This window comes from Tessaracoccus sp. OS52, from assembly GCF_020687685.1.
In the GTDB taxonomy this organism is placed as follows: Bacteria; Actinomycetota; Actinomycetes; order Propionibacteriales; family Propionibacteriaceae; genus Arachnia.
Map to the genome: position 1 here is coordinate 115,344 of NZ_JAJEWM010000005.1, position 57,671 is coordinate 173,014.

The following is a 57,671-nucleotide window of genomic DNA, read 5'->3' on the forward strand; positions in this document are numbered from 1 at the left end:
CTCGGCGCCGGCCTCGGACAGGCCGCCGATGAGCTTCGGGTACTTGCGCAGGTCCGCGAACACCCGGCCGGTGAGCACCCGCTCCGGGGAGAAGACGACGTGGAAGTCCGTGCCCTCGGTCAGCCCTGAACCAGCCGCAAGCATGGGCGCCCAGCGGGTACGGGTGGTCCCGACCGGGAGCGTCGTCTCGTAGCTGACCAGGGTCCCCGGCTGCAGTCCCCTCGCGATGGCCGCGGTGGCGGCGTCCATGGCCGCGAAGTCCGGCTCGCCGTCGTGGTTCACGAACAGCGGGACCACGACCACCACGGCCTCGGCCTGCCGAACCGCCTCCGTGGTGTCGGTGGTGGCTCGCAACCTTCCGCCGTCGACGACGGCCCGCAGCTTCTCCGCCAGGTGCGCCTCGCCGGGGAACGGCTCGTTGCCGGCGTTGATGGTGTCCACCAGCGTCGAGTTGACGTCGGCCCCGATGACCTCGTGGCCCGAGTCGGCGAACTGGACGGCCAGCGGCAGGCCGATCTTCCCGAGGGCTACGACTGCGATCTTCAAGTGCTGACTCCTGGTAGGGATGCGGCCGCCGCCAGCGGCCTGCGGACGATCAGAGGGCGACTGTCCGGCCGGTGTTCGCCGATTCGATGACGGCCTCGGCCACCCGGACGGTGTTCAGGCCCTGCTCGAGCGTGACGATGTCGGAGTCCTTGCCCAGCACGGCGTCCCGGAAGTTCTCGTGTTCGGTGCGCAGCGGCTCCGGCTTCGAGAAGGCGTACTTGATCACGTCGCCCTCGCTGACGCCCTTGAACTGCGCCAGATCCTGCCACGTGTTCTCGACGGTGCCGTTGGCGTAGTACGTCAGGTCCGCGGTGAGGGTGTCGGCGATGAAGGTGCCGGTCTCACCGGTGATCACGGTCATCCGCTCCTTCAGCGGGGAAAGCCAGTTGACCAGGTGGTTCGCCACGATCCCGCCCTTGAGCAGGCCGGTGATCGAGATCAGGTCCTCGTACTCCCGGCCGGAGAGGTTGTTGGCCTCGGCCGCCACGTGCACGTACGGGGAGCCCACCACCCAGGCGGTGAGGTCGATGTCGTGGGTGGCGAGGTCCTTGACCACGCCGACGTCGGCGATGCGCGCCGGGAACGGGCCCTGCCTGCGGGTGGACACCTGGATGACCCGGCCGAGCTGGCCGTCGGCGATCCGCCTGCGGGCCTGCTGCAGGGATGGGTTGTAGCGCTCGATGTGCCCGACTGCTCCGACGAGGCCCGCCTTGGCGAAGGCCTCCACCAGCGCGACGGAGGATTCGACGTCGCGCGCCAGCGGCTTCTCGATGATGGCGTGGATGCCCGCCTCGGCCAGTTTGAGACCGGTCTCCAGGTGGAAGGCCGTGGGGACGGCCACCATGCAGTAGTCGGGCTTGAGTTCGATGAGTTCGTCGACGGTGTCGAAGACGGGACGGCCGCCGGCGACGCCGAACTTGTCGCCGCCGGGATCGGTGATCCCGACCAGTTCGACGCCATCAAGGGAGCCCAGCACGCGCGCGTGGTGACGCCCCATCATCCCGATTCCGACCAGGCCGGCTCTCAGCGTCGCCATCACGCGCCTGCCTTGGCCAGCGTGTTGACGGCCTCGACGATGCGCTCCAGGTCACCCTCGGACAGCGACGGGTGCACCGGCAGCGACAGGCACTCCTTGGCGGCGCGCTCCGTCTCGGGAAGGTCCACGGCGGCCTGGAACGGCTTGAGACGGTGGTTGGGAACCGGGTAGAACATCCCCGAACCCACCTGGTATTGCTCCTTCAGCGCAGCCGACAGACCGTCGCGGTCCTCGGCCACCCGCACCGTGTACTGGTGGTAGACGTGCACCGCGCCCTCGGCCACCGGCGGCGTGGTGACACCCTCAAGGTTGGCCGACAGGAACGCGGCGTTGGCCTGGCGCTGCCTGGTCCAGCCATCCACCTTCGTCAGCTGCACCCGGCCGATGGCGGCGTGGATGTCGGTCATGCGGTTGTTCAGGCCCACGACCTCGTTGTGGTACTGCTGCAGCATGCCCTGGTTGCGGTACAGGCGCAGGTTGCGCTCGATCTCGTCGTTGGCCGCGGTCACCATGCCCCCCTCACCCGAGGTCATGTTCTTGGTCGGGTACAGCGAGAACATCCCGAACTCCCCGAACGCCCCCACAGGGGTCCCGTTCAGCGAGGCCCCGTGCGCCTGCGCAGCATCCTCGAACAGCATCAGGCCATGCCGGTCCGCGATCTCGCGCAGCTGGGCCATCTTGGCCGGGTGCCCGTACAGGTGCACCGGCATGATCGCCCTCGTGCGCTCGGTGATCGAGGCCTCCACCGACGCCGGGTCCAGCGTGAAGTCGTCTGCCGCGATGTCGGCGAAGACCGGGGTGGCCCCGGTCAGCGCCACCGAGTTCGCCGTCGCCGCGAACGTGAACGACGGAACGATGACCTCGTCCCCGGCGCCGATCCCGCACGCCAGCAGGCCAAGGTGCAAACCGGAGGTGCCCGAGTTCACCGCGACGCACGCACGACCGAGACCGAAGTGCTCCGAGAACTCCTCCTCGAAGGCCTTGACCTCGGGACCCTGCGCGAGCATGCCGGAACGCAGCACGCGATCCACGGCCTCCCGCTCCTCGTCACCGATGATCGGCTTGGCCGGGGGGATGAATTCAGTCACTGCTGGACCTCCACGAGTGTGTCGTTTTCCTCTGTGTACTTGGCGCCGGTCTGCGGGCAGACCCACTCACCGGCGGCGGATCCCGCCTCCAGCGGGACGCCTGCGCGGCCCACCCAGCGGATGCGCCTGGCCGGGACCCCGGCGACGAGCGCAAAATCAGGAACGTCCTTGGTGACGACGGCGCCGGCGGCCACCATGGCCCAGCGTCCGATCGTCACGGGCGCGATGCAGACCGCACGCGCCCCGATCGATGAGCCCTCACGGCAGGTGACGCCGACGGCCTCCCAGTCGTCGCCGCGCTTCAAGTTGCCATCCGGGTCGATCGCACGGGGGAAGTAGTCGTTGGTGAACACCGCCGCGGGACCGACGAAGACGCCGTCCTCCAGCACCGCTGGCTCGTACACGAGGGCGTAGTTCTGCAGCTTGCAGTTGTTGCCCATCCGGACACCGGTGCCGACGTAGGCGCCGCGACCGATGATGCAGTTCTCCCCCAGCACCGCGCCTTCGCGCACCTGCGCGAGGTGCCAGACCGATGATCCCTCGCCGATGGTGGCCTCGGGTGAGACGTCAGCGCTGTCCTGGATACGCACCATTCCAATGGTCCCTTCGAGTGGCTTCTGGGTGAGCATACCGGTTGCCCGGCGAGGCGAATCAGGGCAGGCCTACGATCAGCTCCGCCGCGGCGTCGTAGGTGTTGCGACGGTGCCTGGCCACCTCGCCTGCCTCCCGCGCGGCGGCCCGGAGCTGGGCGCGCAGCCCGGGTTGGCTGGCGAAGTGGCGCAGCGCCATCGTGGTCTCCGCCACCGAGTCCACGAGGACGCCGGCGCCGGTCCGGTGGAGCAGTTCCGCGACTCGCGGCAGGGGCGTGGCGATCGTCGGCATCCCGCACGCGAGGTACTCGTAGATCTTCGACGGCATGGCCTCGGCGAAGGCCGGCGTGTTGGCGAGCAGGCAGAAGCCGACGTCGGCCCCCTCGGCGATCTCCCAAGACCGCTTCGGCGCCTGCCGGCCGTGCGCGGCGATTCGCGCGCAGTCGGGCTGGGTGAGGCGCTCCCGCAGCCAGCCCGCGTCGGCCTCCGCCACGGGCCCGACGATGTCCAGGTGCCACGGCTGCTCGTCGGCCGCGGTGGCCGCCACTGCCTCGACCATGGTTCGGAGGCCGCGGGAGGCTCGGTTGTCCCCGATGTAGACAGCGCGCCAGGGTGGCGAGTCAGCGGCCTGCGCCAGTTCAGGCAGCAGGGTGAAGTCGGGTTCGTTGCGCATCACATACCGGCTCGGGGCGGTCCGTGGCGGGACGTGCTCGTCAGCCACCAGCACGAGGTCAGCGCCGCGGATCATCCGGTTCAGCAAGCCGACGGCACCCTGCAGGACCGCCAGCAGGGGGCGCGGGACCCAGTCGCGGTCCTTGAGCAGCGCGGCGTAGTCCTCATGGACGTCGGCCACCCACTTGCGACGCCGCAGGCGCGCCGCCATCAGGGCCGACAGCGAGGTGTCCGGGTCAATGGTGAGCAGCACGTCGGCCTGAGTCCGGAACGGCCAGGTGAGCGCACGGCCCAGCCGGGTGAGTTTGCCCGCGCGCGGCGACGTCTGCACCCGGGCGCCGCGGGGTGCCAGCGACGCGTCTCCGAGGCCATGGATCTCCACGTCGGCCCCCGCGCGTTGCAGCGCGGCGACCGTCCGGTGCAGCCGCGCGTCCGCGACGTCGTGACCGGTGGTGACGATGGCGACCGTGCGGCTCAGAAGTCCTCCATGATGATCTTGTCGTCGCCCACCTTGAGGAACTCCAGGTACCGGTCGCAGGTCTCCTTCGGGTCCCCGCGGTGGATGAGCTTGCCCTTGTGGAGCCAGATCACCTCGTCGGAGAGCTCCTGGATGGTGGCCAGTGCGTGGGAGACCAGCAGCATCGTGCCGGCCGAGTCCATGAGCGAGGCCATCTTCTGCCCGGCCCGCTCCTTGAACTTGGCGTCACCCGCGCTGAGGGCCTCGTCGATGATGAGGATGTCGGGCTGCATGTGGACGGCTACGGAGAACGCCAGCCGCGAGAACATGCCGGAGGAGTAGGTGCGCATCGGCATGTCGATGAACTCGCCCAGGTCCGCGAAGCCGGCGATCTCGTCGAACTTCTCCGTCACCTCGGCCCGGGTGAGGCCCGCCGCCATGCCTCCCAGGACGACGTTCTCGCGCCCTGTGAGGGCGGTGTTGAACCCGACTCCGAGGGCGAGCAGGGTACTGACCTTGCCGCGGATCTCGATGCGCCCCTTGGTCGGGGGCAGGATGCCCGCCACGGCCCGCATGAGAGTGGACTTGCCGGCACCGTTGGCACCGATGATCCCGGTGCACTGGCCCTTGGGAACGTCGAAGGTGACGCCCCTGAGGGCGTTGACCTCGCGGTAGTTGACCTTCTCGCCGCGGGCCCCCTTGACGAGGAAGTTCTTCAGGGAGTTCTTGCGCTCCAGGTGCACCTTGTAGGTGATGTGGAGGTCATCGATGACGACGGCCTGGCCGGAGTGGTCCGTCGGGGCGGCGACGGTGGAGTCGGCCTCGGGCTCGGGCTCGCCCGGGTCACGTTCGAGCGGGACTGGGGTGTCAGAGGCGGACAGCGAAATCACGCTCCCTCGAGATGAAGTAGAGGACCCCGACTACGAACATGCCGACCGCCCAGGCCGTACCGATGACGACGAAGTCCCACTCGGGCGCCAGACCGTTCAGGATGTCGCCCCAGATCCCCATGAGCGAGAACAGCGGGTTGAGGTGGACGAACTGGCCGATGGTCGGTCCGACACGATCCAGGAAGAGCTCGGCGGGATACAGAACCGGGGAGACGTACATCCAGATCCGGATGAAGTAGGGCAGGAACTGGGCAGTGTCGCGGAAGTAGACGTGCCAGGTCGCGATGATCGACCCGAGTCCCACGGAGAACAGTGCTATCAGGAGGACCGCGTAGGGGATCCACAGCATGTGCAGGGTCCACGGTTTGCCGGAGACCGCGTGGATGACCAGGTAGACCACGAGGGTGGGGACGAATCGACGCAGCGCCAGGTAGACATTGGAGACGATCAGCAGCTGCTTGGGGAAGTTCATGTTCAGGATCAGGCTGCCCGCGTTGGTGACCGACGTGGCACAGGACTGGACGGCCCCCGACATCAGGAAGTACAGGAACAGCCCACCGGCGATACCCGCGAAGTCAGCGGCCCCGGCGCCACGCCCACCGATCACCACGATCAGCAGGTAGTAGACGCCTGCCAGCAACAGCGGGTTGATGATCAGCCAGGCCTGGCCCAGCACCGTGTTGGTGTTGCCCGCCCGCATGTTGGTGTCGCTCAGCTCGCGGGCGAAGTCCATGCGCCGGAAGACCTCCCCGAAATACTCGCGGAGGTCGGGCAGACCCGCCTTGTGCGGTGTGTAGACCCGCACCGTGGGGCTCTGCCCGTTCTTTGTCCTAGCCAATTTCTCGCCTCCCGAACGAGGGCGGGCAGCATCGGTTCACGATGTCTCCTTCCCCGTCATCCGGACTAGTTCCTCGTAGACCGTCAGGAGGCGGTCGGCGTCGGCATCCCAGCTCAACTCCGGGCGCGCCGCCCTGACATTACCCACCAGTTTCGGGTATTCACGCACCGCATCGGAAATCGCGCGTACCAGCGAGTCGGCGTTTCCGGGCTCGTAGAGGGTACCCAGATCATACTCCCGGACCATCCTGCCGAGCTCACCGACGTCGGTCGCAACCAGTGGGATACCCAGACTGACAGCGTGGAACAGCTTGTTAGGCATGGCCAGACGGTGGTTGAGCCACTTGTCGGAATGGGTGACCAGGGACAGCCCCGCGGAGACCAGCAGTTCCGAGGCCTGCGCCAGCGGCCTGGCCGGCAGCACCTCCAGTTCGGCGCGGTCGAAGGTGCCGAGCCAGGTCTCGTCGGCCGGACCCACCACCGTGATGGGCACCTCGACGCGGCGGCTGGCCTCGGCGATCGTCTCCAGCTCCCGGAACGCGGCCACCCGGCCGGCGTAGACGAGACCGCGCGGCTCCGGCAGCGGTGCCGGCAGCTCGCCGGTGAACGGGAAGCTGTTGTGCACGACGGTGATGTTGCGCCAGCCGTGGAGGTCACGCAGGGCGGCCGCGACGCCGTCGCCGACGGTGATCACCGCGGCGGCCCGGCCGCCCCAGCGGGCCTCGTCCCGGCGCTCCCGTCGGTCTGCGAGCGGGGTGGGCCGGTGCTCGCGTGGCATCCCGGTCCACAGCTCGTGGGAGTCGTACACAAACGGCACCCCACGCTCGGCGGCAAGGGCGTCCGCCGCCCGCAGCGCGGTGAAGTCATGGGCGTGGACGACGTCGAAGTCGCGGCCCCGGGCGTCGGCGATGGCACCGTCGGCCCAGCGCCCGAACGACGAGCGCCGGTGCTGCGGCAGCAGGAACCACCGTGCGAACCGGACGGGCGCCGACAGCTTCCGGCCGCTGAGCGAGGGCTGGCCCTCCGCCCGGAACACCGAGGACGTGCCGACGCTGGAGACGGTGATCCCGTCGCCCGCGTCGAAGCCCTCCGGCACGGAGCGGCCGATGATGTGGACGCTGTGGCCGGCGCCCACCAGGGTGCGCGCCTCCCGCAGTACCCGCGTGTCCGTGGCCACCGAGGTGGCGACCAGCATCAGGATCCTCAAGGTCCCGGACGTGTTGCTCAGAGCTCCATGAAGTCGGCCAGGACGGCCGCGCTGTGCCGCCCGTCGTGCCATGCGACGGCGTACTCACGGCCCGCGCGGGACAGTGCGGCAGCCCGCCCGCGGTCGTCGAGGAGCCCCTCGAGGACTTCGCGCAGGTTCTCCGAGTCGGCCTCGACGATGGGCACGTCGCCCGGCAGGCGGCTGCGGACACGGTCTGCGACGTGGCCGATCACGACCTTGCCGCCGGACATGGCCTCGACCGCGGTGATCCCGTAGTCGCCGAGACGCACCTGGTCGATCACGATGTCGGCGCTCATCATCCGGTCGTGCATCTGTTCGCGGGTGAGGCCCTCGTCGCGCAGGTAGCGGATCCTGCCCTGCGCCTGCAGCTGGAGGCAGGCCTCGTCGACTGCGTCGGAGCCCTTCATCTTGTTCTTCGACGGGACGTGGAACACCTTCGGGGCGCCGTCGCCGGACATGGGGACGATGTCGCTGGTCCACCAGTCGGTGTCGACGACGATGGGCAGCCAGGACGCGTCGGGCAGGTAGTCGAGGAGGTCCTGGGTGGTGACGAAGACGGGACCGTCGAAAGCCAGCACGTGCGGGGTGATCGCCTCCACCTGACGCTGCAGGACGGCGGTGAGTTCGTCGTCGGGGTCCCGGAACGGGGAGTCGGGCTCCAGCTGGGCGTGCTTGGCGGGGTTTCGGATGTCGGAGCCGTGGAAGACCAGGCCCTGCTTGATGCCCTGCGCCTTGAAGTAGTCGATCTCCTCGTAGAAGAACTTGCCGAACTTCGCGCCCACCATGGCGCGTGCGCTCTCGGTCAGCACGTGCGTCACCCGGTTCTCGAGCTTGCGCGCGAGGTTTCGCTGCCAGTAAGGCGCAACCCACTGGTGGTAGGTGATGGTCTCGTCGACGGGGAACCGCAGCGGACCGTCGCGGAAGAGCCAGGCGGACTCGGCCATGGCCTCGGGATGCTCTCGCATCAGGCTCGTTGCCCAGAGCTGGGGCTGGCCGCCGGTGTTCGCACATCCGATCCGCAGCCGCGGCCGGGGCTCGAAGATCTCCGAGTCCGACAGCGAGGCCCGCTGCCGCAGCATGTCGCGCCGGATGGCGGTCAGCTGGTCGTGCAGCCCGGCCGGGCGCAGGCCCTCCCTGGCTCGCGGCGCCGTGACACCCAGGCAGACCTCCTGCACCGTGCCCGCGAACTCCTCGAAGGTGTGCTCGCGGACGAGGTCGTCGGTGAGCCTGGCGCGGTAGGCGTCGAGGTTGCCGAGCAGTTTGCGGGTGGCCTCGACGATGGAGGCGGGGTTGGAGTGCTCGAACACCTCGCCGATGCCGAGCCGGGTGATGCGTTCGGTCAGCCACTCCATGTTGGAGGTGAGGATGGGCAGCCGGGCCTGGACGGACTCGAAGTACTTGTTGGGCGCGGCCCAGTTGTGGTTGCCGACGGGCAGGAACGGGAAGATCGCGGCCGTGGCGGAAGCCAGGTACTCGGCCACCTCGTGGGTGGGCGCGAACGGCACGAAGTGGACGCGGTCGCGCACCCCCAGGTTTTCGGCCTGCTTCTCGAGTTCGATCACGTAGGAGCTGCTGCGGCGGGCACCGATGGCCAGGTGGACTTCCGGCAGGTCCGGCAGCGCGGAGATGACGTCGTGGACGCCGCGGTGGTAGGACAGCCCGCCGGCGTAGACGAGCAGGGGGGCGTCGGCGTCGATCTTCAGGAAGTCCCGGATGGTCATCGGGTGCTCCACCGGCGGGAGCTGGCCGATGGGGGCGTTGGGCACCAGCGCCGGCTCGACCGGGAGCTGGTACTTCTCCTGCAGGAACTTGGCGATGGGCTCGCACACGGTGACGGTGGCGTCCACCTGCCCGATGAACTCGCTCTCCAGGGCCGGGAAGCCTTGGGTGACGTGGGGGTCCTCGCTGGCCAGCCCGTAGACGTACTCGCGGGCGTCGTAGACGACGGCGGTGCGGTGCCCCCGGGAGCGGTGCACGGCCGCCACCTGGGTGGCCAGCGGCAGCAGGTGGACGTCGGTGACGATGACGTCGGGCTGCAGTTCGATGAGCTGGTTCCTCATGGCCTCGGTCATGGCGGGCACCTGCGGCAGCGCCTTCTCCCAGAACTTGCGGCCGTCGTCCTCGACGGCGCGGGCGGGGGCGACCCTGTCCTTCAGCTTCCGGGCCCCGCGGCCGACGACGTCGGTCAGCTCATCGACACGAGCGACCGCCCCCAGCACCTTCTGCGGCGGCCGACGGTGCATCGTCACGTGGAACGCCTTGCGGACCACGCGATAGGTGAGCGTCAGCGGCTTCTTCACGGCAGCGGGAGCCGACGCCGAGCACAAGACGTAGGGCATGCCGGCGATCGTCCCCGTCGGTGGAATACCCCCGCCGAATCCCACCATCGTCACCTTGTAACCGGCGGCGACCAGCGCGAGCCCGTTGCGGTGCGCACGGGCGTCGATCTCGATGTTGTTGGGCAGGGCGATGACTGCATGCGGTTGCTGCATGTCTCTCCTCACTCGGGGGGATCGGCTGCCCGGAAAGGGCCACTCAGGTGCTCATCGTAGCTACGGGCGAGCATCAGGGGACAACCACTAGAGTGGCCCACGTGTCCAAAGTCCTGACCTCACTCCCAGTCGGCGAACGCGTCGGCATCGCCTTCTCCGGCGGCCTCGACACCTCGGTGGCCGTGGCCTGGATGCGCGAAGCGGGTGCCATCCCCTGCACCTACACCGCCGACATCGGCCAGTACGACGAACCCGACATCGAGTCCGTGCCCGAGCGGGCAATGGCCTATGGGGCGGAGCTGTCCCGCCTGGTGGACTGCCGCGCGGCACTCGTGGAGGAGGGGCTCTCGGCACTGGCCTGCGGCGCGTTCCACATCCGCTCGGCGGGGAAGGCCTACTTCAACACCACGCCGATCGGCCGGGCGGTGACCGGCACGCTGCTGGTGCGTGCCATGGCCGACGACGACGTCGCCATCTGGGGTGACGGCTCCACCTACAAGGGCAACGACATCGAGCGGTTCTACCGCTACGGCCTGATGGCCAACCCGGACCTGCGGATCTACAAGCCATGGCTCGACGCCGACTTCGTCGGCGAGCTGGGCGGCCGCGACGAGATGAGCCAGTGGCTCAGTGAACGCGACCTCCCATACCGCGACTCGAAGGAGAAGGCCTACTCGACCGACGCCAACATCTGGGGCGCCACGCACGAGGCCAAGACCCTGGAGGAACTCAGCGTCTCGCTGGAGACGGTCCAGCCCATCATGGGCGTCAGGTACTGGGACCCGGCGGTGGAGATCGAGACCGAGGATGTCACCATCGCCTTCGAGCAGGGCCGCCCCGTCGCCATCAACGGGGAACGCTTCGGCTCAGCCGTCGAGCTGGTGCTCGAGGCCAACGAGATCGGCGGCCGCCACGGCCTCGGCATGAGCGACCAGATCGAGAACCGGATCATCGAGGCCAAGTCCCGCGGCATCTACGAGGCCCCGGGCATGGCGCTGCTGTGGGCCGCCTACGAGCGCCTGCTGTCGGCCATCCACAACGAGGACACCCTCGCGAACTACCGCTCCGAGGGCCTGAAGCTCGGACGGCTCCTGTACGAGGGCCGCTGGCTCGACCCGCAGTCCCTGATGCTGCGCGAGTCCCTGCAGCGCTGGGTGGCCTCCGCCGTCACCGGCGAGGTCGACCTCCGGCTGCGCCGCGGCGACGACTACACCATCCTCGACACCCGGGGCCCGCACCTGAGCTACCAGCCGGAGAAGCTGTCCATGGAGCGGGTCGAGGACGCCGCCTTCGGACCCACCGACCGCATCGGGCAGTTGACCATGCGCAACCTGGACATCGCAGATTCCCGGGAGAAGCTCGAGTTGTACGCCTCGCAGGGCACGCTGCTGGCCGGGCACGCCGCCCTGATCGGCAAGATCGAGCCCGGCCGCGCCAGCGCCATCGCCGAACTCGGTTCACCCGAGGTCGATGACGACGTCGAGGCGGCCACCCTGCGCTCCGCGATGGACTCCGGAACGGACTGACGAGTGAACCGCACCCGAGCGCTCCACCGGGCGGCCGTCGGCGGTTCCCTCGTCGCGTTCGGGGCGGCGGCCGTCACGGCGCTGGTCCTGCCCGAGCCGCGATGGGCCACGGCCCTGCTCGCCTTCGGGCTCGCGGGCATGGTGCTGGCCGGGCAGTTGCGGCTCCGCATCCTCGTCGCCGGCCAGCGCCGACAGCTGTCTGCGGCCAGCGCCTCCGCCTCCGGGTTCGGTTCGGCCCTGGAGTCAGTCCGGGCGTCCGTGGAGTCGTCGCACGCCGACGTCACCCGACGTCTGGACGACGCGGCGGCAAGGATGGACGAGCTCGAGGTCCGTGGCAGGGACGCCAGGACCGCCGCCATCGACGCCGAGCACGCCGCCCTGGCCACCACATCCGCCCTCCGGCATTTCGAGAGCACCCTCGACGACACCGCCGCGGATCTGACGGGCGGGCTCGCGCGGTTGCGGACGCTGGTCGAGCAGGTCCCCGCCACGGCCGCCGAGTTGGCAGACCTGCACCGCCGCCTCGTCGGCGGGGCGGACCTCCCCCTGCCGGCGCCGGGAAGCGGGTCCTTGAGCGGTGCCGCGTTGGTCTGGGTGGTCAGGCGGCTGCTGTCGGCAGAACGATCGCTGAACGTCCTGGAACTTGCCTCCGGCGGCTCGACGACCTGGGTAGCGCTGGCGTTGCGGTCGAACTCCCACGGCGGCCACGTCCATTCGCTCGACCACTCGCCGGTCCGCGCCGCCGCCAGCCGCGACGCTCTCGAAGAGCAGGGACTCGGTGAACTGGCCACCGTCGCCGACGCCCCCCTCGAGCGCGTCGGGCTGGACGGCAGGGACTACTGGTGGCACTCCCCCGGCGCGCTGCCGAGCCGAACCCCCGTCGACCTGCTGTTGGTTGGTCCACCACTCCGGGGTGACGACCCGTCGCCCGACACCTACCCGGCCCTGCCGCTGCTGCACGAGCACCTGGTTTCCGGTGCAGTCGTGGTCCTCGGTGACGCGGCTGGGCAGGAGCAGGTGTTGCAGCGCTGGTTGGCGGAGTTCCCTGCACTCACCCGGCTCGCGGACGCGGGGGACGCCGCCCTGCTGCGATGGCGGGGCCCGGAGTGATCTTGCCGGCTCCCGGCCACAGGCCCGGAGGGTCCCGCTAGGCTTCCTGCGTGGACTCCGAGCGGCAGGAACAGACACGGCACCTCGAACGGCTGGCATTGGCCGAGCTCGAGGTGGCCAACCGCCAACTGGCTGACGCCGGCAGCACGATAGAGGAACTCAGGTCCGACGTGCTGGCCCTGGCGGTGCGCCTTGACGAGGCCCGGGAGGCCACCGCCACGCAGTCGCAGGGAGAGCTCGCCCGGGAGGCGGCACGGGAGGCGCAGGAGCGGGAGCGCGCTGCCGAGATCGTGGAACTCAAGGCCACCATTTCCCGCCTGGAGGAGCACATCGCGCGGCTGAAGGCCCAGCTGGACCGCCCGGCAAGGCAAGTGGTCAACAAGGCGCTGCGCCGGGGCCGGTATGCGAAGTCGCACCAGCCGTGACGCCCGTCCTGCCGACTCCGGTCCTTGAAGTCCTGCGCTCCCGGCACGACTTCGTCGTGGTCGCGGTCACCTATCCCTATCGTTGGCGCCACGGTTCCGAGTTCGTGCGCCAGCGGGTCCGCGCGTACGCCGCCGCCGGCCTGCGCGGGATCGTGGTCGACTACTCTCCGCGCAACGTCACCGAGGCGGACATCTCCCCCGAGGACGACGCCCCTGTCGTCGCGATCCGCCCGCAGGATCTGGCGGACGCCCTGGACGCGATCGCCGATTCCGGCTCGCCGGTGCTGGCCCACTCACCCACGCCCGAAGCCATCCACGAACTCCGCCGACGCGTCCCCGGCGAACGGCTCGCGGTCTGGTTCCATGGCTACGAGGTGCGCGACTACCGCCGTCTGCACGGGAACACCACCACGTCCGAGCTCATGGCGATCCGGCACATCCGGGACTCGCAGAACCGCGACCGTTTCAGTGCCGCCGCGCCCCTGTTCGAGGACGACTCGATCACCAAGGTGTTCGTCTCCCAGACCCAACGCGCGTACTCCGAGTTCGACGTGGGAACCGCAGCCGCCAACGTCGAGATCATCCCGAACCACATCGACGAAGAGGGCTACCGGGCCCGCGAACGAACCCGGGACGAGGCGCGCCAGATTCTGGTCCTGCGCAGCTTCGCGGTCCACAACTACGCCAACGACATTGCTCTGCGGGCCATCGAGATCTGCTCGGGTCGCGACGGTTTCTCGACGCTGAGGATCACCGTGCGGGGCTACGGCAGGCACTTCGATGAAGAGGTCGCCCGAGTCCGCAGCTTCGAGAATGTGACCGTGGACGAGGGTTTCTCGTCGCCGGCGCAGATGGCCGCGTTGCACGATGCCCACGGCGTCGTGCTGCTCCCCACCCGCTACGACACGCAAGGCGTGATGCTCGGCGAGGCCATGGCCAGCGGTGCCGTGACCATCACGAACCCGGTGGCCGCGGTGCCCGAGTTCACCGACGAGTCCTGCAGCCTGCTGCCACGCGGCAATGACCCGTGGGCCTTCGCCGATGCCCTGTGGCACCTGGTGGAGCACCCCGAACTCATGCCAGAACTCTCACGCAATGCTGCGGCCAGGGTACGACGGCAGTGCGGCAGGGCCGCCACGATCGACCGCGAGATCGCCCTGATCGGGAGGCTGAGCCCATGACCCTCCACACCCCGGTGGTCATCACCGACGACGACTCCACCGCCGCCGAGGCGCGACGACGGCACTGGCCGGTGGTCACACGCGACGGCGACACGCTGCGCCTGACGGGAGTGGGGCAAACCGCTCCCCTGCCCCAGCCCCGGATGAACATCGCCGGCGGCTCCCTCCATGCCGAGCACGCGTCGGGCTGGAAGTTCGTCCTGGACTGGCTCGCCAAGCACCTGCACCGCCCCATGATCATCACGGAGCCGGGCGGCTGGGCCCACGAACTGGCGCTGTGGTCCACGGCCTCACGCGGGTGGCCACACCGGCTGGCCGACAGGCTCGACGACCTGCCGGAGGAGCCGCTTGTCGACAACGTGCCCCCGGCCCAGCCCAGCCCGTCGGCCAGACAGCCGGGCACCACCCGGGTGCTGCTGGTCGCCCACGACCTCGGCTCCCGGCGCACGGCCGGCTGGTTCAGCCAGCTGGAGCACGCCTCCGGAGGCGACGTCACCGTCGACCTGGCCACGTCGCTGACGCCTGCCGGGGACTCGCGGCGGGTGCATGTTGTGCCGGACCTCGGAATCGCGACGCTGGCTCCCCACGACGGGCCCATCGACGCCGTGGCCCAGGTGGCTCTCACGCACGCCGCCGACGCTCCCTTCGACCCGATGCGCGAACCTGCCGGGTTCTGGCAGCTCGCTCTCGAGCGACACTTCGAGGCGCGCAACGACCATTACGACGTCGTGGTGCTGGCGGGCCCGCCGTTCGCTCACTTCGGATTCGCGGCCTGGGCCCAGCGGAACTGGTACGCCCGCGTCGTGCTGGACTACGGCAGCCCGTTCGGCACAGGTCTTGAGGGTGACGCGGCGAGCCTCGGCCGTTACTGGGAACGCGGCTGGAACATGGCGGCAGACGTCGTCACGGTCCCGGACGAAACCGGCTCCAGACTGGCGCAACGCAGCGGCCCCGACGCGCGAATCGAGGTGCTCGGCGACGAGGCCACCCAGCTCGCGAGGCTGTGCCGGGAACTGGGCGACCACGCCTACACCCGGGCCTGAGCCCGTTCACAAGGGGTGACTTTCGGATCCCGCCGGGTAGTATGCCTCAGGAATGCCCCCGACGAGTGGTGTCCTGCCGCGCGTCCTGCCGACACTCCTGGTGGTCAACGAATGCCTGCAACGCGACGAAATCGCGCCCTCACCCTCCTCCTCGTCGTCCTGCTGGGACTGGCCGCGACGGTGGTGTCACAACCCCGCGAGGCCGTGGCCGAGGACCACCCCTACACCACCCCGGGCCAGCGGACCTACAACGGCAGGCTCTGGAACACCACCTGCGACCCGTACTCCAGCACCGTCACCCGGTGCCGCGCCGAGATCTTCGCCTCCCAGGCCCGTCTGGTGGACGGCAAGTACCAGCTTGTGCAGGAGTTCGTCTTCAACAACCTCACCTACCTCCCCTCGAACGGTGCCAACTGGCGGGACAAGGTGACCGGCAAGATCAACCCCCTGGCCACCGACGGCCAGTTCACAGGCACCGACGGCCGGCTCTGGCAGACCGAGTGCGGCACCCAGTGGACCGGTCAGAACGGCTGTCGCTCCTTCACCTTCACCACCGTCGTCAACGCCGTGCAGGGCCCGGACGGCTGGGTCTTCACCCCCGAGAACAAGTGGGTCTTCAACAACGTCGTCCAGTTCATCCCCGGCACCAGGCCCCTTGCACGCCAATACAACAACCCGTGCGACGCGCCCCCGCCCGCGGGCTTCACCTTCACTGCTGAAGGTCGCCCGCACGTCATCAAGCCCGGTTACACGCCCAGCGACCACTACAACCCGATCTCGCTGGCCAACTTCATGAAGGTGTCCATGCGTTCCACCACCCTCGACGACGCCGACCGGCTCTGCTTCGCACTGCTTGGCGCCGAACACCTCCTCGAAGGTGGTTCCGAGCGCGTCTACAACGGACGCACCAGCCTGTGGTTCCCGTACCCGTTCGCCTTCAGCGCCAACCCTGCGGTCCCGCGACTGGAGCCGGGATGGTTCTCGGGCCTCGGGCAGGCGGGCGCCATGACGGCTTTCATGGAGCTGGCCAGGTTCACGAACGACTCGAGCTGGTACGGCTACGCGGAGAAGATCTTCGAGTCCTACTTCGTACCGATCGAGGACGGCGGGTTCACCAACCGCAACAACGGCTTCCTCTGGTTCGAGGAGTACCCGACCGACCCCCCGACCGTGGTCTTCAACGGCCATTTCCAGAATGTGCTGGGGCTCAAGACCTGGGCCGACCACAGCGGCAGCCAGCGGGCACGGGACCTGTTCAACGAGGCCATCGCTGCGCTGAAGGTGCAGGTGCCGAGGATGCGGATCCCCGTCGAGGGCGGAACCATGTCCTCCTATGACATGCTGCGCGGCCTGGCCCCGGCTCCGCTCCGCGCGGTCGCGGTGAGCACGCCCGTGCCCGAACCGACGCCCACCCCAACGCCAACGCCAACGCCAACGCCAACGCCAACGGTCACACCGACGGCCACCCCAACACCCACGGTCACACCGACGGCCACCCCAACACCCACGGTCACACCGACGGCCACCCCAACACCCACCGTCACACCCACGCCCACCCCGACCTTGACTCCCACAACGGCGACCGGCACCCGCATCACCCAGACGCTGCTCAACGGAGCGCCGCTGAAGTCGCTTGACTCCGCGGGACGGGAGCGGGCCCAGATCCTGCCGCTCGCCGCGGTGAGCGGGACCAACCCGAACCTGCTGAGCAACCCCAAGTTCGCGGACCGCGGCGGCGACGGCATCCCGGACTCCTGGGCGGTGATCAACTCCCCGGCCGGGATCCGGCTCGACGGCGACTGGCTCGGGGTGCGTCCGCGCGGCACCACCTACGGCTGGGCGGGCGTGGAGCAGACCATCCCGGTGACCGCGGCCATGGCGGGCAGGACGATGTCGCTGTCGTTCAACTCCCGGCTCGAGATCACGGCCGGCCAGGCCGGCACCGCCGGCAAGGTTCCGGTGTTCGCCGTCTGCGCGGGACCCAACAACACCCGCGTCACCACCCTGATCCACGAGAACGCGAAGAACCGGACCAGGACGGCAGCCTGGACCTCCACGGCATTCACCGCACCCGCCGCGGGCTGCGAGCTCAAGGTGCAGCTGCTCACCTACGCCTACTCGGTCACGAACACCACGGCCTGGTACAGCAACGTGCAACTGCGGGTGGCCGACACCCTGGGAGACCACGCGGTTCCGCTCTACGCCCTCGAGGTGCACAAGGCCCCGGAGAACGTGCTGACCATCAAGGGGACCGGGACCATCCGCGTCGAGGCATATGACGGGGGACGGTGGAAGGCCATCGACACCGTGAACCTGTCGGCCTCCGGCGCCGAGGTGACGGTCCCTGAGCGGTACACCGGCCGCACCATCAACGTGAACTACCACGACGGTCACGTCTCGGAACTCCAGCGCATCGCCTGTTACTCCGGCGTCCGGGTGTTCGACGACGTCGCCGAGGAACTCAGCCACACCTCGGCCGGTGTCCCCTACGACCCATCGATGTTCGGCAACCGGGACAAGAACTGCCTGCCGGACTCCGAAACCATCCAGCTCGGTGAGCAGACCGTCACCGTGGCAGCGGAGCCGGAACCGATGGCGACGCAGCCCCAGGTGGTGCCGACCTCCATGACCCTGCCGGACGAGGCGGCAGCCCTGGACGACGAATGAATCGGCAATCAGGGCCGGGGCACTTTGGGAGGGGCCCAGCCGCGGGATAGGGTTGCCGACGTCAACCATCCCGGGCCCTTCGGCCCGGGGCTGCGCATCCATGCGAACCCAGGAGGTCGTGAAGTGACGAACCCGGACGTGTGCGTGGTGGGACTCGGCTACATCGGCCTCCCCACCGCCGCGATCTTCGCCCACAAGGGCCTCACGGTCCACGGTGTGGACGTGAACCCCCGCACCGTCGAGGCCGTCAACTCGGGGCGGGTCCCGTTCGTGGAGCCGGACCTGGGGGGCTACGTCGAGCGAGCCGTCGCAGACGGCAAGCTGACGGCCGCCACCGAGGCCGTGCCCGCCGCGACCTTCATCATCGCCGTCCCCACCCCGTTCCACGACGACCACAGCGCGGACCTGAGCTACATCGAAGCGGCCACCCGCGGCGTCGCCAAGCACCTCAGCGGCGACGAACTCCTCATCCTGGAATCCACCTCGCCGCCCGGCGCCACGCAGCGCATGGCCGACGTCGTGTACGAGGAGCGTCCCGACCTGGTCGGCTCGGGGCTCAAGTTCGCCCACTGCCCGGAGAGGGTGCTGCCCGGCAGGGTCATGGTCGAGCTGGTCACCAACGATCGCATCGTCGGCGGCATCACGCCAGAAGCGGCGGAGGCCGCGCGGGACCTGTACCGCGTCTTCTGCGAGGGTGAGATCCTGCTCACCGACGCCATCACCGCGGAGATGGCCAAGCTGGTGGAGAACAGCTTCCGCGACGTCAACATCGCCTTCGCCAACGAACTCTCGATCATCTGCGAGCGGCTCGGCATCGACGTCTGGGAGCTCATCGAGCTTGCCAACCACCACCCCCGAGTGAACATCCTGCAGCCCGGACCGGGCGTCGGTGGTCACTGCATCGCCGTCGACCCCTGGTTCATCGTGTCCGCCGCTCCCGCGGAGTCCCGGCTGATCCGGATGGCCCGGGACGTCAACGACGGAAAGCCCCACTGGGTCATGGACAGGATCCGGGAGGCCACCGAGGGCATCGCCGAGCCCACCGTCGCCATGCTGGGCCTCGCGTTCAAGCCCAACATCGACGACCTGCGCGAGTCGCCCGCGCTCGCCATCGTCCGGGACTACGCCGCCGACCACCCGGAATCCCGGGTTCTCGCCGTCGAGCCGCACATCGAGGAACTGCCGGCGAAGCTGGCCAATCTGGTCAACGTGACCCTCGCAGAGACTGAAGAGGCGCTGCAGGCTGCAGACGTCATCGTCGTCCTCGTGGACCACGCGGCCTTCAAGGCCATCCCCGCGCACCGGGTCGAGGGCAAGCAGATCGTCGACAGCAAGGGTCTGTGGCGCTGAGTTGAACGAGCCGCGCAACTGCGCGCGATGGAAGGAAGAGCCGAACCGGTGAGAAAGCTCTCGAAGGTCATGGTCGCCACGATCATGCTGATCGCATTGGCTGTGGCACTCGCCGCCGTCCAGCTCATGCTGCTGGCCATGCCGTTGGCAGCCGCGGCGGTGGTGGCACTGGGCGGGGCCATCGCGGTCATGGCGTTCAAGGTGCACGTCTCCAGCGCCACCAGCCGCAGCGTCGAGCGCCGGGTCAAGCTGCTCACGACGGCGCGCAGCGTCCCGTCGGCCGCGCCAGTCGTCAACCCGCCTGCCCCCGTCGGGTCAGCCACCCCCGCTCCCCCGCCGGCGCCCACCCGCACCACGGCAGAGAAGCTGCGCACCGTCGGCACTTACACCCCGCAGAAGGTGGCGGCCGAGAGCACTGCGGGCAGGGTTGCGGCGAGCGTCACCCCCGACCCAGACGCCCCCTACCGCCTGTTCGCCGCCACCCACGGCATGGGGAACCCCGACACCTCGGCAGTGTCCCGCCGCGTTCTCGCGCTCGTCGGGTCGGACCGCCTCGCGGCAGTCCTCGCGGACGCCGGCGACGTGCACCGGCTCCATCCTGGAGTCAGCGCCGCGGAGATCGAACACGCCCAGCCGTCCGCGCTGATCATCGAGGAGGACGCCCTCAACTCCGGCCCATGGGTCGGGGCCGTGGATCCGCACGGTTCGAAGCTGCTGCTGGAACTGCGCGTGGCAATGGCCTGGATGCGGCGCAACTCCGGCTCGATCTTCGTGATTCCCGCCACCGGCGCCCAAGGTCTCGCCGCCACGGCCATGCGTGCCGACACCATCACGATCGACAGGGAGTTCATCGCTTCCCTCTCCCCGGAGGACCCACCCTCGCTGTACCGGACGCTGGCGCAGTATGCGGCTGGAGGCACGCCCGCATGAAGCGCCACGTCGTCCTCTACGGAGACGTCAACCTCAACATCATCGACGGCTCGGCCACCTGGCTGATCTCCCTCGCCGAGACCCTCACCCTCACCGACTCCGTCGTCCACGTCGTCCTGAAGGCCCAGGTCACCACCGACCGGCTCCTCACGCGCCTGGTGGACCACCCCGGCATCGTCATCCACGAAGCCGTCCCCAGCGGCGGGATGGCGGCCATGTCCCACGCCGACGCCGTGAAGCGGCTGGAGGATGTGGTCACCGGGGTCGAGGCCTCCGTCCTGATCGTGCGTGGCCTGCAGATGGCAGCCGCGGCGGGGGCATCGGAGGTGCTCTCCCCGCGGTTGTGGAGCTACGTCACCGACTTCAAGTTCCCGGCCACCCTGATGCCCCCCGGCCAGTTGCCCAAGCTGCGGGAGGTGGCGGCCAGGTCCAGGCGATTCTTCGTGCAGACGGAGGAGACCCGCGCCTACATCGAGTCCGTCGTCCCGGAAGCCGCGGGCAAGTGCCTGCTGATGACGCCCACCGTGCCCGACGACTACTTCGCGCCGATCGACGAAACACCGGTCGGGGACAGACTGGAGCTGGTCTATTCCGGCAAGCTGCACCCTGACTGGCGCACGCTGGAAATGACCCAACTGCCGGCCCTCCTCGCGGAGGCCGGCCAGCTGGCTCACCTGACCATCCTGGGCGACAAGGTGCAATCAGCGGACCCGGAGTGGATCACAGCCATGCGCGCTGCCCTCGAGGACCCACCGCCCGACGTGACCTGGGCCGGCGGGCTCCCCCGGGAAGAGGCGTTGCGCACGGTGGCGGCCCACGACGTCGGCGTGAGCTGGCGCTCCCCGGCCCTGGACTCCAGCCTGGAGATCTCCACCAAGATGCTGGAGTACGCCGCCGCCGGGACGCCGCCGCTGGTCAACCGGACTCCGGCGCACGAGGAACTGTTCGGCGCCGACTACCCCCTGTTCACCGACGGCGACCTCGCCTCGGTGGTGGCGACGCTGGTGGCGGCTAGGACGCGTCTGCCGGAACTCCGCGCCGCTGCGCAGGAGGCTGTCCGGCCCTACTCCAGCAGCGCCACCGCACGTCGGCTGGAGGGCTACTTCCGGCGCACCGAACCCGACTACGAGGCACACCGCCTGGGCGCGAAGGTGTTGCGGGTGGTGCTGGCGGGACACGATCTCAAGTTCGCCGGGGAACTCGTCGAGTTGCTGCATGTGCGTCCCGACGTGGACCTGCGGATCGACCAGTGGAGCAGCCTGCGGGACCACGACGAGGCCCTCTCGGAGGAACTCCTGGGTTGGGCCGACGTCGTCATCTGCGAGTGGGCAGGGCCATGCGCGGTCTGGTACTCGGAGCGCAAGCGCCCAGGCCAACGGCTGCTGGTGAGACTGCACCGATTCGAGCTGACGGCACCGTGGCTCGGGGACCTGAGGATCGAGAACGTCGACTCGCTGATCACGGTGTCGAAGTACTACCACCGCCTGGTGCTGGAGACCACCGGCTGGCCCTCCTCGAAGGTCCACCACATCGACAACGCGCTCGACGCAACAGATCTGGCACGGCCGAAGCGGCCGGGGGCACGGTACGCACTCGGGCTCGTGGGCATCGTTCCCTTCCTGAAAAGGCCCGACCGCGCCCTCGACCTGCTGGAGTCCCTGCTGGTCCGCGACGACCGTTTCCGGCTGCACATCAAGGGACGGCTGCCGTGGGAGTATCCGTGGATCTGGCGCAAGCCCGAGGAGCGGGAGGCCTACCTCCATTTCTTCGACAGGATCGGGAGCATTCCAGGCCTGTCCGAGCACGTCGTCTTCGAACCCTTCGGCCCGGACATGGCCAACTGGCTCCGCGGCATCGGATGGCTGCTGTCTCCCTCCACCCACGAGAGCTTCCACCTTGCACCCGCGGAGGGTATGGCCTCCGGGGCGCTGCCGGTGTTCTGGAACCGGGACGGCGTCGAGGAGATCTTCGGACCGCAGTTCCGGCACGACAGCGTTGCGGAGATGGCAGACTTCGTGCTCGCCCACGTCTCGGACGAGGCGCTGTGGGACGAAGCCCGGGAACGGGCTTCCCGGACGGCGGCGGACTTCGACCTGGGGGTCGTGAACGTCCAGTGGCTGGATCACATCTTCGCTGACAGGACTGCGCCCGAACCGGCCGGTCCCTAGACTCACGTCCGGGAGTCGATCTCGCGGCCGACTAGCGAAAACAGGAGAGAAGTCATCAACGACCAGCCCACTGAGTACTCGGTCGAGCCCTCGCGCTCCGAGGACGTTCCTGGTTACCAGCGGCCCCCCGCGGTCCAGGTCGCGTTCCACCTCGACCGACTCATGGCGGACCGCTACCAGGAACCCGGCCTGGACGAGCACTCGATCGACGAGACCTCCCGGTGGGACTTCTACTCGGGCCAACCCACGCCGGAGTTCCGCCTCCACAACCTCAACCATCTGCGCGTGCTCACCGAGAGCTACCGCAGCACAGGAGACTCCTCCCAGGCCCGGCAGGCCGACGTGCTGGCCCACCGCTGGCTCCGGGTCCGCGGCACCCCCGACGACTCCCCCGCCTGGCACGGCCACCCGGTGGCGCTCCGCACCGCCACACTGGCCTACCTCTACGCGGCCGGCTTCAGCCCTGATGCACGGATGCGCGAGGCGCTTCAGTTGCACGCGGAGTTCCTGGCGGATCCGAACAACTACGAGGGTGCGTGGAACCACGGCCTCGACCAGGACATCGCTCTCCTGCAGGCAGGTCGGGCGCTCGGTGATGCGGAGGTGTGCCAGGTTGCTGCCGACCGGGTTGAGGAGGCGGCGCCCGCCCTCGTCGACGGGCAGGGGGTCGTGGCCGAGCAGGCCACCACGTATGCGCTCTACATCTATCAGCGCCTGGGAGTGGTGAGCGAGGAGCTGAAACGCGCTGGCCTGCCGATCACGCCGGCGCTGCGCCGTCGCGACCAGATACCGGCATTCCTGTCGTGGGCCACCAGGCCAGACCGCGTGATGGTGCCGGTCGGCGACTCGCGCTTCGCGCAGCTGCCCAGCCTCGCAGGGACCGAGTTCGAGTTCCCGGCGACAGGCGGCGAGACCGGGACGCCTCCGCCCGCCCGGTCCATGTTCTACGACGACGGCTGGGGCTTCATCCGTTCCGGTTGGGGCGAGGCGAGACCCTACCCCGATGAGTCCCACCTCACGGTGCGCTACGGGACGTTCAGGCGGATCCACGGCCACCGCGACCACACGTCCGTCCTCTGGTACACCGGTGGACGGCCCGTCCTGGATGACCCGGGCTTCACCGGCTACGGCGACAAGGCCATCCGGCAGTACGAACTGGCCGAGACCTCCCATTCGATGGTGACCGTCGAGGGCGCCGGCGGCTACTGCTGGGACAAGGGCACCGAGCTGCTGCACCAGTCGCGGTTCACACTCGACGATGACCACGAGGTCCATCTGCTCCACCTGGGCGGCTACGCCTACCCCGACGTGATGCGGACCCGCTCCATCCTGCACATCCCGGCCCTGGATGTGCTGGTCGTGCGCGACGCGATAACCGCTCCGAAGCCGGTCACCGTCAACCAGACCTGGCAGTTCGGCGCCAGCTTCAGCTCCTCGGAGCTCTCACCTGATGGTCAGACGGCGCGGCTGACGGACCCGGCTGGCAGCGCCGTGCTCACCCAGTTGCTGCCCGTCAATGCCGTGGAGGACCGGTTCGGGCGTACCGAGCCGCAGGCGGGCTGGGTGGCCGTCGGCGAGGGCCGACGCGCCCCGGCCCACAGCCTCCGCTTCAGCCGACGGGGAGCGCAGGTCGCGTTCCTGACGGCGATCACCACCCGGGACGATCTGGCTGTGGACCTCGCTTCCGAAGGCGCCATTCGGGTGCGTCTGGCTTCGGTCTCACCGGAACCGCTGGTGGTGGTGAGGTTCGACCCTGCCACCGGTTTCCTCCCCACGGCGCGCCGGCCCCGAGCGACGACCCGCTGGGACCACCGGGAGGACTGAGTGGCTCAGTGCCCAGCTTCGCGAGGAACCCCGTGGGCCGCGGCGCCTGCAATCACATCGAGAGTGGCCCTGATGGCCTCGACGTCGGCGGCGGGTGACACGTACTCGAAGCTGAGTTCCGACATCGGGGAGTCGCGGTCCACCAGTGCCCAGATCGGCCGGCCAGAGCCCCGGTAGTCGCTCAGCTTCGACGGGAGGTACGGGTTGACGCTCATGGCCTCGCCGATCACGACGTCTGTGACCAGCAGCACGTCCAGCCTGGTGGTCAGGTTGAGGAACTCGAAGTACGGCAGGTAGCCGCGGACGGTGACCTGGTCCCTCGACGGCCGGCCGGCCAGTTCAGCGGTGATGCCCGCCACGTCGCTGGTGAACACATGGAGGTGGACGGCTGTCCTGTCCTCCGGCGCCTGGCTGTCCAGGGCATCGAGAACTGCCCCCATTCCCCTGTTGGGGTAGAGGTTGCCGAAGTATCCGATGTTGGTGACCCCATGCGGCAACTCGATGTCACAGGGGTGCGCCGTGTAAGCCTCCGGAGGCGGTTCGGGGTGCGGACGGACGGTGGACCTGGCCATCACCCGGGAGGTGATTGAGTCGTCGTCCCAGCGCTCCAGCATCACCCGTTGCTGCCGGGTGTTGGTGAAGATCAGCTCGTCGGCCAGCGCCATGGTGGCCGCCTCCACCAGCGCGAAGGTGCCGGGCAGCTCCAGGTGACCGAGTCCACGGGCTGCGAGAGCGGCCCTGAGCTCCCGCGTGACCTCGTCGTCGACGATGGGTGAGCGCCGCTCGCCGCCGCGGGTGCTGAACCGCAGCGGGTCGGAGAACTCGGCTGACCAGACCACGGGCCAGTGGCGCAGCTTGAACAGGGCTGCGGCGGCGTGTGAAGGGGCCCAGAGCGCGCGCGAGTAGACGCGTCGATAGGGTCGCTGGCGGTGGCGGCGCTCCGCTGTGAGGAAGGCGTCGAGCGCGTACGCCGACAGCGCGGCGCCGCTGTAGAAGTCCACGGGGAGTTTCAGTTCGAGGTGTTCGTTGAGCACGTCCTGCGTGAGTTCCGCCAGCTGCGGGTCCAGATCACGGACGAGGGACATGTCGTTGGAGATCACGTCGACGCTGCGCCCACGCCCGGCAAGGACCTTGGCGGCCACGATGGCGCTGGTGTCGGCGGCGGGAACGAAGGCGTAACAGAACGCGACGTCGTCGGCCGGTCCCGGGGAGAACACCCCTTCCGGGAAGCGCTGGATCCCGGAGGCGGCCACGGCGGCCCGGGCCCGCCTGCGGTCCTCCGGATGCGCCTCCAGCCACACCCTGACCGACTGCGCCTGCGAGCGCATCAGATGGAGGCGGGCAACGTCTCCCCGGCCACCGAGCGGCAGGTCAAGGGCGTCGAGTCTCTGGATGCACGCCAGCCGCTGGGTCACGCGGAAGTCGTAGGACTCCTCCTGCCTGGAGACCGAGCCTGCCCGCAGCACCCGGACGTAGTGCGCGTCGGGAGCGAAGACGAAGGCGACCTCCAGGTCCTCGGTGAGGTATCCGGCGAAGTAGACCAAGTCCTCACCGCTGCGAAGGTCGACGTCGAACCGGTGCCGCAGCGCCACCTCCCGTGGGACGAACTTGCACGCGTTGAAGGCGAGCGGCCAGGCTTGCGCGCCGATGGGATGCACCTGCCCGGCGGCTGCCTCCGTGAACCGTCCGTACCGGCTCTGGACGAGTTCACCGGACTCACTCACCTGGTCGATGAGCGGAAGCACCACCATGCGGCCCTGGGCGACGTTGGCCAGTCCGAGCCGCACGAACTCAGGTTGGAGCCAGTCGTCGTCGTCCAGGAAAGTGACGAACTCTCCACCTGCGTGCGCGACGCCGACGTTGCGGGCATTGCCGGCGCCCGCCTCGTCGATGAAGGTTGCCCTGACCCGCAGGCGCGGATGATCGACGCGGACCCGGTCCAGCGCCTCCGCGTACCCATCGGCGGGACCGTTGACCACCACCACTGCCTCGTATCGGTCCGGGTCCGCGGTCTGGGCGGCCAGCGACCCCAGCGCCGCCTCGAGCCTCCCGGGCCCCCGGTACGTCGGGATCACGATCGACAGTTCAGAGGTGTACCCACTGCTCATCGGCGCCACTTCCTTCGCCAAGCCCAGTACTTCAGGGTCGCGCCGCCCAGCAGGGAGTTCGAAAGGCTGGCGTAGCGCTTGCGGGCGGTGGCCAGCTCAGCGGCGAGCGCGGCCTCGCGACTCCTCAACTGCTCCATTTCGGCGGCGAGGGCACCAGCCCGCTCCGCCGACGCCGTGACCGCGGCCTCCGGTTCGCGCACCCTGCCCCCGTCCTGGTCCATCGGCTCGGCCGGCGCCGAGGGCGCGCTCACGATCCGGTCCCGGACGGTGAGGACCGAAGGTTCCAGACCGTTGCGCAGCCCCGTCAGGAGGGGCGTGAGAGGTAGATCACCTGCATCCCGCCGCCTGAATCCGGTGACGGACCGGCCGCGACGCCGGGAGACGGCGTCCACGGCGAGGGCGACGGGGAGATCCGCCTCGGCGAGTGTCTCCACCACCACCAGCGAGTGCTGGGCCGCGACGATGACCAGGCGGTCGAAACCACGGCCGAGGGAACCGTCGAACGCGGCCGTCGCCGCTTCGAGCCAGACCTCGGGGCGGGTGTCGAGGACTGTGAGCACTGCCGGGGTTCCGGCGTCCGTGCTCACCTGCGAGATGGCGTCAAGGACACTGTGGGCACCCTCGAGCCAGTGCTGGCCGAACAGTTCCCGGTGGTGTGCATCAGCCACCGCCACCGAGCCACCGACAGCGACCACGGTCGCCGGTTCGGGAGCACACGCCAGGCCAACGGCGTCCGCGTCACCCGTGGCCCGCTCGTCGGCGTTCATTGTTCCTGCGTGCCGAAGTCGGGCAGCCGTTGTCCGACCCCCAGCAGTTCCGCGATGGCGGCGACGCTGCGCTCGGCGGCATGACCGTCCCCATAGGGGTTGACCGCGTGGCTCATTCGCGCGTATGCCTCCCGGTCATCGATCAGTTCCGCCGTCGCGGCGACGATCCGGTCCTTGTCGGTGCCCACCAGCCGGACCGTCCCCGCCACCACAGCCTCGGGGCGCTCGGTGTTGTCGCGCAGCACCAGCACCGGCTTGCCGAAGCTGGGAGCCTCCTCCTGCACACCGCCGGAGTCGGTCAGGATGATGTCTGCCCACTTCTGGGCATGGACGAACTGGGGGTAGTCGAGCGGCTCGACGACGGCCACGTTCTCGATGTCGGCGACCAAGGGGACGATGGCGGCCCGGACCAGCGGGTTCTTGTGTGCCGGGAACACGAACAGGTACTCGGGGAAGCGGCGGGCCAGCTCGGCGACGGCCAGTCCGATGTGGGCCATCGGCTCCCCCCAGTTCTCCCTGCGGTGCGTGGTCAGCAGGACCATCCGGCGCCCGGCGGCGGCCTCCGCTGCAAGGCGGGGATCGCTGAACTCGACGTCGTGCGCGGCGGTCCACTCCAGGGCATCGATCACGGTGTTGCCCACCACGGCGATGATCCCCGGGTCGATGGCCTCGCGAAGCAGGTTGTCCCGTGACGTCGTCGTCGGAGCCAGGTGCAGCGACGTGACCTGGCCGGCCAGCTTGCGGTTGGCCTCTTCGGGGAAGGGAGACATGATGTCACCCGACCGGAGGCCGGCCTCCAGGTGCACCACCGGGATCTGGTTGTAGAAGCAGGCGATGGCCGCGATGGCAACGGTGGTGGTGTCACCCTGCACGACCACGGCGTCCGGGTGGTACTCCTCCCAGACCTTGGGGAGGCCGTCGAGGATGCGGGAGGCCAGCTCCGTCAGGGACTGACCGTCCTTGAACACCTTCAGGTCGAGGTCCGGCTCGATCCCGAACCACTCGTTGACCTGGTCCATCATCTCGCGGTGCTGCCCGGTGCTCACCACGACCGGCGTGAGCACCTCCGACGCCTCAAGGGCCTTGATCAGCGGCGCCATCTTCACGGCCTCGGGGCGGGTGCCGTAGATGACCATAACCTGCTTCATGCGTGCCTCCTGTTGCCCTCGGTGGGCATCAGCCTACTGGCTGGGCCACCGCTTCCAGCGGAGGAGTTCAAGCTGCCGCCGTGGGCCGGTGTGCCCACTCCAGCACCTCCCGCAGACGCTCGGGGGCGACGGTGAAGTTGGAGCCGATGTCGTCGGGATCCTGCGTCGCCCAGCCCTGGAGTCCGCGGTACCGGCCGCGCTTGTGGCACACGAGGTCGTAGAAGAAGTCGTGCTTCATGCCCTGCGTGGCAAGCGCCACCACGGTGACACCCTCCGGGGAGAAGGCCAGGTTGGACAGCGCGGCGCCCATGTTGCCTGCGACGAAGGACGCCCCCTTGAAGAGAGACACCTGGCCCGCGAAGTCCAGCTCCTCGGGGTGCACCACCTCGTAGCCGAACTCGTGGAGCACCGGGAGCAACTCCTCCTCGTTCTCCAGCCTGCGTCGGTGGTACTTGTTGCGGGAGACGTAGATCCGGTCCCGCTTGCCCTCCGGCAGCTCGCGGCCCAGCTCCGCCAGCCACGCGAACGCGCGGGGGGCCTTTCGCGTCGGATGCACCGAGACGGTGCCCAGCACCGTCAGTTCGCGGAACAGCCGGGGGCGATTGTCCATGAACACCAGCTGGTCCTCCCGGAAGCCCGCCATCGCGAGGGTCTCGCGAACCACCTTCAGCATCCCGCCGCGACGGATGTTGAGCACGAGCCGCACCTTTTGCGGATCATGCAGGCCTGCGATGGCCGCGACCTTCGGCAGCGCGTCCAGCAGCCAGTGGCCGTAGTTGGCGTCCCACACCTGTTTGAGCAGCACCAGTGGCCGCTCCCGGTCTGCGGGGATGACCTCGTCGGGTTCGAAGACCAACCCGTTGGACCAGGCCCGGCCTCCCGCGAACTTCAGCATGGACTCGAAGGCGGGCAGGTTCTGGGCGCAGTTCAGGGTCTCGGACAGGATGTGACCCTCCGGCGTGATCGCGACCCCTCCCCCCACCACCCGGACGTCGCTGCGCACGGCGCTCGCCATCGGAGGCATCAGCACCGGTGAATCAACCTGAAGCCGCCTAAAGGCAGCCTCCACCTCACGAGACGCGTCCACGGCCACCGCCGGGATCCGAAGGTAGCGGCCGGGCTCAAGGACCACCGCGTCAGGCGCGAGGTCGGCGACGGAGCGTCGGGTGTAGCGCCCGCCGACGTCGCTGCGCTTCCTGACCACCGTCGAGTTTCCCGGCGTCTCGGCAGAGGCGACCGTCTGCCGGCAGTACGCGTCGAACGCGTCCTTCGGCGCAGCGTCACCCTCCGGGAACAGGCCCTGGATGAGGACGGTCAGTCCGGCGCCCCAGGGTTCGGGCTGGTCGCCGTCGGTTCCCGGTTCTGCGCCGACGTCGCTGCCGTCTGCCACGTACAGCCCGCCCGGCGCGAGCGCCGGGAACAGCGATCTGAACGTGAGGACCGGATCCGGGGTCCCACGATCAAGCACGAGGTGGGGGGAGAACTCCGCTGCGAGGTCGTCGAGGAAGGCCTGCTCAGCCGACGACCCGGTCCTGATGATGATCCGCTCGGACACTCTCCCGGTCGGGTCGGCGTCGCTCCTCACCCGGACCACGGTCGCATTGGGCAGGTGCTCGGCCCACACCTCGGACTCGCCCGGTCCTCCGGCAAGCACCAGCACCGTCAGGTGGTCCTCGGAGATCGACTCGAGCATGGCGTCCAGCAGTGTCGAAGGGTCTGCCTCGGGCGTCGTCTCGTCGGCGCTCCGCCCGCCACGGACTTCGGCCGGGTTCAGCGCGCGCCCGCTCGTAGGTTCAGCCTCCACGTCCATTCCTCCAACCGCCGGCTCGCGGGCGAATCTACCGCGAGCCGCAAGTGTGGCGCATGAGGGTTGGCAGTCGGACCCGCAAGCACCGCTCTTCAGGCCGGGAGCGCCAAGGGGGCCTTCAGAACTCGGCGCGGGCCCACGTCGTGGCGTCGTCCACCCGCAGCTCCACGGAAACCGGCCGCTCGTCGGGGACCGGCACAACCCACACGCCCGACCCACCAGACCCGTACGGGCCCTGCGCCAGCTCCCAGGAACCGCCCGAGGTGCGGCTCCCGTCGTCGGCGACGAGAATGCAGTCGTAGGCAACGCCGGCCCGACCCGCGGTGATGCTCAGCAGGAGGAACTCCTCGTCGTCGACGCTGGCGAGCGCAGCGGTCCCGACGACGTCGCCGCCCTCGGTGGTCAGCACGCTGCTGGCCAGGGTCTCTGCGTCCGGGGGCTGCGCTCCGAGGTAGGCGAGCGTGCCGCCGATCCCGGCGACCAGCCCCAGCACCACCGCCGCGGCCGCCGCGAGCAGCGGCACCCACGCCCGGGGGCGCTGCCGGAGGCGGGGGGCGACGTCGGGGCTGGCCAGCACCCGGCCCTCGAAGCCCGCCGGTGGAGCGACGGCAGGCGCGGCGACGAGGGCTTCGCGCATCGCCTCGTCGAGTTCGGTGTAGCGGGCCTGGCAGTCCGGGCAGTCCGCCAGGTGGGCATTGAACCGGTCGCGGGTCTGCGCATCACCCGAGCCCAGGGCGACGTCGAGGAGCTCGTCCTCATCAAGGTGCCGGTCAGTCATGCTCGCTCTCCATCGCCTGCCGCAACCGCAACAGCCCGGTGCGGATCCTCGTCTTGGCGGTCCCCAGGGGGATGCCCTCGTGCTCGGCCACCTCCGCGGCCGTCCGGCCGCCAATCACGGCCAGCACCACCGCCCGCGCCTGGTCGGCCGGCAGTGCCCGGAGGCGGGCGACGGCGGCCAGGGTCTCCACGCCCGCCGCCGCATCCGGTGGCCCCTCCAGGGTCCGGGCCAGCAGCAACTCGAGGTCGGCGGACTCCGTCGGCACGCTCCGGCGCGCCCGCAGGGCATCGATGCCGAGGTTGCGGGTGATCGTGAGGAGCCAGCCGAGCACCGAGCCGCGCCGCGGGTCGAAGGTGGAGGCCGCCCGCCACGCCCGCAGGAACGCTTCCTGTGCGATGTCCTCGGCCAGCGCGCGGTCGTGGGTGATGGAGACCGCCAGCCCGAAGACCCTGGCCTGGAACCGGCGCACGAAGGCGACGGCGGCCGCCTCGTCGTCGACCGCCATCCCGGCCACGAGCGCGGCGTCACCGGCGCGATCGGTCAGCGGGAACAGGTTCACAACCCTTGACACGGGCGAGGCGGCCCGAAGGATTGCGCGCCGACGCAATCCTTTGGCGTCCTGGGGCCGTACCAAGGGAGAGGAACCTTTCTCAACACAGGAGGAAACCATGGTGTCACTCGCACGCTTGATCCACCCGGCCGCGGCGATCTTCGCCGCCGTCGTCCTCGCCAGCTGCTCCGGCGCCGGCCCCATCGAGGCGGACACGACCCCCGCCACCACGGAGGCCACGACGGCGGCACCCGCCACCTCCGAGCCCGAGACCTCCGAGCCCGAGACCTCCGAGCCCGAGACCTCCGAGTCGGAGTCGACCGACGAAGCCAGCACTCCGGAGTCCTCGGAGTCAGCCACGGCGCCGAGCGACGGGGCGCTCGCACTGAAGCTGGCCGACTCCGACCTCGGCGAGATTCTCGTCGACGGCAACGGCCTGACGCTCTACCTGTTCACCAAGGACACCCAGAACGCCGACGCCAGCGTCTGCGAGGGGCAGTGCCTGGTCAACTGGCCACCGCTGATCGGCGTCCCGACGGAGGGCGAGGGCGTCGACGACTCCAAGCTGGGCTCCTTCACCAAGCCCGACGGCACGGTGCAGGCCACGTACAACGGCTGGCCGCTCTACTACTGGATCGGTGACACCGAGCCCGGCCAGACCACTGGCCAGGGCGTCCAGGGCGTCTGGTACGTGCTGGATCGCGACGGCGACGCCGTCACGGGGTGAGTGCGGTGGACATCCTGGGCCTGCCGCTGCACCCGCTGGTGGTGCACGCCGCTGTCATCCTGGTTCCGCTCGCGGCGGCGGGTGCGCTGCTGCTGGTGTTCGTGCGGCCGGCCCGTGATCGCTACGGGTGGCTGACCGCTGGATTCGCCATCGCTGCCGGATTGGCCGCGATCGGTGCACGCGTCTCGGGGGAGGCGTTCCTGGCCTCGATGGGCGGCGGCAGCCCCGCCGCCCAGGCGCACCAGGCCTGGGGGACGTGGGTCCCGGTCCCGGCGGTCGCGCTCGCCGTCGCGCTGCCGGCCCTCATCTGGCTGGACCGGCGACCCGACGCCAGCCGGCCGCTTTGGCTGGCGCTGGCTGTGGTCGTCGCCGCCGCAGCGCTCGCGGGCCTCGTGCTGGTCCTGCTGGCCGGGCACTCCGGCGCCACCGCGGTCTGGGGTTGATCAGGCGGCGAGCTGGGGAAGCCAGCGCGTCAGTTCGAGGTGGCGCTGCGCCAGGTCCTGCTGGTCGTAGCGGCCCTGCTGGCGGTCGGCGACGATCGCACCGTCGAGCATATAGAGCACCCGGCTGGACCGGGCCGCCACCTGCACGTCGTGGGTGACCAACATGATCGTGGTGCCCTCGGCGTTCAGTTCGCCCAGGATGTCCATCACCTCGGCCGCGGCGTGGCTGTCCAGCGCTCCGGTTGGCTCGTCGCCCAGCAGGGCGACTGGGTCGTTGATCAGGGCGCGGCAGATGCCGACCCGCTGCAGTTGCCCGCCGGAGGCCTCCGTTACGTCGCGGTGGGCGAGGTGGGCGACGCCGGTCCGCTCCATGAGGGCCAGGGCACGCTCGTTGATCTCCGAGCGGGACCGCAGCCCCGCGGCATAGGCCGGAAGCACGACGTTGTCCAGCAGCGAGAGGTTCCTAAGCAGGTGCACCTGCTGGAACACGAATCCGATGGTGGTCAGCCGCAGCCTGGCCAGCTGGAGCTCATCAAGGCCCGCCAGTTCCTGGCCTGCCACGAACGCGGAGCCCGACGTCATTGCGTCCATGCCGCTCATCGTGTGCAGCAGGGTGGACTTGCCCGAGCCGGATGGGCCCATCACGGTGAGGAACTCGCCCCGATGGACGCGGAGGTCCACGCCGTGCAGCACCTCGTGCCCGGCGTAGGACTTTGTCAGCCCGCGGGCCTCGAGCAGCGCCCACGCGTCGTCGGGTCCGGTGGGCCTGGTGGAATCAATGGTGGCGGTCATGGTGTCTTCCTCATTCGATGGTGAGTGTGGAGATGGTCTGGGCGTTGCCCCGGTGCAGTGCTCCGGAGGCGGCCAGCGCGACGGCGGTCAGCAGGACCAGCGGGAGCGCCAGCATCGTGAGCAGCGGGTTGACGTCGAAGGCGATCCGGCTGGTGCCCTGCCCCAGCGTCTCCAGGCCACCGAACATGGCCTCGAACATGAGGTTGAACACCCCCTCCCCGACGGTGTTGGCCGCCACGGCCCCGACGACGACGCCGAGGAGCAGGACCAGCAGGATGCGGGTCAGATACTGCGTCCGGATGCCGGCCTCGCCGGTTCCGAGGGCGCGCTGGACGGCGATCGGGGCAGCGTCGCGTGCCAGCAGCATCCGCGTGAACAGCGCGGTCATGACCACCGCCAGGAGGACGGCCGCGACGGCGGCGACCGCGGCCGCGCCGCCCAGTTGCCCCGCGATCGGGCCCAGGGTCTGGGAGCGCCACTGCGCGATGTCGGCGACGGTGGCGGGTGCGAGCTCGGAGGAGAGCTGGGAGGCCTTGGCGGCCACGTCCGCACCGGCGGCCAGGTCCACCCCGACCACGTACCACATGACCTCCTCGCCGACGGTGTCAAGCATGCCCTTGGCCGTCCGGCCACCGTTGGTGATGTCCTGGTAGCTGCCGACGACCAACAGCTCGCGCCACTGCCCCCCGGTCTCGATCGGGAGCTTGTCTCCCACTTGCAGCCCCGCCTGGTTGAGCGCCAGCAGGGACAGGGCGATCTCCCAGTCCGTCGCGGGCGCGCGGCCGTCGGCGTAGGTGACCGGCAGCGCGGCGTGGTCGCCGTTCTCGACGTAGAGGCTGGCCTCGTTGCCGTCCTTGTCGACGGTGGCTTGCCGGGTGGTCACCATGGGGGCGATCGCCGCCACCTGCGGGTCGGACCTCAGTTGGGCGACGGCGGCGTCGAAGGCCGGGGCGGTTTCGCCGCCGCTCTGGCGCAGGTCGATGCGCAGGTCGACCGGTCCGGTGCCCATGTAACGGATGAAGTCGGGCGCGTTGGCGGTGGCGGCCGAACTGATGGGGACGACCATGATGAAGGTGCTGACGGCAAAGACGCCGACGAGCAGCAGGTAGGTGGGCAGGCGGCCCGCCACGTCCATCGCACCGAGGGTGAAGTTCAGCGGCAGCCGGGATCGGTGCAGGCGCGGGCGGAACCAGCCAGGGACCGGCCTGCCCGCCGGGCCGGACCCGAGGGCCTCGACCGCGCTGATGCGGTCGAATCGCCGCAGCAGCACCGCCACGAAGCCGACCAGGATGGCGAACACGGCCACCGCCGCCAGCGCCGGCGCGGCCCAGTCCCAGACGCTCGGCACCGAGCCCATGTAGCGGGTGATGCTGCTGGTCAGCACGGGAATCAGCAGCCGGCCGACCAGCAACCCGAGGAGGGTCGCCAAGCCGGCAAGCACGGCATACTTCACCAGGTAGGTGCTCTTGGTCTCGCCGGCGGGCACGCCGATCGCCTTGAGCACCCCGATCTCGCGCCGGTCCTGCTCGGCGGCGGTCAGGAACGCGAACCGCAGGCACAGCATGCCGACGCCGAGCAGCAGGACCGAGACCAGGATCACCACGGCGGCCACCAGGCCGTCGCCGATCATCGTGAACAGGCGGAACGTGGCCGCGTCCACCATCTGCCCGGCCTTGGGAAGGTCCGAATCCAGGTAGGCCTTCTCGAAAGCCGCGGTCTGGGTCGCCGGGTCCTTGAGCCAGAACTCGATCAGGTACTCCCGCGACCCGGTGTGGGCCGCCACCTCCGCGAGGTCCGACGGCGCGACCGCGAGGCGCTTGGAACTGGCGACGGCGGGGTTCATGATGGCATCCCGCGCGAAGCCCGCGACGACGAACTCCTTGCGGAAACCGTCGGCCGCGGTGACTACCACCTGGTCTCCGACGACCAGGCCCGTCTCGACGTCGTAGTAGACGGGCAGCACGATGGACCCCGGTGCGACCTCCGTGATCGCTCGGTTGTCGAGGTCGAGGAGGACATCGTGGGAGGGGTTCGGGACCACCAGCGAGTTCTGCTGGATGTTGGCGGTCTGGGCCGTGCCGTCGAAGAGCAGGTTCGCGCCGTCGATGCCCAGCATGAGCATCGCCTGGTGGTGTTCGACGTCGTCGCGGCCCACCACCCACTGGTCGACGGGCGCGGCCTCGTAGTCCCCGGCATGCAGTTGCGCGACGTGGGGCGCCTTCGCCTGTTCCATCAGGTTGTCCGAGGCACCGACCAGCCGGACCAGCGTGCCGGCGCTCGCCGTAGCCAGCAGCACCGACAGCATCATGAGGACCACCAGCAGGACCGTGACGCCACGGTTGCGGACGAAGTCCTTGGCGATCATACGGGCGTACACAGCGGCTCCTTGCGCGGAACCGGGCCACTCGTTGGTCCGGATTCCCTGAGTCCCGAATCTATGGACGTGATGCGGCCATGGCCATCGGGTCCAGACCTGAACCGACCCGGAGCTGTTCCCTGAGAAGGGGACCCTGCCCGGGTTAGGATCTGTCATGGAATCCCTGTGGCATGCGACCCATCCGCTGGAACCCTCCCCCGACGTGCTGGAGCCGGGCGCGCGATATGACACCGTCGTCGCCGGCGCGGGACTCACCGGACTCAGCGCCGCCGTCCTCCTCGCCCGCGCCGGGCACACCGTCGCCGTCCTCGAGGCCCGCCGGATCGGCGCGGTCACCACGGGTGGGACCACCGGCAAGCTGTCGGTGCTGCAGGGCACCGTGCTGAGCCAGATCCGCCGCTTCCACTCCGACGACGTGCTGCGGGCCTACGTCGAGGGCAACCTTGAGGGCGCGGCCTGGCTGCGTCGCTTCCTGGCCGAACAGGGGCAGGAACTCCAGCCGCGCCCGGCCTTCACCTATGCCACGACGCCCGAGGGCGCCAAGGAGCTCCGTGCCGAACTCGAGGCGGCCAAGGTGGGCGGGCTGGATGCCCACTGGACCGACCAGACCGAACTGCCTTTCGACGTGACCGGCGCCATCGTCGTGCAGGATCAGGCACAGCTGCACCCAATGCCGGTGCTCCAGGCCCTGGTGGCCGAGTTGCGGTCACACGGGGGCGTGGTCATCGAGGGTGTCCGGGTCAAGGACGCGGAGTCCAAGTCCCCGATGCGGATCCGGACCTCGCAGGGCGACGTCCACGCCGACCGCCTGATCCTCGCCACCGGCACTCCAATCCTCGACCGCGGCGGCTACTTCGCCAAGCTCGTCCCGCAGCGCTCCTACATCGTGTCCTTCCGCGTCCCCGGCGACGCACCCTCGATCCCGCAGGGCATGTACCTGGGAATCGACGGCGAGGGCCGCAGCCTGCGCAGCGCGGCCGTGGCCGACGGCGAGTTGCTCCTGGTGGGCGGCAACGGCCACGTGACCGCACGCACCGACTCCGAGCGCGCGGCCGTCGAGGACCTGGCGTCCTGGACCGGCATGCACTACCCGGGCGCCGAACGCACCCACGCGTGGTCGGCTCAGGACTACCGCACCCTGAACCGGGTGCCCTTCGTCGGCGAACTGCCCCGGGGCGGCGGCGCGATCTGGCTTGCTACCGGCTACAACAAGTGGGGCCTGTCGAACGCCGTCGCGGCTGCGCTTTCGCTCTCCGGCCAGATCCTGGGCGGACACATGGAATGGGCCCAGACGCTGGGCACGCGCCTCACCAAGCCGGCGGGCATCGTCGAGGCCGTCACAACCAACGCCGAGGTCGCGGCCACCCTGGCCGGTGACTGGGCCAGGACCGTGCTGCACAAGCCGGAGCCCCCGGCCGAGGGGGAGGGCAGCGTCGGGCGTGAGGGGACGACGGTGGTGGCTCAGTCCACCGTCGACGGTGTCACCTGCCGGGTCTCCGGGGTGTGCACCCACCTGGGTGGCGTGCTGCGCTGGAACGACGCCGAGCGCAGCTGGGACTGCCCCCTCCACGGCTCCCGCTTCGCAGCCGACGGCAAGCTGCTCGAGGGGCCAGCCGTGGACGACCTGTCCCACATCGACTGAGCCCCTCCGGTTCCAGGAGCCACACCCGTTGCCTCCTGCGACACCCGCTTCCCTGAGCTTGCCGAAAGGCCCTCAGACCAGCCGGTGCTTGGGCGCCTCGGTCTTGCCGGGGTCACGCTCGACGAGGTCACCCAGCACCTCGTCGATCCTCGCCAGGATGTCCGCCTCCAGCTTGAGCCCGCTCACCTCGGCACTCGGCGCGATCTGCTCCGGCCTGGAGGCTCCGATGATGGCCGTGGCGACGTTGTCCTCTGACAGCACCCACGCCACCGCGAGCTGCGCCATCGTGATGCCAAGGTCGTCGGCGATGGGACGCAGGCCCTGCACGGCCGTGAGGACGTCGTCGCGCATCCACCGCGAGATCATGCTCTGGCCGCCCTTGGCGTCGGTGGCCCGGCTCCCCTCCGGCACCGGCTGTCCCGGCAGGTACTTGCCCGTCAGGACGCCCTGCGCCACCGGCGACCACACCACCTGCGAGATCCCGAGTTCCCGCGACGCCGGCACCACCTCGTCCTCGATCACCCGCCACAGCATGGAGTACTGCGGCTGGTTGCTGACGAGCTGGAAGCCAAGCTCAGCCGCAAGGGCGTGCCCGGCACGAAGCTGCTCGGCGTTCCACTCGCTCACCCCGATGTAGAGCGCCTTGCCCTGGCGAACGACGTCGGCGAAGGCCTGCATCGTCTCCTCGAGCGGGGTCTCGACGTCGTAGCGGTGCGCCTGGTAGACGTCGACGTAGTCGGTCTGCAGCCGCCGGAGCGAGCCGTTGATGCTGTCGCGGATGTGCTTGCGGGACAACCCCGTGTCGTTCGGGCCCTTGGGGCCGGTGGGGAAGTAGACCTTGGTCATGATCTCCAGCGACTCTCGACGCTGACCCTTCAGGGCGTCGCCGAGCACGACCTCGGCCGCCGTGTTGGCGTAGACGTCCGCGGTGTCGAAGGTGGTGATGCCGGCATCCAGTGCCGCGCGGACGCACGCGTGGGCGCGCTCGTTCTCCACCTGCGAGGCGTGGGTGAGCCAGTTGCCGTAGGTGACCGCGCTGATCTTGAATCCGGAGTTCCCGAGCTTGCGATATTCCATTTGTCCCGTCCTTTTCGTCGTACTCGCCGAATCTACAGTTCTCCTCCGACAATGCGCCCCGACCCCTGCCCTGAGTACCTACTCAGGCGAAAGTGAACGAGACGGTCCACTGCGGGGTGACGAAGTCGCACGTTTGACTAGGCGCGACACCGGGAGGGTGAACATGGGGTTAACGGCTACTCATGGTCCCCCACCACCCAGTTCAGAGTTGACTGAGTATCGCTACCTAATTAGGTGAGTACACGGTACCCATTCAAGTCGGGTAGTTGCCCCCACGATTTCGACTGCCATTGTCGTCGGCGTTCCGCCAGAGTGAATAGCGACAGTCAATCAGGCCCCCGGTGGACAAGCACGGGGGATGGAAGGGAGCCTCAAGTGACAGTCATCCAGGACTCGCAGGTCACGCCGTGCGTCGAGTACACCAACGTCTACCTCCACCCGCTGCTGGACGAGACCCAGAGCGTCAACAACCAGACGCACCGCCGGGAGCAGGCCATGCTGCGGACCCAGGCAGAGAAGATGTGCGCCGAGTGCCCGATGTTCGCGCAGTGCCTCACCAACGCTGTCACCAAGTTCGACGTGAGCGGTTTCGTCGCCGGCACCACCCGTCGCCAGCGCCAGGAGATCCGCGCCCGGCTCGGGGTCAGCCTTGAGGACGACGACTTCGACTCCTACGCGGGCGTCTCCTCGGGCCGCCAGTTCGACCGTGCCGAGATCCACCGCCTCCGCACTGCCAACCCGAACGAACCGCTCAGCGCCATCGCCGCGCGCGTCGGCTGCTCGGTCTCCACGGTCAAGCGCCACCTGCGCCGCATCGAGCGTGAGGGCCTGCCGTCGGACTTCAAGAAGTCCCGCACCGTGACCGCGGAAGAGGTCATGGAAGTGGCGCAGGACGTCATTCGCGGACACCGTCGCAGCGCCGCCGCCTGACACACACAGACCCCCGTAGAACGACAGACCCCCGAGCCGGATTGGCTCGGGGGTCCGTTTCGTTCGCGGGGTCTTCAGAACCAGCGGCGCAGTTCCGTGAGCGCGCCATTGGACTCGAAGGTGCCGGTGACATGGTCAGCGGCCGCCCGCACGTCGTCGACGGCGTCGCCCATGGCCACGCCTCGCCCGGCCCAGGTGAGCATCTCGATGTCGTTGCGCCCGTCCCCGATGGCCAGCACGTCGGCCGGCAGGAGTCCCAGGTCGTCGACGACGCGCTGCAGCCCGTGGGCCTTGTCGATCCCCTCCGGGGCGATGTCCAGCCAGGCCGACCAGCCGATGAAGTAGGAGACCTCATGCAGCCCGAGGTCGCCGACCTGCTCCAGGAAGTCCTCGTCGGTGCTGTCCGGATCCCTGATCACGATCCGGGACACGGGGCGCGACGCCAGTTCCTCCAGCGGCTCGACCACCACCTCGCCCTGGAGTTCGCCGTCGGGAAAGGCCCGGCTGACGCGCCAGTGCAGCCCGTCCTGGACGGCGATCCGCGCCTGGGGGACGCGCTCGACGACCTTGGCCAGCGTCGGCGCCGGGTCGAAGCGCTCCTCGAAGACCACTTCGAGCGGCGGGTTGCGCACCACCATCGCGCCGTTCGAGACGACCGCCCAGCCTGGGGGCAGGGCCAGGTGCCCGAAGATCGGCTCGGTGGACACCCAGGAACGACCCGTGGTCAGCACGACGGGGGTCCCGCCGGCCGCGATGTCACGCACGGTGTCGCGGAGGTCGTCGGGCATCCTGCCGTAACCGTCGACCAGGGTGCCGTCGATGTCGAGGGCCACCAGTTTGGGATGGAAACTCATCGGATCCTTTGCTTCAAAACTTGCTGCCAAACTGGCACAGCCTGGTGAACAGCTGGTTGCCGCAGCCCGAACAGGAGGTTCATCACTGGGCGGAGAGGACTTCCCGACCACCCAGGTAAGGGCGCAGCGCCGGCGGGACGTGGATGGAGCCGTCAGCCTGCTGGTGGTTCTCGAGCAGCATGATGATCATCCGGGTCATCGCGCAGAGCGTGCCGTTGAGGGTGGCGACGGGCTCGGTGCCGTTCTCGCCGCGGTAGCGGATGGACAGGCGGCGCGCCTGGAACTGCGTGCAGTTCGAGGTGGAGGTGATCTCGCGGTAGCGCTGCTGGGTGGGCAGCCAGGCGTAGCAGTCGAACTTGCGGGCGGCCGACAGACCAAGGTCACCGGAGGCGACATCGAGCACCTGGAACGGGATCTCCAGGGAGGTGATGAAGTCCTTCTCGTAGCCGAGCAGCTTCTCATGCCAGTCCTCGGCATCTTCGGGGCGGCAGTGGACGAACATCTCGACCTTGTCGAACCAGTGGACCCGGAAGATGCCGCGGGTGTCCTTGCCGTAGGAGCCGGCCTCGCGACGGAAGCAGGGACTGAAGGCGGCGTACCGGCGTGGGAGGGAGTCCGCCTCGAGGATCTCGTCGGAGTGGTAAGCCGCCAGCGCCACCTCCGAGGTTCCGACGAGGTACAGGTCGTCGTCGGGGAGGTGGTAGACGTCCTGGGCGGCCTGCCCGAGGAAGCCGGTCCCCTCCATGGCCGACGGCTTCACCAGCGCCGGCGGGATCATCGCGGTGAAACCCCACTCGGCGGCCTTGGTCATGGCCAGGTTCAGCAGGGCGAGCTCCAGCTGGGCTCCGATCCCGGTCAGGACGTAGAAGCGGGAGCCGGAGATCTTGGCGCCGCGCTCCATGTCGATGGCACCCAGGAGCTCGCCAAGTTCAAGGTGGTCCCTGGGCTCGAAGCCCTCCGCCGCGAAGTCGCGGGGCGTGCCGATGGTCTCGAGCACGACGCCGTCGTCCTCACCGCCGCGGGGGACGCCGTCGCCGACGATGTTGCCGACCTGCAGGATGAGCTCGTCGAAGCGTGCCCCGGCCTCGGCCGAAGCCGCCTGCGCCGCCTTCACCTCCGTCGCCAGCTGCTTGGTGCGCGCCAGGAGGGCGGCCTTCTCCTCGCCCTGCGCCTTCGCCACCGACTTGCCGAGGTCCTTCTGCTCGGCCCGGAGCGACTCGTAGGCGGCGATGCCGGAGCGGCGGGCCTCGTCGGCGGCCACGAGTTCGTCGACGATCTCGACGGACTCACCGCGCGCTTCCTGGGAGCGCCGGACGAGGTCGGGGTGCGTGCGAAGCCACTTCGGGTCGATCATGCGGCTTAGCCTACTCAGTGCGAGAATCGGGCAATGACCAACTGGCAGCGTGCTCGCTTCACCGTGTTCTCGGCGGTCGCCTTCGCCGTCGCGTTCACAGTCTGGAGCCTGCTGCTCCCGGCCCTCGACGGCGTCGACGGGCTGTGGCGGCTATCTCCCCCACCCGAGCAGCACTGGCTGGGACAGATCGGCTCCGCGATCGCGATCGTGTCGCTGCCGGTGGTGATCTACGTGGTGCTGCTGGGGCTGGCGCTGTGGGCGAGCCGTCGGCAGCTGACGTCGCTGGCGGGGGCGCTGGTCATGGCCGTAGCGCTCTCCTTCGGCGCCTCGACGCTGGCCACCGAACTGTTCGCGCGCGAGCGGCCCGGGTCCGCGTGGGACTACCTGATCACCCAACAGGGCTACGCCTACCCAGCGGCCCACACCGTCGCGGCCACGGCCGGCGGGATCATGGTGGTGGTCCTGGTCACCGTGTCGAGGCGCAGCCGGTTCTCGATCCTGGTGGCGCGCGTGCTGGGGCCGGCCGTGGTGGCCGTCGTCGCCGTCGATCGCGTGTTGATGGGAGCCAGCCGAATCAGCGACGTCATCGGCGGCATCCTGCTGGGCGGGCTCACCGCCACCCTCGCCAGCCTGATCTGCGGCGTCCACGTGCCGAGGACCGCGAAGGAGGACGGCAAGGGCCGGCGCGCGATCATCGTGTACAACCCCACGAAGGTGCTGGACCAGACCGTCTTCAAGGATCTCGTGGAGCGCCGGCTCGTGGAGCGCGGCTGGGACGCGCCGGTGTGGCTGTCCACCACGGCCGACGACCCGGGACGCGCGATGGCCCGCACCGCGCTGCGTGCCGAACCCGACCTGATCATGGTGGCCGGCGGCGACGGCACCGTGCGGGTGGTCTGCGGTGCGCTGGCCGAGACCGACGGCACCCTGGCGATCCTGCCGTCGGGCACGGGAAACCTGCTCGCGGGGAACATGGGGATCCCGACGGACCTTGACCGAGCGCTCGACGTCGCACTCGATGGGCGCACGGGGCAGATCGACGTGCTGCACGTCTCCACCCCCGGCCGGCCCGACGACCACGCCGTCGTGATGTGCGGCGTCGGCGTCGACGCGGCCATCCTCAACGACACCGACGAGGACCTCAAGCGCCAGATCGGCGTCGCGGCCTACGTCGCGGCCGCCCTGAACCACGTGAAGGTGCGGCCGGTGCGCACGGTCGTCCGGATCGACGACCGCGAGCCGATCGAGTCGGACGCCTCACTGACCATGGTGTGCAACGTCAGCGACCTCCAGGCCGGCCTGACCCTGATGCCGGAGGCGAGCGCCAACGACGGGATCCTCGACGTCCTCGTCGCGTCCCCCAGCAATCGGGTGGAGCTGACCGCGATGGCCTCGGCAGTGCTGGCGCAGACCTCGACCCCGGACACGCTGCGGCGCGAGACGGGCCGGACGGTGCGGATCGAACTCGCCGACGAGCAGCTCTACGAGCTCGACGGCGACGTGATCGGCAAGGCGTCGGAACTCGACTTCCGCGTCCTGGCCGGCGCGCTCAGCCTGCGGCTCCCCCGCTGACCTGCAGGTTCGTCACAGGACCATCGCCGCGATCCAGCCTGCAATGAGCAGCGGGATGTTGAAGTGCAGGAAGGTGGGGATGACGCTGCCGCGGATGTGGTCGTGCTGGCCGTCGGCGTTGAGTCCGGCCGTGGGACCGAGAGTGGAGTCCGACGCGGGTGAGCCTGCGTCGCCCAGCGCACCGGCGGTGCCGATCAGGCTGACCGTGGCCAGCGGCGAGAACCCGAGGGCCAGGCACAGGGGCGTGTAGATCGCGGTGATGATCGGCAACGTCGAGAACGAGCTGCCGATCCCCATCGTCACCACCAGCCCGACCAGCAGCATCGCCGTCGCCGCGAGGGCTCGGTTGGTGCCGAAGAGGTCCGAGCTGCGCTCCACCAGGGTGGCGATGTCGCCCGTCGCGTTCATGACGGACGCGAAACCCTGGGCGGTGATCATGACGAAGCCGATCATGGCCATCATGCGCATGCCGCCTGTGAAGACCCTGTCGGCCTCGCTCCAACCGACCACACCCGTCATCATGAACAGCGCCAGGCCGACCAGGGCGCCGACCAGGAGGGGGTCTGCCTCGGTCCCCAGCGCGGTCATCCAGGCCTGGATCACGAAGCAGGCGACGATAGCGACCAGCGCCACGACGATCCGGTATCTGGAGATCCGCTCCGGCCGGGAGGCATCGTCGTCCACCTCGACGGTGAGGTCGTAGTCGCGCGGCTTGCGGTAGGTGAACAAGACCGCCACCAGCAGCCCGGCGACCATCCCGAGTGCGGGGATGCCCATGGCCGCCATGACGTCGATACCGGCGGTGTCCAGGCCGGCGGACTCGATGTTGCCCAACAGGATGTCGTGCAGGAAGATCCGGCCGAACCCGATCGGCAGGTACATGTAGGTGGTCACCAGGCCGAAGGTGAGGACGCAGGCGATGAGGCGGCGGTCCAGGCGCAGACGGTTCAGGATCCCGAGCAACGGCGGGATCAGGAGGGGGATGAACGCGATGTGGACCGGGATGAGGTTCTGGCTGAGGATCGACATCAGCAGCACGCCCGCGATGATGCCCCACTTGGTCCACTCGACGGTGCGCTGGTCAGGGTTCTCCGGGTCGCCGAGGCGGCGGACCAGCCATTCGGCGAGCAGTCGCGGGAGGCCGGAGTGGGCCACCGCCATCGCGAACGCCCCGAGCAGGGCGTAGGAGAGGGCGATCTTGGCGCCCGCCCCCAAGCCGTCCTGGAAGGCGACCATGGTGCCGTCGAGACCCAGCCCCGCCACGAGTCCGCCGACGAGTGCGCCGATGAACAGCGCCAGCACGACGTGGACCCGCACGACGGCGAGCACGAGCATCACCAGTACGGCGATCAGGACAGAGTTCATTCGGCTTCCTAGGTTGGGCGACCCGTCATGCTACACGCGCAGCGGGAACCCCCGTAGGTCGAGTAGCGCTAGGGAGCGCCCCTCCCCCGCTGGTCGAGTAGCGGCTCGGGAGCGCCAGCGACCGAGGCGCGTGTCGAGACCCCCACCCCACTCCAACCGATCTCGACACACGCCCGCTCGTCCCTCACGGGCGCTACTCGATCAGCGGGAACCTCGCAGGTCGAGTAGCGGCTCGGGAGCGCCCCTTCCCCGCTGGTCGAGTAGCGGCTCGGGAGCGCCAGCGACCGAGGCGCGTGTCGAGACCCCCACCCCAACCGACGATCTCGACACACGCCCGTTCGTCCCTCACAGGCGCCACTCGATCAGGGGAACCCACCTACTCATCGACGTCGAGCGGCTCCTCCAGGTCGGCCAGCCAGCGCCCGGCCTCCTCAAAGTCCTTGTCCGCGAAACCACGGCGGATTTGGGGCTCGACGCCGTCGGCGCGCGGATAGCTGCCCAGGAACACGACCTCGCGGCAGATGCGGTGCAGACCCATGAGGGTCTCAGACATCCGCTTGTCGTGGAGGTGACCCTCGGCGTCGATGTTGAAGCAGTAGCTCCCCAGGAACGTCTTCGTCGGGCGCGACTCGATCCGGGACAGGTTCACACCCCGCCCGGCGAACTGCTCGAGGATCTCCAGCAGGGCGCCGGGGTGGTCCTCGCGCATGTACGCCACGAGGGTGGTCTTGTCCGCGCCGGTGCGCGCCGGGACGGGGCCGGGCTGAGCGACCAGGACGAAGCGCGTGACGGCGCCGGGATTGTCCTCGATGTTGTGGGCCAACTCCTCGAGACCGTAGAGCTCGCCGGCGACACGGGCGCAGACGGCCGCGTCGTGCCGGGAGTCGGGGTTCGAAACCTCCTGGGCAGCCCCGGCGGTGGACCCGGCCTCGACGATGTGTGCCTGCGGCACCATCATCGCGAGCCACTCGCGGCACTGCGCGGCGGCGTGCCCATGTGTGAGGACGCTGGTGACGTCGTCGAGGCTGGTGCCCGGCCGCACGTAGAGTCCGAACGCCACCGGGATCACGATCTCGGCGACGATCCGCAGCGGCGTCCCGATGCCGAGCTTGTCCAGGGTGGCGGTCACGCCGCCCTCGACCGAGTTCTCGATGGGCACCACGACCCCCTCGACCTGGCCGGCGCGCACGGCGTCGAGCGCCTCCGGGACGGTGGCGAACGGGATGGCCTCTTCGTCAGTGATCTTGAGCAACGCCTGATGGGTGAAGGTCCCCGCGGGGCCGAAGTATCCGAGCACGCCCCAACGGTATTGCATTGACGATGCGGGTCCTGGACCGCCGATGGATATTCTGGCGGGCGTGAAGCGAGCGCTGGGGAAGGTCGTCGCCGCCGTCGTGGCGGGGGTGGTCCTGACGTCGCAACTGGTCGGCAACGCCGCCGCCGAACCCGAACTGCAGTTCCTCAAGTCCGAGGACTGCCGCTCGTACCAGCCCACCCCCGACGCCCAGGTGCCGCGGGCCTGGCACCTCGAGCGCCTGAACATGACCGAGGCATGGCAGGTCGCCACCGGCAAGGGGGTGACCGTCGCGGTCATCGACACCGGCACCGCGGCCACGGGGACGCCGTACTTCGGGGGCGGTGACCGGATCGTGACCTACGACTACCTCGGGGGGATGTCGGAGAAGGACCAGGAGGCCGGCGGGATCGACTGCGACCACGGCACCAAGGTGACCTCGTTGATTGCCGCGGGCAGACCCGACGGCCAGCCCATCGACGTCCGCACCGACTTCGCCGGCATCGCACCGGATGCGTCGATCGTGTCCTACCGCGTGCTGTCCACCTCCGGCAACGGGGATTCCGACGACGAACGCGACACCCTGGACGCCACCATCGCCGCGGTGCGCAACGCCACGGAACTGGGCGTCGACGTCATCAACCTGTCCCAGGCCGCCGGTGGCGGTGACCCGCTGATCCCGCAGTACGAGTCGGCGATCCAGCAGGCGCTGGCCGCGGGGATCGTCGTCGTCGCGGCGGCGGGGAACGCTGACCAAGGGCTGAGCGGAGCCGCGTTCCCGGCGTCGTTCGACGGGGTGATCTCGGTCGGGATGGTCGACCGCACCGACGCCCCCCACCCCCTGAGCTACCCGGGCCGGACGGTCTCCGTCGGGGCACCGGGCGCCGACCTGATGGCGCTGCTCCCCTCCACCAGCCGCGAGAACGCCGCCTACACCAACCAGGCCTACGAGGGGGGCGTGCTGGGAACGTCCTTCGCGGCGCCGATCGTCAGCGGCGTCGTCGCCCTGATGCTGGAGGCGAACCCGGACCTCACGCCCGAACAGGTCAAGCAGCGCCTGCAGGTGACCGCCGACCCGCCACCGAACACCGTGCCCGACGCGAGGATCGGTCAGGGGATCGTCAACCCGATGCGGGCACTGACCGGGGTCGCGAGGCCGCAGGTCCAGAACCCGGCCGCCGAGGCCACGCCAGACAGCAACGCCACCATCCCGGAGACACCGAAGCCCGACATGCGGCCCGCCTACGTCGGAGTCGGCGTGGGAGTGGGTGCGCTGGTGGTGACCGGGCTCGGAATGGTCGTCGCATTCACCGTCCCGGCGGCCCTGAGGCGCAACCGCCGACGCTAGTGCCCGCTCAGGTGTGGCCCAAGGGCGGTCATTCGTCCTTCCGTCCACACCTGGGAGATCGGTCCCCGGAGTAACCTTTCGACCCACCCAGCGCGTCCTAGGGGGCAGGAGGTACGACGACTGTGACCAGCCCCGGGTTCGAGGCCTTCGTCGAGCGACGAGGGAAGGCCCTGTGGCGCGCCGCGTGGTTGCTCACCGGCGACGCCCAGAAGGCCGAAGACCTCGTGCAGACCGCGCTGACCAGGACCTATACCCGCTATGCCGACGACGACGCCACCTTCGAGGCCTACGTCCGCACCACCATCTACCGGACCTTCGTCTCCTCCTGGCGGCGCCGGTGGAACGGCGAGGTGCCCACGGAGACGCTCCCGGAGCGGAACGCCCCCGACGACAACAGCGCGCTGCGGGTCGACGTGCTGCGGGCGCTGGGTGGGCTGCCGAAGGCGCAGCGGGCGGTGCTGGTGCTGCGGTACTTCGAGGACAAGTCGATCCCCGAGGTCGCCGAGTTGCTCGGCCTGGCGCCCGGAACGGTCAAGGCGTACTCCCACCACGCGCTGGCAGCACTGCGCGGGTCCATCCATCTGGTGGAGGGAAGACAATGAATGAGCACGAGGTAGGCAAGCTGTTGGGCGACGTGGTGCCGACGGCGCCGTCGACGAAGGGCTGGGCCCACAAGGCCGCCGGACGGGTGCGCCGTCGCCGGGTCCTGACCGGTGCCGCCGCGGTGCTGGTCGCGCTGGGGTTGCCTGCCGGGTTTCTGCTCTCCCAGCAGCAGCCGCTCCTGGAGGCCACTCCGCAGCCCGCGGACACCGCGACAAGCGGTCCAGTGGAACTGACCGGGCAGGTGATGATCTTCCAGTCCGCGGATGCGGAGCTCCCGCACCTGTGCCTCGGCGCGGTGATGGAGTCCTACCCACCCCAGTGCAACGGCCCGACCCTCAAGGGCGACTTCTCCTGGGACGAGGTCAAGTACGAGGAGTCCGGCACCCGTTGGACGAACGAGAGCTACACGGTCTTCGGGTACTACGACGCGGGGGACGGCGAGAACGGGTCGTTCACCTTGTCGCGGCCCGTCGGAGAGGTGGCGCCACCACCGGCGCATTCGCCCATGGAGTTCTCCGCGCTCTGCGCAGACCCGCTCCGCGGCGGTGACGAGAGCCTGACCGGAATGGCGGCGCAGGAGGCGCTCCAGCAGGAGGTGCTGGAACTCCCGCTGGTAGGCCTGTGGGTCTCCGACGGCACCGACTTCTTCAACGTCCGCGTCCAGGGCGACGCCGAGGCGGCGCATGCGCAACTGCGGAAGGTGTGGGGAGGCGAACTGTGCGTCGAGTCGTCGGACGCGCCGACGGAGGCTGAACGCCAGGCCGCGGCGGATCGGATCATGGCGGCACTGCCCGAGGGCCAGTTCCTCGGGGGGTCCGGAGGCAATGGGCTCTCCCCGGTGGTCGACGTGATGGTCGTGGTGGCCGACGCCGCGACCGAGTCCACCATCCGCGAGGCGGCCGGCCCGGGGGTCGAGGTCCAGATCGCGGCGGTGTTCACGCCCGTCGACGGGTCAACGGCCGGCCCCACCACGGATGCGTCGGCGACGGCGGCCGGGACCGAACCGGCGCCCTCGGCGTCGCCGGCGGAACCGTCGGCCCCAACCAGCGTGGATCCGGACACTGCCGTCACCGGCCCCGCACCAACCCAGAGCCCCACCCTCACGGGGAACTTCGCGATCTACCAGTATCCCGACAGCGACCTGCCGCATCTGTGCAACGGCAACGTGGGCTACTCGATGCCGCCGAAATGCACCGGACCCACCCTCCAGGGCGACTTCTCCTGGGACGAGTTGGCACACGAGGCTGAAGGCGGCACCCGCTGGACCAACGAGTCCTTCACCGTGATCGGGCTCTATGACCCCGACGACGGGCCAGCCGGCTCGTTCACCCTGACCGAGCCAGTCGCGCCCGCGACCGAGGAGCCGGGGTTCTCCTTGCCTGATGAGCTGGCCACCGTCTGCAGCGATCCGCAGGCCCTGGCGGAACTCGCAGGCGGGAAATCCTTCCGCGTTGACCGGTCACTTGGAGGCGAACCTGGGCAGCCCCAGGAAGTCGGCCCTACCCCCCAAGACGCAGTCCTGGCGGAGGAGCGCCTGTGCCCGGTTTACGAACAGCAGCCAACGGGAGCCGACGTCGACGCCGCGGCGACGCTGATGGCCACGAACCCGGCGCCGTCCTGGCTGGTCGACATCGACCCGAAGACCGACTTCCTGCACGTGCAGGTGTTGGCCGAGACGGAGCGGGTGAGCGAGACCGTGCGCGGCCTCGTCGCAGACACGGGCGTTCCGGTCGTGATCACCAAGCGGCTGACGGAGTCGGGCGGCCCGGGTGAACCGATGACCATCGTCCTGGCCTGAAGCGCGTCGGCCGGTGGTCTCGACACGGGTCCGCTCGCTCCGCTCACGGACCTACTCGACCAGCGGGGGCCGGCCTACTCGACCAGCGGGGACGGGCCCGCTCGACCGGCGGGGGCCGGCCCGCTCGACCGGCGGGGCGGGCCCGCTCGACCAGCGGGGGTCAGGTGTTCGGGGACTCGCCGTCGTAGATGGCCGTCTGGATCAGGCCCTTGAACGATCTTGTGATGAGCGTGCCGCGGCCGGGGGGCATCGGTGAGGGCTTGACGTCGGACCAGAGCGCACCCTCGTCCTTGGTGCCGCTCATGATCAGGCCCGGGTTCACGGACTCCTTCATCTTCGTGATCAGCGGGTCCCCGAAGGCGGCCCGGCCGGCGCCGCCCATGCTGCGGGCCAGGATGATGTGCAGGCCGATGTCACCGGCCTGGTTGACCAGGTCGGCGAAGTGGGCCATCGGGTTGCCCGACTGGGTGGCGACCAGTTCGTAGTCGTCGACGATCACGAACATCTCCGAGCCCTTCCACCAGGAGCGGTCGCGAAGCTGCTGCTGCGTCACGTCCGGCCCGGGCAGCCGGGCGCGCACCGCCTCGGCCGCCTGCTGCAGCATCGGGGCTGCGGCGGAGGCCGACGGGTAGTAACCGATCAGGTGCTCGGTCTCGATCTCCCCGAGCAGCGAGCGCCGGTAGTCGACGATGATGATCTTGGCTTCCTTCGGCGTGTACCGCCTGGTGATGCCGTGGACGATGGTGCGCAGCAGGTTGGACTTGCCGCACTCCGGGCCGCCGAAGATGGCCAGGTGCGGGTCCGACATCGGGTCGAGCACCACCGGCGCCAACTCCAGTTCGTCGATGCCGTAGGGAATGGTGCGGCTGACGCCGTCGTGGCTGATGGCGGGCAGGTCGTCCCGAAGGCTGAGCAGCTCCGGCAGCATCCTGACCTCTGCGGCGCGCGGGCCCTTCCAGGCGGCGTTGACCGCGGCGATGAAGGCCCGCTGCCCGTCGCTGACGTCCGTGGCGTCCTCCACGCCGTCGATCCGCGGCAGGCCGATCAGCGTGTGGAGTCCGCCGATGGTGATGCCGCGCCCGGGGCGTCCGGTGGGGATGATGGCCTGGACCTTGCGGTCGATCTCGGAGTCGAAGGGGTCGCCAAGCTTCAGTTCGATCCTGCTCTGCAGGGCGTCCTTGGTGGCCGCGCGGATCTCCGACAGCTTCGCCGCCGCCACCCAGACGTGGATCCCGAAGCCCAGGCCGCCGTTGGCGATGGCCTGCACCTGCGGCTCCAGGGCCTCGAACTCGGTCTTCAGCGTGGCCCAGCCGTCGATGACGAGGAAGACATCCGTGGGGAACCGGTCTGCGGGGATGGAACCCTCCCGGCGTCCGCGGCGGTAGGTGGTCATCGAGTCGATGCCGAGCTCGGCGAACTGCCGTTCCCGCGCGGCCCGCAGCGTCGTGATCTCGGCGACGGTGCGGCGCACCCGGTCGACGTCCAGGCGCCCGGTGACCGAGCCGACGTGCGCGAGTTCGCGCATCGACGTGAGACCGCCACCGCCGAAGTCGAGGCAGTAGAAACCCACCTCCTGCGGTGTGTGCGTCAGCGCCAGACCAGCGATGCCGGCGCGCAGCGCCATCGACTTTCCGGCCTGCGGCCCACCGGAGACGGCCAGGTTGCCGCCGGAACCGGAGAAGTCGATCCACCAGGGGTCCCGACGCTGCTGCCGCGGCCTGTCGACGAGCCCCACCGGCGCCCGCAGCGCTCCGTGCACAGCGCGGTTCTCGACGGTCAGCCCGCGACCCTCCAACTCGACCAGCTCGCCCAGGAGCCCATCCATCGTCGGTGGCTCATCGAGAGGCGGCATCCAGACCCGGTGGGCCGGCCAGCCATGACCCTTGAGTCGCCCGACCGCGATCGACAGCAGCGTCTCGTCCTCGTCGTCCTCGTCATCCGGCCCGACGGCGCGGGCGGGCGTCGCCGACGTGACAGTCCCCGCCGTCCCGGGGGCGCCCAGGACCTCCTCGGACTCCTGCGCCTTGACCGGAACCACGTAGTCGGCCGTGAACTCCAGCACCGGCGGCGTCCAGGCCCTGGACTCGAGCGGAATCCCCATGCCCTCGACGCCGGGGGCGCCCTGCTCTGCGGGCGCCGTCGGGCTGCCGTGCCACGGGCCGGACACATAGGCGGCCTTGAAGCGGGTCATGCCGGTGGTGTCGTACTTCAGGTAGCCGTTGCCCGGCGGGGTCGGGAGCTCGTAGGCGTCCGGGACCCCGATGACGGTGCGGGACTCCGCCGGGGAGAAGGTGCGCAGCGCGATCCGGTAGGACAGGAAGGTGTCCAGGCCGCGCAGCTTGTTCTCCTCCAGCCGCTGTGAGGCGAGCAGCTGGTGCACGGCGATGGACCGGCCGACGCGGCCGATCTGCACGAACAGGTCGATGAACTCCGGCCGCGCCGAGAGCAGCTCGGAGAACTCGTCGACGACGATGAACAGGCTCGGCATCGGGGCCAGGTCCGCGCCGGCCTGCCGCGCCGCCTCGTAGTCCTCGCGGTTCTTGAAGTTGCCGGCCGCGCGCAGCACCTCCATGCGCCGGTCCAGCTCGCCGCCGATCGCGTCCTGCATGCGGTCGACCAGGCTGAGTTCGCCCTCCAGGTTGGTGATCACCGCCGAGACGTGCGGCAGTTGGTCCAGGCCCAGGAACGTCGCGCCGCCCTTGAAGTCGACGAGGATGAAGTTGAGCTGCTCGGTGGAGTGCGTCATGGCCAGGCCCAGCACGAGCGTGCGCAGGAACTCCGACTTGCCCGAACCGGTGGCGCCGATGCAGATGCCGTGCGGGCCCATGCCGCCCTGCGCGGACTCCTTGATGTCCAACTCGACGGGGCGGCCGTCCTCGCCGGTGCCGAACGGGATCCGCAGGTGCTGCCGCAGCGGCCGGGGCCGCCAGGCCTGGCGGGGATCCAGCGTCAACGGGTCCCCCACCCCGAGCATGGCCGGGTAGTCCTTCGGGGGCTCGAACACGACGGTGGTGGTCTCGCCGTCGACGTCGGGGCGCGCGTCCACGGGCATCCGGAAGGGCGCCATTGCCCGGGCGAGCATCTCGACGTAGACGGGCGCCACCTGGTCGGGGTGCCCGAAGGGCGTTACCGCGTGGGGCGTCTTGGGCAGGCGTCGGTGCAGCTTGACGCTGTCCCCGCGGACCTCGAACACCGCGACCCCGAGCTCCAGACTGCGCGGCAGTTCCTTTTCGCCGGTGACCTCGATGGTGACGGCCGACGTCGCCGGTGTCGCGTACTGGTGGGCCTCGACCCCGTCGACGCCGTCGGTCACCACGACCATCAGCTTCGGCACCACGTCGGCTGCCTGGGCCGAGACCGCCATGGTCGAGAGGTCTGCGGCGCTCGTGGCGAACATGCGCAGCGAGCCGACGCCGTCGGTCTCGGTCGGGTGCTGCAGATGGGGCAGCCATTTCACCCAGGACCAGGCATCCTGGTTGGCCCTGGCCGCGGCCACCATGAGGCTCGCGTCGGTGGGCGCGTGCCAGGTGACCAGCTGCGCGACCATGCTGAACGCGAGTCGTCGGCAAGCCTCCTCGTCACCCACCAGCCGGATGGCGCGGAATCCCCGCAGGTCGACTGTCAGGGGCACGGACTGCACCATCTGGTGGGTCCGGATGAACCGTCGCAGGGCGCCGGTGGTGAGCGGCTCCAGGTCGTCGACGGGCTGCGACTCGGGCGCGACGATTCGCTTGGCGGACTGCTGGGTCCCCACCGACAGCCGAACGGACCCGAAGTCCTCCGCGTCCGGGCGGCGCTCCCACATCCGCACCCCGCCCACGACCGTCCAGAGGCTGTCGGGGTCGGGGTGTCGGTAGGCGTTGCTGGAGCGCTGCTCAGCCGCCGTCCTGAGGAAGTTGCGGCGGGTCTGGGACAGGTAGCGGAAGTAGTCGCGACGGTTGGCGTCCAGCTGTGCCGCCTGGTCGTCGTTCTGCCGGCCCATCTGCGACATCATCATGCCCATCATGGACACTGCGTAGAGCCCACCGACGATCCCGGCCAGCGGGCCGCGGCCACCGCCCATGCCGCCACCCATGAACATCAGGCCCATCGCGAGGCCTCCGGCCACCATCGGAAGCATGCGCAGCACGGTCCCGAACGGTTTGGACGCCGACGGCGGCGGGATCTCCGGGGGCGACTCGAGCAGGAGCTCCCCGCGCGGCATCGGAGGAGGGGTGACACGCTTCGGCCGGTTGAAAGTGATGAGGCCCATCGAGCCGTCTGCCCCCTTGTCGAACAAATCTGCCTGGAGAAGTCTCGACAGCGAGACTAACCCACCAGCGGTTCCCGCCCCTCCGAACAGACCAGCCCTGCTGCGGCGGAAGTCGGTAATCGTTGTAAGCTGACCATCCGAGAGAGCGCGATCTTCAACACGGCAACGGTGTTGACATTGGACTCTCGCATTGCTTACGATCGCTGTCGAAGCGATTCGATTCCTGCAATGTGGCCGGGAACACGAGGGAGTGGAACTATGAATCAGCAAGACATTTCGGGCGTGGCCGCCGCGGAAGCCGTCGTCTGATGACGATGACCACGCAGCCGGCGGGCGCCGCTGGCCCCGTCGGGCCGGCGGCCGTCGTGGCCGACGCCGCGGAACGGAAGCTGGACGAGCCCCGCCCCGGCAACCCCAAGGGTGTCCGTCGTCGGAAGAAGTCCTTCGGGATGTTCCTGTGCATAGTCCCGTTCCTGGTGCTGGTGTTCCTGTTCTCCTACTTCCCGCTCTACGGCTGGATCTACTCGCTCTACGACTACCGGCCGGCCCTCGGGATCGAGGGCAGCGAGTTCGTCGGCCTCCTGTGGTTCCAGATGCTCGTCGGCTCACCGACGCAGCTGGCGCAGATCGGTCAGGTGCTCACGAACACGCTCGCGATGAGCTTCCTGGGGATCGCGACGTCGGTCCTGCCCCTGGCTTTCGCCGTCTTCCTGAACGAGGTGCGCGCCAAGTGGTTCCGCAACATCGTGCAGACGCTGACCACCCTGCCCAACTTCATCTCGTGGGTGCTGGTCTACATGATCGCGTTCTCGCTGTTCACCACCGGCGGCCTGGTCAACACCGTGCTGCTGGACTCCGGCCTCATCACAGTGCCCATGAAGTTCCTCGACACCGACCAGAACATGTGGCTGCCGATGACCGCCTGGGGCGTGTGGAAGACAGTCGGCTGGGGCGCCATCATCTACCTGGCCTCCATCTCGGGCATCGACCAGTCGATGTACGAGTCGGCGCGCATCGACGGCGCGGGCCGCTTCCAGACCATGTGGTACATCACGATCCCGCAACTGATGCCGACTTTCGTGGTGCTGCTGATGCTCTCCATCGCGAACCTGCTCAACAACGGCATGGAGCAGTACTACGTGTTCCAGAACGCCTTCAACAAGGAGACCATCCAGGTCCTGGACCTCTACGTCTACAACATCGGCATCACCGGCAACAGCCTCTCGCTGGCCACCGCCATCTCCATGCTGAAGAGCCTCGTCTCGGTGGCGCTGCTCGTCGTCGTCAACATCGTCGCGAAGCGCGTTCGCGGCCAGTCGCTCGTCTAGGTCGGAAGGTACAACGTCATGGCCAGATCAAGCGCCCCCACCCTCTCACTCCCCCGCGCCCGCGGGGTGGACAAGCAGAAGGGTGACCTCGGATTCTCGCTGTTCAACTACTCGGTCTTCGTCGTGTTCGCGCTCATCTGCGCCTACCCGTTCTACTACCTGATCATCAACTCCATCAGCGCCAACGACCTCGCCGCGCTCGGCCAGGTCAGGTTGTTCCCCAAGGGCCTGCACCTGGAGAACTACGCACAGGTCCTCAACCTCAAAGGCCTGCCGACGGCCGCCGCGGTCAGCGTCGCCCGCACCGTCATCGGCACGCTGGCGACGGTGCTGGCGTCGGGCTTCCTGGGGTTCATGTTCACCCAGGAACGGATGTGGAAGCGGCAGTTCTGGTACCGCGCGGTCATCATCACGATGTACTTCAACGCGGGCCTCATCCCGGTGTTCATCATCATGAAGAACCTCGGCCTGACCAACAACTTCTGGGTCTACGTGCTGCCCTTCATCGTGCAGCCGTTCAACATCATCCTGGTCAAGACCTACATCGAGTCCATGCCCAGGTCCCTGCAGGAGGCGGCCGAGGTGGACGGTGCCAACATCCTGCAGATCTTCTTCCGGATCATCCTGCCCAACACCACCCCGATCCTCGCCACCGTCGCCATCTTCTCGGCGGTCACGCAGTGGAACTCGTTCCAGGACACGTTGCTCTACATCACCGACCAGAGCCTCTACACCCTGCAGTACCAGCTCTACATGTTCATCAACCAGGCCAGCAGCCTCGCGCAGGCTGCCCAGAACGCCGACGGCAACCTCGGCATGATCGCCAACGCCGCCACCACCCAGACCCCCACGTCCATCCGCATGACCGTCTCGGTCATCGTCGTGCTCCCCATCATCTTCATCTACCCGCTCTTCCAGAGGTACTTCGTGAAGGGCATCATGCTTGGCGCCGTCAAGGGCTGACGCTCGCCACCACCCCCAGAAAGGATCATCAATGAATCTCAAGAAGGTCGCGGCCCGAGCGCTCGTGCCCCTGCTGGGGGTGGCGCTGCTCGGCGCCTGCTCCCCCGGCACGTCCGAGGAGGAGGCGCCCGATGCGCCCCAGTCCGAATCCGGCGAGTTCCCCGAGTCATGGTCGGAAGAGATCACCATCGACGTCTTCGATGGTCTCGCCAACTACATGGGAGTCCAGGAGGGCTGGTTCGGGAAGATGGTCAAGGACAAGTTCAACATGAACCTGAACATGATCGCCCCGAACGTCGCCGGCGGCGGCGACACCCTCTACAACACCCGCGTCTCGGCAGGTGACCTGGGTGACCTGATCATCGTCGACAAGGGTCAGAAGCTCGACGAGCTCATCGAGGGTGGTCTGGTCATGGACATCTCCGACTACTACCCGTCGATGGACAACGTCGCCAAGTACGACACCTCTGTCCAGCACCTCAACGAGGGCAAGGACGGCATCTACGCCATCGGCTCCCAGCTGACCGAGCTCCCCCCGACGGAGCCCTCCGAGGGCCTGGAGCCGACGTTCGGCGCCTACCTCCGCTGGGACCTCTACGGCGAGGCCGGCTACCCCGAGGTGAAGACGCTGGACGACCTGCTGCCGGTCCTCAAGAAGATGCAGGAAGCCAACCCGACGGCCGAGAACGGCGGCAAGGTCTACGGCCTGTCCCTGTTCAAGGACTGGGACGGCAACATGATGGTCACCGCCAAGCAGCCCGCCACCTTCTACGGCTACGACGAGATGGGCTTCGTGCTGGCCAAGGCCGACGGCTCCGACTACCAGAGCATCATCGACTCCGATTCCGCCTACATCCGCAGCCTGAAGTTCTACTTCGAGGCCAACCAGCTGGGCCTCGTCGACCCCGAGTCCACCACCCAGAACTACGACACCCTCTTCTCGAAGATGCAGAACGGTCAGGTCCTGTTCTCCTGGTGGCCGTGGCTCGGCCAGTCCGCCTTCAACACCGAGCAGAACCTGGAAGCGGGCAAGGGCTTCATGATGGTGCCGATCGAGGACCAGGAGATCTTCTCCTACGGCTCCGAGGCCTACGGCGCGAAGCAGGTCCTGGCGATCGGCTCGCAGGCCGAGGACCCGGAACGGATCGCCGCCTTCATCAACTGGCTGTACTCGGCGGAGGGCATCTACTCCAACAGCAGCCAGACCACGGGCGCGGCCGGACCTGAGGGACTCACCTGGGAGATCAACGCCGACGGCTTGCCCGAGCTGACCGAGTTCGGCCGCAAGGCGCTGCTGCAGGGCGGCGCGGACGTCCCAGCCGAGTGGGGCGGCGGCTCCTACATCGACGGGGCCTCCACCCTCAACGTGAACGCGGTCAACCCCAACAACATCGACCCCGCCACGGGCGCCCCGTACAACTACACGTTCTGGGACACCTACCAGGAGTCGATCTCCAACCCCGTCATCGAGGACTGGTCCGCGAAGATGGGCGGCGCCACCAACTCGATGGAGTACCTGCGCGCCAACGACCAGCTGCTCGTCGCACCGGGCGCCAGCTACGCGGCCCCGGCTGACAGCTCCGAGATCGAGACCCTCCGCAACCAGGCCAAGGCGACGATCGTCGAGTACTCGTGGCGAATGTCCTTCGCCGCCAACGAGGGCGAGTTCGAGTCGCTGCTGAAGGAGATGCAGGACACGGCCAACGGTCTGGGCTACGACAAGGTCCTCGAGTT

General features: G+C 69.1%; 44 protein-coding genes (2 of these 44 cut by a window edge). 21 read left to right on the forward strand and 23 right to left on the reverse strand.

The annotated features are described in order from the left end of the window. The 9 genes from LKO27_RS14050 to LKO27_RS14090 form a co-directional block, all read right to left on the reverse strand. Positions 1-546: the beginning of a nucleotide sugar dehydrogenase gene (locus LKO27_RS14050; RefSeq protein ID WP_227738140.1), read on the reverse strand. It extends 747 nt beyond the left edge of the window; 546 of the gene's 1,293 nt are visible here — the first part of the coding sequence; its start codon is at positions 544-546; its stop codon lies off the left edge, out of view. Between the two features lie 49 nt (positions 547-595). After that, a complete protein-coding gene (locus tag LKO27_RS14055; protein WP_227738141.1) occupies positions 596-1,582 on the reverse strand; it encodes a Gfo/Idh/MocA family protein in 987 nt (328 codons plus the stop codon). Continuing rightward, positions 1,582-2,670, reverse strand: a complete 1,089-nt coding sequence (locus tag LKO27_RS14060; protein ID WP_227738142.1) for a DegT/DnrJ/EryC1/StrS family aminotransferase — start codon at positions 2,668-2,670, stop codon at positions 1,582-1,584. The genes LKO27_RS14055 and LKO27_RS14060 overlap by 1 nt, the downstream gene beginning before the upstream one ends. After that, a complete protein-coding gene (locus LKO27_RS14065) occupies positions 2,667-3,269 on the reverse strand; it encodes an acyltransferase (protein WP_227738222.1) in 603 nt (200 codons plus the stop codon). The genes LKO27_RS14060 and LKO27_RS14065 overlap by 4 nt, the downstream gene beginning before the upstream one ends. A 52-nt stretch (positions 3,270-3,321) precedes the next feature. Then, positions 3,322-4,314, reverse strand: coding sequence for a glycosyltransferase (locus tag LKO27_RS15675; RefSeq protein WP_227738143.1), 993 nt, complete (start codon positions 4,312-4,314; stop codon positions 3,322-3,324). A 92-nt stretch (positions 4,315-4,406) separates the two neighbouring features. After that, positions 4,407-5,279, reverse strand: a complete 873-nt coding sequence (locus tag LKO27_RS14075; protein WP_227738144.1) for an ABC transporter ATP-binding protein — start codon at positions 5,277-5,279, stop codon at positions 4,407-4,409. Further along, the gene (locus tag LKO27_RS14080) at positions 5,257-6,117 is read right to left on the reverse strand and encodes an ABC transporter permease (RefSeq protein ID WP_227738145.1); all 861 of its coding nucleotides are present in this window, start codon (positions 6,115-6,117) and stop codon (positions 5,257-5,259) included. Before LKO27_RS14080 ends, LKO27_RS14075 begins: the two co-directional genes overlap by 23 nt. A 36-nt stretch (positions 6,118-6,153) precedes the next feature. After that, entirely contained in the window at positions 6,154-7,311 is a 1,158-nt protein-coding gene (locus LKO27_RS14085) for a glycosyltransferase (RefSeq protein WP_227738146.1), read from the reverse strand. Between the two features lie 29 nt (positions 7,312-7,340). Further along, the gene (locus LKO27_RS14090) at positions 7,341-9,836 is read right to left on the reverse strand and encodes a glycosyltransferase (RefSeq protein WP_227738147.1); all 2,496 of its coding nucleotides are present in this window, start codon (positions 9,834-9,836) and stop codon (positions 7,341-7,343) included. Between the two features lie 101 nt (positions 9,837-9,937). Here LKO27_RS14090 and argG point away from each other — a divergent pair, with 101 nt between their 5' ends. The 10 genes from argG (at position 9,938) to LKO27_RS14140 (ending at position 24,060) form a co-directional block, all read left to right on the forward strand. Continuing rightward, the gene (argG, locus tag LKO27_RS14095) at positions 9,938-11,362 is read left to right on the forward strand and encodes an argininosuccinate synthase (RefSeq protein ID WP_227738148.1); all 1,425 of its coding nucleotides are present in this window, start codon (positions 9,938-9,940) and stop codon (positions 11,360-11,362) included. Between the two features lie 3 nt (positions 11,363-11,365). Beyond that, entirely contained in the window at positions 11,366-12,472 is a 1,107-nt protein-coding gene (locus tag LKO27_RS14100) for a class I SAM-dependent methyltransferase (protein WP_227738149.1), read from the forward strand. A gap of 50 nt (positions 12,473-12,522) precedes the next feature. Further along, positions 12,523-12,897, forward strand: coding sequence for a hypothetical protein (locus LKO27_RS14105; RefSeq protein WP_227738150.1), 375 nt, complete (start codon positions 12,523-12,525; stop codon positions 12,895-12,897). Then, positions 12,894-14,078, forward strand: coding sequence for a glycosyltransferase (locus LKO27_RS15680; protein ID WP_227738151.1), 1,185 nt, complete (start codon positions 12,894-12,896; stop codon positions 14,076-14,078). The genes LKO27_RS14105 and LKO27_RS15680 overlap by 4 nt, the downstream gene beginning before the upstream one ends. Further along, on the forward strand, positions 14,075-15,121 hold the full coding sequence (locus tag LKO27_RS14115; protein ID WP_227738152.1) for a hypothetical protein: 1,047 nt from the start codon (positions 14,075-14,077) through the stop codon (positions 15,119-15,121). Before LKO27_RS15680 ends, LKO27_RS14115 begins: the two co-directional genes overlap by 4 nt. Before the next feature lie 111 nt (positions 15,122-15,232). Beyond that, positions 15,233-17,788: a D-glucuronyl C5-epimerase family protein gene (locus LKO27_RS14120; RefSeq protein WP_227738153.1), complete on the forward strand. Its 2,556-nt coding sequence runs from the start codon at positions 15,233-15,235 to the stop codon at positions 17,786-17,788. Between the two features lie 123 nt (positions 17,789-17,911). After that, positions 17,912-19,138, forward strand: coding sequence for a UDP-N-acetyl-D-mannosamine dehydrogenase (gene wecC, locus LKO27_RS14125; protein ID WP_227738154.1), 1,227 nt, complete (start codon positions 17,912-17,914; stop codon positions 19,136-19,138). Positions 19,139-19,186: 48 nt separating this feature from the next. Next, complete coding sequence (locus tag LKO27_RS14130; RefSeq protein WP_227738155.1) at positions 19,187-20,068, forward strand: hypothetical protein; 882 nt, start codon at positions 19,187-19,189, stop codon at positions 20,066-20,068. Beyond that, on the forward strand, positions 20,065-22,236 hold the full coding sequence (locus LKO27_RS14135; RefSeq protein WP_227738156.1) for a glycosyltransferase: 2,172 nt from the start codon (positions 20,065-20,067) through the stop codon (positions 22,234-22,236). Before LKO27_RS14130 ends, LKO27_RS14135 begins: the two co-directional genes overlap by 4 nt. Positions 22,237-22,398: 162 nt before the next feature. Continuing rightward, on the forward strand, positions 22,399-24,060 hold the full coding sequence (locus LKO27_RS14140) for a heparinase II/III family protein (RefSeq protein ID WP_227738157.1): 1,662 nt from the start codon (positions 22,399-22,401) through the stop codon (positions 24,058-24,060). A gap of 5 nt (positions 24,061-24,065) precedes the next feature. On the opposite strand, the gene LKO27_RS14145 is transcribed toward LKO27_RS14140, so the two are convergent. The 6 genes from LKO27_RS14145 to LKO27_RS14170 form a co-directional block, all read right to left on the reverse strand. Further along, positions 24,066-26,168, reverse strand: coding sequence for a glycosyltransferase (locus tag LKO27_RS14145; RefSeq protein WP_227738158.1), 2,103 nt, complete (start codon positions 26,166-26,168; stop codon positions 24,066-24,068). Then, the gene (locus LKO27_RS14150; RefSeq protein WP_227738159.1) at positions 26,165-26,935 is read right to left on the reverse strand and encodes a hypothetical protein; all 771 of its coding nucleotides are present in this window, start codon (positions 26,933-26,935) and stop codon (positions 26,165-26,167) included. Before LKO27_RS14150 ends, LKO27_RS14145 begins: the two co-directional genes overlap by 4 nt. Continuing rightward, a complete protein-coding gene (gene wecB / locus LKO27_RS14155; RefSeq protein WP_227738160.1) occupies positions 26,932-28,083 on the reverse strand; it encodes a non-hydrolyzing UDP-N-acetylglucosamine 2-epimerase in 1,152 nt (383 codons plus the stop codon). The genes LKO27_RS14150 and wecB overlap by 4 nt, the downstream gene beginning before the upstream one ends. Before the next feature lie 67 nt (positions 28,084-28,150). Next, a complete protein-coding gene (locus LKO27_RS15685) occupies positions 28,151-29,887 on the reverse strand; it encodes a glycosyltransferase family 61 protein (RefSeq protein WP_227738161.1) in 1,737 nt (578 codons plus the stop codon). Positions 29,888-30,008: 121 nt separating this feature from the next. Further along, complete coding sequence (locus tag LKO27_RS14165; protein WP_227738162.1) at positions 30,009-30,668, reverse strand: anti-sigma factor; 660 nt, start codon at positions 30,666-30,668, stop codon at positions 30,009-30,011. After that, positions 30,661-31,227 carry an RNA polymerase sigma factor gene (locus LKO27_RS14170; protein WP_227738163.1) on the reverse strand — a complete coding sequence of 189 codons (567 nt, stop codon included), beginning with the start codon at positions 31,225-31,227 and terminating at the stop codon, positions 30,661-30,663. Before LKO27_RS14170 ends, LKO27_RS14165 begins: the two co-directional genes overlap by 8 nt. Before the next feature lie 109 nt (positions 31,228-31,336). On the opposite strand from LKO27_RS14170, the gene LKO27_RS14175 reads away from it, so the two are divergent. Together LKO27_RS14175 and LKO27_RS14180 are read left to right on the forward strand one after the other, a co-directional pair. After that, positions 31,337-31,945 carry a hypothetical protein gene (locus LKO27_RS14175; RefSeq protein ID WP_227738164.1) on the forward strand — a complete coding sequence of 203 codons (609 nt, stop codon included), beginning with the start codon at positions 31,337-31,339 and terminating at the stop codon, positions 31,943-31,945. Then, positions 31,942-32,388, forward strand: a complete 447-nt coding sequence (locus LKO27_RS14180) for a DUF2231 domain-containing protein (RefSeq protein WP_227738165.1) — start codon at positions 31,942-31,944, stop codon at positions 32,386-32,388. Before LKO27_RS14175 ends, LKO27_RS14180 begins: the two co-directional genes overlap by 4 nt. Here LKO27_RS14180 and LKO27_RS14185 read toward each other — a convergent pair whose 3' ends face one another. Further along, positions 32,389-33,180: an ABC transporter ATP-binding protein gene (locus LKO27_RS14185; RefSeq protein ID WP_227738166.1), complete on the reverse strand. Its 792-nt coding sequence runs from the start codon at positions 33,178-33,180 to the stop codon at positions 32,389-32,391. It lies immediately after the preceding gene. A gap of 10 nt (positions 33,181-33,190) precedes the next feature. After that, positions 33,191-35,557: an FtsX-like permease family protein gene (locus tag LKO27_RS14190; protein WP_227738167.1), complete on the reverse strand. Its 2,367-nt coding sequence runs from the start codon at positions 35,555-35,557 to the stop codon at positions 33,191-33,193. Between the two features lie 154 nt (positions 35,558-35,711). Between LKO27_RS14190 and LKO27_RS14195 the strand changes: the two genes are divergently transcribed. Continuing rightward, positions 35,712-37,199, forward strand: coding sequence for an FAD-dependent oxidoreductase (locus tag LKO27_RS14195; RefSeq protein WP_227738168.1), 1,488 nt, complete (start codon positions 35,712-35,714; stop codon positions 37,197-37,199). 72 nt (positions 37,200-37,271) lie between these two features. Here LKO27_RS14195 and LKO27_RS14200 read toward each other — a convergent pair whose 3' ends face one another. Next, positions 37,272-38,276, reverse strand: coding sequence for an aldo/keto reductase family protein (locus tag LKO27_RS14200; protein WP_227738169.1), 1,005 nt, complete (start codon positions 38,274-38,276; stop codon positions 37,272-37,274). Positions 38,277-38,651: 375 nt separating this feature from the next. Here LKO27_RS14200 and LKO27_RS14205 point away from each other — a divergent pair, with 375 nt between their 5' ends. Continuing rightward, the gene (locus LKO27_RS14205; protein ID WP_227738170.1) at positions 38,652-39,206 is read left to right on the forward strand and encodes a WhiB family transcriptional regulator; all 555 of its coding nucleotides are present in this window, start codon (positions 38,652-38,654) and stop codon (positions 39,204-39,206) included. A gap of 74 nt (positions 39,207-39,280) precedes the next feature. On the opposite strand, the gene LKO27_RS14210 is transcribed toward LKO27_RS14205, so the two are convergent. Both LKO27_RS14210 and serS read right to left on the reverse strand, forming a co-directional pair. Continuing rightward, positions 39,281-40,060: an HAD family hydrolase gene (locus LKO27_RS14210; RefSeq protein ID WP_227738171.1), complete on the reverse strand. Its 780-nt coding sequence runs from the start codon at positions 40,058-40,060 to the stop codon at positions 39,281-39,283. A gap of 82 nt (positions 40,061-40,142) precedes the next feature. Further along, positions 40,143-41,414: a serine--tRNA ligase gene (gene serS, locus LKO27_RS14215; RefSeq protein WP_227738172.1), complete on the reverse strand. Its 1,272-nt coding sequence runs from the start codon at positions 41,412-41,414 to the stop codon at positions 40,143-40,145. 33 nt (positions 41,415-41,447) lie between these two features. On the opposite strand from serS, the gene LKO27_RS14220 reads away from it, so the two are divergent. Further along, positions 41,448-42,986 (forward strand): diacylglycerol kinase family protein, encoded by a 1,539-nt coding sequence (locus LKO27_RS14220; RefSeq protein WP_227738173.1) that lies wholly within the window; start codon positions 41,448-41,450, stop codon positions 42,984-42,986. 12 nt (positions 42,987-42,998) lie between these two features. Here the strand turns inward: LKO27_RS14220 and LKO27_RS14225 are convergent, their stop codons facing one another. Further along, the gene (locus LKO27_RS14225) at positions 42,999-44,351 is read right to left on the reverse strand and encodes a Na+/H+ antiporter family protein (RefSeq protein WP_227738174.1); all 1,353 of its coding nucleotides are present in this window, start codon (positions 44,349-44,351) and stop codon (positions 42,999-43,001) included. A 376-nt stretch (positions 44,352-44,727) separates the two neighbouring features. Next, positions 44,728-45,648 carry a prephenate dehydratase gene (gene pheA, locus LKO27_RS14230; RefSeq protein WP_227738175.1) on the reverse strand — a complete coding sequence of 307 codons (921 nt, stop codon included), beginning with the start codon at positions 45,646-45,648 and terminating at the stop codon, positions 44,728-44,730. A 61-nt stretch (positions 45,649-45,709) separates the two neighbouring features. Between pheA and LKO27_RS14235 the strand changes: the two genes are divergently transcribed. The 3 genes from LKO27_RS14235 to LKO27_RS14245 all read left to right on the forward strand — a co-directional run bounded on the left by LKO27_RS14235 (position 45,710) and on the right by LKO27_RS14245 (position 49,394). Next, complete coding sequence (locus LKO27_RS14235; RefSeq protein WP_227738176.1) at positions 45,710-46,993, forward strand: S8 family serine peptidase; 1,284 nt, start codon at positions 45,710-45,712, stop codon at positions 46,991-46,993. Positions 46,994-47,115: 122 nt separating this feature from the next. Continuing rightward, positions 47,116-47,595, forward strand: a complete 480-nt coding sequence (locus LKO27_RS14240) for a SigE family RNA polymerase sigma factor (protein WP_227738177.1) — start codon at positions 47,116-47,118, stop codon at positions 47,593-47,595. Next, positions 47,592-49,394, forward strand: coding sequence for a hypothetical protein (locus LKO27_RS14245; RefSeq protein WP_227738178.1), 1,803 nt, complete (start codon positions 47,592-47,594; stop codon positions 49,392-49,394). Before LKO27_RS14240 ends, LKO27_RS14245 begins: the two co-directional genes overlap by 4 nt. Before the next feature lie 160 nt (positions 49,395-49,554). On the opposite strand, the gene eccCa is transcribed toward LKO27_RS14245, so the two are convergent. Next, positions 49,555-53,646, reverse strand: coding sequence for a type VII secretion protein EccCa (gene eccCa / locus LKO27_RS14250; protein WP_227738179.1), 4,092 nt, complete (start codon positions 53,644-53,646; stop codon positions 49,555-49,557). Positions 53,647-53,960: 314 nt separating this feature from the next. On the opposite strand from eccCa, the gene LKO27_RS14255 reads away from it, so the two are divergent. The 3 genes in view from LKO27_RS14255 to LKO27_RS14265 are tightly spaced (at most 31 nt apart) and all read left to right on the forward strand, a layout consistent with a single transcriptional unit that may run on beyond the window. Then, complete coding sequence (locus LKO27_RS14255; RefSeq protein WP_227738180.1) at positions 53,961-54,974, forward strand: sugar ABC transporter permease; 1,014 nt, start codon at positions 53,961-53,963, stop codon at positions 54,972-54,974. Between the two features lie 18 nt (positions 54,975-54,992). Beyond that, the gene (locus LKO27_RS14260) at positions 54,993-55,937 is read left to right on the forward strand and encodes a carbohydrate ABC transporter permease (protein ID WP_227738181.1); all 945 of its coding nucleotides are present in this window, start codon (positions 54,993-54,995) and stop codon (positions 55,935-55,937) included. Between the two features lie 31 nt (positions 55,938-55,968). Next, positions 55,969-57,671, forward strand: the 5' portion of a protein-coding gene (locus LKO27_RS14265; protein ID WP_227738182.1) for an extracellular solute-binding protein. It continues 64 nt past the right edge of the window; 1,703 of the gene's 1,767 nt are visible here — the first part of the coding sequence; the start codon lies at positions 55,969-55,971; its stop codon lies off the right edge, out of view.

What these genes read in the sequence shown, in the direction of transcription:
- LKO27_RS14260 (WP_227738181.1), top strand. Translation starts at nt 54,993, where the DNA reads ATGGCCAGATCAAGCGCCCCCACCCTCTCACTCCCCCGCGCCCGCGGG.
- LKO27_RS14210 (WP_227738171.1), bottom strand. Translation starts at nt 40,060, where the DNA reads ATGAGTTTCCATCCCAAACTGGTGGCCCTCGACATCGACGGCACCCTG.
- LKO27_RS14085 (WP_227738146.1), bottom strand. Translation starts at nt 7,311, where the DNA reads ATGCTGGTCGCCACCTCGGTGGCCACGGACACGCGGGTACTGCGGGAG.
- LKO27_RS14140 (WP_227738157.1), top strand. Translation starts at nt 22,399, where the DNA reads ATGGCGGACCGCTACCAGGAACCCGGCCTGGACGAGCACTCGATCGAC.
- LKO27_RS14055 (WP_227738141.1), bottom strand. Translation starts at nt 1,582, where the DNA reads ATGGCGACGCTGAGAGCCGGCCTGGTCGGAATCGGGATGATGGGGCGT.
- LKO27_RS14135 (WP_227738156.1), top strand. Translation starts at nt 20,065, where the DNA reads ATGAAGCGCCACGTCGTCCTCTACGGAGACGTCAACCTCAACATCATC.
- eccCa (WP_227738179.1), bottom strand. Translation starts at nt 53,646, where the DNA reads ATGGGCCTCATCACTTTCAACCGGCCGAAGCGTGTCACCCCTCCTCCG.
- LKO27_RS14195 (WP_227738168.1), top strand. Translation starts at nt 35,712, where the DNA reads ATGGAATCCCTGTGGCATGCGACCCATCCGCTGGAACCCTCCCCCGAC.
- LKO27_RS14245 (WP_227738178.1), top strand. Translation starts at nt 47,592, where the DNA reads ATGAATGAGCACGAGGTAGGCAAGCTGTTGGGCGACGTGGTGCCGACG.
- LKO27_RS14225 (WP_227738174.1), bottom strand. Translation starts at nt 44,351, where the DNA reads ATGAACTCTGTCCTGATCGCCGTACTGGTGATGCTCGTGCTCGCCGTC.
- serS (WP_227738172.1), bottom strand. Translation starts at nt 41,414, where the DNA reads ATGATCGACCCGAAGTGGCTTCGCACGCACCCCGACCTCGTCCGGCGC.
- LKO27_RS14145 (WP_227738158.1), bottom strand. Translation starts at nt 26,168, where the DNA reads ATGAGCAGTGGGTACACCTCTGAACTGTCGATCGTGATCCCGACGTAC.
- LKO27_RS14165 (WP_227738162.1), bottom strand. Translation starts at nt 30,668, where the DNA reads ATGACTGACCGGCACCTTGATGAGGACGAGCTCCTCGACGTCGCCCTG.
- LKO27_RS14200 (WP_227738169.1), bottom strand. Translation starts at nt 38,276, where the DNA reads ATGGAATATCGCAAGCTCGGGAACTCCGGATTCAAGATCAGCGCGGTC.
- LKO27_RS14120 (WP_227738153.1), top strand. Translation starts at nt 15,233, where the DNA reads ATGCCTGCAACGCGACGAAATCGCGCCCTCACCCTCCTCCTCGTCGTC.
- LKO27_RS14175 (WP_227738164.1), top strand. Translation starts at nt 31,337, where the DNA reads ATGGTGTCACTCGCACGCTTGATCCACCCGGCCGCGGCGATCTTCGCC.
- LKO27_RS14150 (WP_227738159.1), bottom strand. Translation starts at nt 26,935, where the DNA reads ATGAACGCCGACGAGCGGGCCACGGGTGACGCGGACGCCGTTGGCCTG.
- LKO27_RS14090 (WP_227738147.1), bottom strand. Translation starts at nt 9,836, where the DNA reads ATGCAGCAACCGCATGCAGTCATCGCCCTGCCCAACAACATCGAGATC.
- wecB (WP_227738160.1), bottom strand. Translation starts at nt 28,083, where the DNA reads ATGAAGCAGGTTATGGTCATCTACGGCACCCGCCCCGAGGCCGTGAAG.
- LKO27_RS14220 (WP_227738173.1), top strand. Translation starts at nt 41,448, where the DNA reads ATGACCAACTGGCAGCGTGCTCGCTTCACCGTGTTCTCGGCGGTCGCC.
- LKO27_RS14115 (WP_227738152.1), top strand. Translation starts at nt 14,075, where the DNA reads ATGACCCTCCACACCCCGGTGGTCATCACCGACGACGACTCCACCGCC.
- LKO27_RS14255 (WP_227738180.1), top strand. Translation starts at nt 53,961, where the DNA reads ATGACCACGCAGCCGGCGGGCGCCGCTGGCCCCGTCGGGCCGGCGGCC.
- LKO27_RS14185 (WP_227738166.1), bottom strand. Translation starts at nt 33,180, where the DNA reads ATGACCGCCACCATTGATTCCACCAGGCCCACCGGACCCGACGACGCG.